The following is a 40,372-nucleotide window of genomic DNA, read 5'->3' as shown; positions in this document are numbered from 1 at the left end:
TCCTTGTAGCGGAGCTACCAGGGCTTTTGGCCAACGCAGCGAGGGTGCGTGCCGGGCGGCGCGACAGGGCAAAGCTTGCCGGGAGGGGCACTAGCTTGGTCTACGGCTGGAGTACCTGGGCTCCGCCCCAGGAGAGCCCTGACCCACTTCGACGACCGGGCGAGCAAAGACACCGGCGCCGCCATGCGCATGGCCGACCGCTGGGAAGCCGCGGACAGCGGTCGTGCGCACGGTAATGGACAGGCACTGCAGGGGAGTTGGCTTTCATCTGAAGCTCTCGAGCAGGGCGGCCGCGCCGCGATCCCCGCCCAGGCCGAGGCGGGCACCCAGTGTTCCCCTCCGACCGGCGCCGCAAGGGCGGCGCGCTCCAGCTCGGCGCCGAGCCGGGCAGCCCGGGCCGTTCGGCACCTGGACCGAGGACGACGAGCAGGAGCAGGGCGATGGTCTTCTCGAAGCGGTCCGGCGCGGGCCGGTGCAGTATCAGCAGGTCAAAAGACACCGCGCCTCCGGGAGAGACGGTGGCTCCGACGGCGGTGGTCAACGCTTTTCGCGTCGACTGCGGATGCTCAGGGCCATTACGGAGAGCAGGAACCAGAAGGCGCCGAAGGCCGAGTATCCGGCGACCGAGGCCAGGCTGCTCGTCGCCGAGGCGGACATGGCAGCAAAGGACGCACCGGCGAGGACGGACAGTCCGCCGCTGATGACCATGGGCCACTGGGCGCCGACGGTGCGTCGGCGCCGGATCGCCACAACGAGCTGGATCGCTCCGGAAAGGAGGGCCCAGATGCCGAACACGAGCAGGGCCGTCCCGATGGTGGAGAAGACGGCGATGATCATCCCGGCGGCGGTGGCGAGGCCGAGAACCACGTTGGTGGCACCGACGCGGTCCATGGGGCCGGTGCCGGCGATGCGACGCTCGAGGAGCGTGGCGATGGCGTCCCACAGGGGGTAGATCACGAGCAGTACGGCCGCGATCACTGTGGGCCGGTCCGTCGACACGAGCGAGGCGGAGGTCGTGACGACGAGTGCCACCCAGATCAGGGAGAAGGCGACCCGGATCAGGTGGAGCGATCGGAGCCCGGAGGGCGTCGTCGTGGTCGTGGTCGTGCGCGAAGTCACGGTGGTCTGAGTCATCGGGTGTCCCGTTCGGTGATCATGATGGTGTGAGACGGTCGCCTCGATGAGGAGTCTCAGCGGCCTCGGGACGGGCCGTGTACTTCAGACGAAGTAGTTCTGCCGTCCAATTCGAATCGAACGGGTTCTGCCGTCCCCGCAGCCTGGACCGGGCTTGCCGTCTACATCATTCGAAGTACACGGCCGCTGCGCATGTGGCCGAGAATCAGACCATGGTCAAGGCGCAGAACAATCAGGACGGGCCCGCAGCGCCCCTGTGGGTCCGCCGCCCCGAGGCACTGCACCTGGTCGCCTATGCGGTGGCCGCGCTGGTGTTCACCGGCCAGATCGTGGCAGTGATCCTGCGAGGGTCGGATGGGCCGACGGCCCTGTCCGTACTCCTCGCCGGTGGCGGTGTCGCCCTCTCCTGGTGGAGGCCGTGGGCAGGACTGGTCGTGGCGAGCGCGGCGTCCTTCGCCGTCACAGCGGTGGGCCACGACCCCCTGTCGGTGTGGATGATGGCGGTGCTCGTACTGTTCTCGGTCACCCTCAGGGGGAAACAGCCGCTTGCCGGAATCGGCATCGTGGCGGCGTTCTTCCTGGGGGCGTTCATGACACTGGGAGGATTCCGGGGCGGCGCGATCGTGGGATCCGCCGCACTCTTCTCGGCCATTGCAGGAGGTGCGACAGGGGCCGCGCTGCGCATCCACCGAGAGCACTGGCTCACCCTGGAGGAACGGGCCGAGAGCGCCATCGCCACCCGCGAGATCGAAGCCACCCGACGAGTGACCGAGGAACGACTCCGCATCGCCCGGGACCTCCACGACGTCATCGGCCACCAGGTCGCGATGCTCAGCATGCATCTCGGTGCCGCGGAGATCGGGCTGCCCGAAGACGCCGAGTCCTCCCGGCAGGCCCTCGTCTCGGCCAGGTCCAGCGCCCGCACCGTCGTCGTCGAAACGCAACGGATCCTCGCGCTCCTCCGCCTAGGAGACGACGTCTCCGACGACGAGGCGCTCCGGCCGACCCCGGCGCTCAGCGGCCTGGAAGGCCTTGTCGCCTCCTTCGAGAGCATCGGCCTCGACGTCCATCCCTCCATCGACATCCCCGCCGGTTTCGTGGAGCCCAGCGTCGGCGTGACGGTCTACCGCGTCCTTCAGGAAGCCCTCACCAATGCCTACCGGCATGGAGAAGGGGCGGCAACGGTGGATGTGCGCGAGCGCGACGGCAGGATCTGCGTCACCGTGGAGAACCGAATCGGACACTCACTGCGCGACTCCGGCTCGGGCAGCGGACTCGGACTCGTGGGGATGCGCGAACGCGTCGAGTCCTCCAACGGACAGCTGACGATCGACAGTGACGACAGCCGATTCCGGGTCCATGCGGAGTTCAGCCCCCTGGGAGCCGCCGTATGACGACGCGGATTCTGATCGTCGACGACCAGGACGAGATAAGGGCCGGCATCAAAGCGATGCTCCGGCTCGACCCCAGTCTCGTTGTTGCGGGTGATCTCTCCGATGGACTCCAGGTCGTCCCCTTCCTCCGGGACCACCCCGTCGACCTGGTCCTGATGGACATCCGGATGCCAGGCATCGACGGTGTCGAAGCCACCCGCCGGATCCGCAAAGAGCACCCACCCGAAAAGATGCGGGTGATCGTGCTGACCACTTTTGACCAGGACGACATCGTTCTCGCCGCCCTTCGCGCGGGCGCCAACGGTTTCCTGAGCAAGACCGTGAGCCCCGCTGAACTCGTCGCCGGAATCACCGAGGTCGTTGGCGGTGGCGGTGCGCTGTCGGCCGCCGCGACGGCCGCGCTCATCGGTCACATGACCGACAGTCGGCCCCCGGTGATCGACCAGGAACTGCTGAGACGCTTCGACGCTCTGACACCCAGGGAGCGGGACGTGGTCGTTCTCGTCGCGAGCGGTCTCGGCAACGACGAGATCGCGGCCCAGATGTCCGTGTCGCCGTTCACCGTGAAGACGCATGCGGTGCGGGCCATGACGAAGGTCGGCGCACGTGATCGAGCGCAACTCGTCTCGTTCACCTTCCGGGCCGGCCTCTACCCCTGAGCCTGCCGAGCAGAACCCCGAAACAGGTGGCCGCCGTGGCGATGCCGAGCAGTCCGGCGGGCGGGACGGCGTGGGCACGTACCCGGAAGACCTCGCGGTCGCGCTGCGCGAGCGGCGTGCCTGGACCTGTACCTGCGGAGCAGGGCTTGCGCCACGGCACTCGACGATCTTTCCGTGAACCTCAGCGAGGCCACAGAACGGTGTGCCGGCTGACCAAGATCAATCTCACCGGGATTTCCTGTACCTCAACTACTCACACCCGGTGATCGCCTCCAGAAGTGATCACCCTCACGGCGTCAGCGAGATCGAAACGCCAACCGATGCGACAGCGAGGGAGGTCAGTCGCCGGTGCAGGCACTTCTGAGGCGTACCGCCGAGCCGTTGCGCGCCTTGGCCACCTCCAGCTGGGCCGGGATCCGGCGGCGCAGGTCGGCGACGTGGCTGACGATGCCGACGCTGCGGTCGCGCTCGCGGAGCGAGTCGAGGACGTCGAGGACCTCGTCGAGGGTCTGGTCGTCGAGGCTTCCGAAGCCCTCGTCGATGAACAGGGTGTCCAGGCGCACGCCACCCGCCTCCTCCGTCACGACGTCGGCGAGGCCGAGGGCGAGGGCCAGCGAGGCGAAGAACGTCTCTCCGCCGGAGAGCGTCGCGGTGTCGCGCTCGCGGCCGGTCCAGGCGTCGACGACGTGCAGACCGAGCCCGGAGCGCTTGCCACCGGCGCGGGCGTCGGAGTGGACGAGGGTGTAGCGGCCGGACGACATGCGAGCCAGACGGACGGTCGCCGCGGCCGCGACCTGTTCGAGCCGGGCCGCGAGGACGTACGACTCCAGGCGCATCCGGCGGGTGTTGTCCGAGGACGTGCCCGCGGTGAGTCCTGCCAGCCGGGCGACCCGGTCGTACTCCTCACGGAGCGGACCGAGGCGGCGCACCTCGGCCTCGGCGTCGCGGGTCAGGCGCGCGAGCTCGGCGCAGCGATCGCGTGCGACGGCGAGCGCGGACGCGGCGCCGCGCAGCGCGCGATCGGCGGTTTCGTACGTCTGCTGAGCGGCGTACGGGTCCGCGGGCGGGCGCGCGGCGGCGGCCAGGAGCTCCGGCTCGGCAAGCCGGTCGGCGACCGCGGCGGCCTCGCGCTCCCAGGCGTCGAGCCGGTGCTGGAGCTCGCGCTGCGCGTCGTCGTCCAGCAGTGCGGCGGCGGCTTCGGCGGGCATGTCGTACCCGGCCCGGAACGCGGCGTCGGCGAGCCGGTCGTCGGCCTCCTTCAGGCGCCGGGCGGTGTCCTCGACCGCGCGGACGGCATCGGCGGCGCCGGCGAGCAGCCCGATCCGCCGCTCCAGGAGCGCGGCCCGCTCGGCCACGCTGCCCGCGCCACCGGTCGCGCGGACGACCTCGGTGTCCAGCACCGCCAGCTCGCGGTCGAGCATCTCACGCCGCTCCCGCAGCGCGGCCCCGCGCGTCTCCGCCTCCTGTCGCGCGGCAAGCCGCTCCTCGCGCTCCCGTTCCGCCCGGTCCAGCGCCTCGCGCGCGGCGTGCATCCCGGCGGCCAGCGCATACGCCTCCCGGTACTCCCGCTCCAGCCCCTCGACGACAGCGGCCAGATCCCGGACCTCCGGGTCGGCGTCGCCGTCGCCGCCTGCGGACGACACCGGCCAGCCGTCGGACACGGACCCGCGCGAAGACCCGTGACCGGCCGCCGCCACGGCACGACGGCCGCTGCCCGGCACCGGAACCTCGGACAGGAGGGCCTCGGCCCGGCCCCCGCCGTCGGACACGGACCCGCCCGACCCAGCGCCGCCGGACCGGCCGTCGCCCGTCGCCGGGTCCGGGCCGGGTGCCGTGCCGCCGGTACGGCTGGAGGCGTCCGGCGTCGTGCCGTCATGGGCGCTCGGCGCGCCCGGTGCGGGCGCCAGTTCGCGGGCCGCCGTCCGCGCCGCCGTGAACGACTCGCGGACGACGGCCCGTTCGCGTTCCGCGTCGGCGCGAGCGGTGTCCGCCTGGGTGTACGCCTCGTAGGCCGCGTCCTCGCGGGCGCGGTCGACGTGGGTGTCGTCGGCCACTGCCGGGGCGGGGTGGTCGGCCGAGCCGCAGACGGCGCAGGGGGCGCCCGGCACCAGGCCGGAGGCGAGTTCGGCGGCGATGCCGCGAAGACGGCGTTCCTTGAGGTCGAGCCAGGATTCGCGGGCGGCACCCGCGCGATCGCGGGCCGTGCGGAGGCTGTCCTCGAGCCCGGCGGCACGCGCGGCGAGGCGGTCTCGCTCACGGGCGGCGGCCACGCGGCGCCGGGCCGGGTCCAGTCGGCCCGAAAGGTGTTCGGCGCGGGTGGCGGCGTCCGTGGCGGCGTCGATCCGGTCCTGGAGGCCGCTGCGAACGGTCTCCCAGTCCGCGAGCCAGACGTCCGCGTCCTGGAGCAGCTCCTCGTCGGCTCGGGCCTGGCGCTCCAGGTCCGCGCGCTCGCGGGCGAGTTCCGCACTGCGCCGCTCGGCGCGGCGGGCCGCTTCGAGGCCGCCGAGCTCCTGGCTCAGCTCGCGCTCCAGCGCGGAGAGCCGTTCCCCGCCTGCGTCCACCAGTGTCGTGGGCAGCGACGCCCGCGCCCGCTCCCAGGCGTCGCTCGCGGCCCTGTGGTCCCCCTCCGCGTCCTGACGCATCCGCAGTGCGGGGCCGACGCGTTCGGCCTTGCGGGCGCGGTCCAGCAGGTTCTGGACCTCGTCCCGCTCGGGGCGGCGGGCTTCCAGCTCGTCCGCGCGCCGGCGCGCCTCCGTGTGGCGCTGCTGCAGCGCAGCCAGCTCGCGCTCGTCGTCCAGGGCACGCCGGGCCGCGGCCTGCCTGCTCTCCGTCGCGGACAGGGCACACCCGGCGATGTCGAGGGCTTCACGCGCGCCCGCGCGGGCCACGGCCGCCCATTCCAGGACCGAGCCGGCGAGGCCCGGGTCCCCAGGCCGGGCATCCGGCGCCGGCAGACCGTCGGCCGCGCCGCCCGCCGCCTGGGCCATGCGGTGGGCGACGGCGAGCAGCCGTTCGTCGCCGTCACGGACCTGCTGCTCCGCACCGCGCCGCAGCTCGGCGAGCCGCTCCTCGACCGCGGCGAAGCGCCGCGTGTCGAAGAGCCGGCCGAGGAGCTTTCCGCGCGCCTCCGCGTCGGCCCGCAGGAACCGTGCGAAGTCGCCCTGCGGCAACAGCACGACCTGGCAGAACTGGTCCCGGCTCATGCCGACGAGCTGAGTGATCTCCTCGCCGATCTCCTGGTGGGAACGGCTGAGCGCCTTCCACTCGCCGCGCTCGGCGTCGAACTCCCGCAGCCAGCTCTGCGCCTTGTCGGTGGTGAAGCCGGTGCCCTTCTTCTTGGGACGCGGCTGCGCGGGCCGCCGGGTGATCTCCAGCCGCCGCCCGCCCACCGTCAGTTCGAGGCACACCTCGGTGTACGTCCCCGGCGCGGCATGGTCGCTGCGCAGCGACGCACCAGGGCTCTGCCGAGCTCCGGGCACCGCCCCGTAGAGCGCGTAGCAGACGGCGTCGAGGACTGAGGTCTTGCCCGCGCCGGTCGGTCCGTGGAGCAGGAACAGCCCTGCGGCGGTGAGTGCGTCGAAGTCGACGTCCTGCCGCCCGCCGAAGGGCCCGAAGGCGGTGAGGCCCAGTCGGTGCAGTCTCACCCGGCCACCTCCCTTGTGAAGCGCGGTCCGCCTCCGGGCTCCGCGTCAGCCGGTGTCGACGGTCGTCCGCCCTCGGCCGCCCGCGCGGCGGTGGCCGCATGTCGATCGCAGCCTTCGCGGCCTGCGCGCGCGCTCCCTGTCACCGAGTTCGACCAGCGGCCTCCGGCCGCGGGCGTCGCGTCCGCGTTCGGCTCACTCGCCACCGTCTCGCCCCCCTCTGGCTCACTCACCACCGCGGACCGCCGCGTCCACCCGGACGTCGTCGAAGGCGCCTCGCAGCACGGCACGCTCCTGCTCGTCGGGGCCCGCACCGCCCCGCACGTGGGCCACGAAGTCCTCCGCGATCTGGTGGTCGTCGCGGTCGCGCAGCCGCTCCGCGTAGGAGGCGAGGGGGTCCTCGTCGGTCCGCTCGGGGGCGAAGACCAGGCTCAGGGTGTGAGGGAAGCGTTCGGTGAGCCGGGCCATCGGCTCGTTCGGGCGGACGGGGTCGGTGAGCGTCGCCTCGACCCAGGCCTGCTCGTGGCGCTCCAGCGCGGGGTCCTCCAGGAGCTCTTCGAGCCGTCCATGGATGCGGGCGAGCGGCCGGAGCACCGGGCAGTCCAGCCGCTCGGCCTCGATCTCCCCGCCGGGCCCCAGGTCGACGAGCCACATGGTCTTGCGGTGGCCGGCCTCGGAGAAGGAGTACGCGAGCGGCGAACCCGAGTACCGCACGCGCTCGTTGATCGTCTGGCAGCCGTGCAGATGCCCGAGAGCGGCGTAGTCGACGCCGTCGAAGACGCCCGCGGGCACGGCGGCGACCCCGCCGACGGTGATGTCCCGCTCACTGTCGCTGGGCTCCCCGCCGACCACGAACGCGTGCGCGAGAACAACGGACCGGGTGCCCGGCGCACGCCCTGCGAGATCCGCCCGTACCCGCCGCATGGCGGCGCCGAGCACGGCTTCGTGCCCGGCCGTCGCTGTCCGGAACTCGTCCCGCACCAGGGCGGGCTCCAGATACGGCAGTCCGTAGAGGGCGACCTCGCCGTGCTCGTCGGTGAGCACCACCGCTGTGCCACAGCCCGCCGGGTCCGTACGCAGATGGATTCCGGCCCGCTCGATCAGCCCGGCGCCGACGCCGAGCCGACGGGCCGAGTCATGGTTGCCGGAGATCATGACCGTCGGCACCCCGACGCCGGCGAGGCGGTGCAGTGCGTCGTCGAAGAGCTCCACGGCGGCCAGCGGCGGCACGGCCCGGTCGTACACGTCCCCTGCCACCAGCACCGCGTCCACGTCGCGCTCGCGCACCGTCGCCACCAGGTGATCGAGGAAAGCGGCCTGGGCGTCGAGCAGGCTCACCCGGTGGAACGACCGTCCCAAGTGCCAGTCCGACGTGTGCAGAAATCTCACAAGACGGCTCCGACCTGCATGTTTCCCTTTCTCCGCCCCCAGAGCCAGCACCCGCCCAGCACGGAGCCTCGCCACAAGCACCGACCACGCTATCTCCCGTCGGCACCTGATCCCTCACAGACCTCGGTTTTTCACCCACGACGGACGCGAGGCCCGGCGCCGGCCCGCAGAAGCCCTCGGCGACGTTCTGCCGTGTCGCCCGCTTGGCGGCCAGGGTGACCGGGCAGCGCTTCCTGGCCCCGCACCGGCGGAGACAACCGGCGGCCGTGGCACGGCGCGTGCGGTCCGTCGGACGAACGCGCACCCGCTCCAGCCCCCGAACCGACTGCTCCACAGGTGCGCCTCAGGCGTCGCCGTACGCCTCGCCGCCGAGCTCCAGTTCCGCCGTCCCGGCAGTCGTGTCGGCGAGCCAGGCACGGAAGGCCTCGACATCCGCGTCCGGAAGCCCGAGCTCGATGGTCACGACCTCGCCGTACCGCACGTCTCGCACCGACCGTCCGGTCGCACGCAGATCGTTCTCCAGCTTGCCCGCCCGCTGATGGTCGACGGTCACGGTGACCAGCCGAAAGCGCTGCCGGGTGAGGGTGCCGAGCGCGTCGAGGGCCTCGCCGACCGCTCCCCCGTACGCACGGATCAGCCCGCCCGCACCGAGCTTGACGCCACCGTAGTAACGCGTGACGACGGCGACGGCATAACGCACTTCCCGGCGCATCAGCATCTGCAGCATCGGCACCCCCGCGGTGCCGCCCGGCTCGCCGTCGTCACTGGCCTTCTGGACCGCGGCGTCCGCGCCGATGACATACGCGAAGCAGTTGTGCGTGGCGGTCGGGTGCTCCTTGCGGATGCGTGCGACGAAGTCCTGCGCCTCCTGCTCGGTCGCGGCGGGGGCGAGCGCGCAGATGAAGCGCGATCGGTTGATCTCGGTCTCGTGCACGCCCTCGCGGGCCACTGTCCGGTACTGCTCCTGCATTCCGCCACCCTATGCCGCGTTTACGGGAATGGTCGCCGCGGGCCGCCCGTTGAGCGAGGCATGTACGCAGCGTCAGCGTTCTGCGCTCCTGTCGAGGTCGTACGCGACGCCTGTATCAGTGCCCAGGAGGCGCTGGCCGAGCTGGAGAGGTCCCGATGATCCCGTAGCTGGTGACAGTGCGCTATCGCCGTTCCAACGGCCGCCGGCTGCGGCTGTACGTCCCTGTCCTGCCGGTGCTGCTGGTGCTCTCCCCCGCTGCTGCTCGCCGTGTTGGGCGGACTGGTCGCATGCCTGGCCACTGGGGTGAGCCCGGTGGGTGCGCTGCGCGGCGTCGGCCGACTGCTGTGGGCGCTGCCCGGCACCCGGTTCGAGATCGAGGAGGGCCGAACGGCCTTCCTGGTCAGCATCAGATAAGTCAAGGAGCAAGGAGCACCGATGAACGAGCAGCGCCGCCAGGTCCTGGAAATGCTGGCCGAGGGCAAGATCACCGCGGAGGAGGCCGAGCGGCTGATCGACGCCCTCGAACGACAACAGCCCGAGGCGCCGCCGGGCGCCGCGTCCCGCCGGAAGGCCCGGCCCAAGTACCTGCGCGTGGTGGTGGAGGCGGCGGACGACTCCGGCGGCGACGGGTCAAGCCGGGTCAACATCCGGGTCCCTCTGCAACTGCTGCGCGCCGGGGTCCGGCTCACCAGCCTGATCCCTCCGCGGGCGCTCACCAAGGTCAACGCTGAGCTGAACAAGTCAGGGGTATCGATCGACCTCGGCGAGCTCAAGCCGCAGCACCTCGAGGAGCTCATCGACCAGCTCGACGACGTCACCGTCGACGTCAACGACCCCGACTCCAAGGTGCAGATTCTCTGCGAGTGACAACACCGCGGCGCCCGGCACCCACCGGGACCACGGGGTCGGCCAACAAGGAGCGCGGCGAGGACAACGTAAAGCGGGATGAGCTGCACCATCGCCCTCGGGTCAGGACCGTGACGCGGCCTTGACCCCACGTGCGTACGGGGAGGGTGGAACGCTCGGGCGCTGCCGGCAGGTACGACGCCGGCTACAACTGAGGCGTCTTTGACACGTCGTTGGTCTGCTTCGCTGTCCGGGGAAGTCCGGGCGGCCAGGTGGGCCCTCAGGACGTCGCCGTGGCCGGGAGGTCGGGGCGAACCGGTGAGCCGCCTGCCGCCGAGGGCAGGCTGAGCACCATGGTGAAGCCGCCACCGGGGGTGTCCTCGGCGTTGAGCGTGCCGCCGATCGCCTCCGCGAAGCCGCGGGCGACGGCAAGGCCGAGGCCGACGCCCGCGCCGCGCGGGGCGTCGCCGTAGCGCTGGAAGGGGGCGAAGATACGGTCTTTGGCCTCGTCGGGGACGCCCGGGCCGCGGTCGACCACGCGGACCTCCACGCGGTCGGCGATGGCGCTGGCGGACACGAGGACCGGTTCGCCGTCGGGGCTGTACTTGACGGCGTTCTCCACGACGTTGGCGACCGCGCGCTCCAGGAGGCCGGCGTCGACGACGACCATGGGCAGGTTCTCGGGGATGTCGAGTACGACCCTGTCCTCAGGGACGCCGCCGAGGGCCATGGGGACGACTTCGTCGAGGTCGATCTCGCGGATGATCGGGGTGACAGTGCCGGTCTGTAGGCGGGACATGTCGAGGAGGTTGCCGACCAGGTGGTCGAGGCGGTCCGCTCCCTCCTCGATGCCTGCGAGCAACTCGGCCTGGTCGTCCGGTGACCAGTCGATGTCGTCGGAGCGCAGGGAGCTGACCGACGCCTTGATGGAGGCGAGCGGGGTGCGCAGATCGTGGCTGACGGCCGCGAGCAGGGCGGTGCGGATGCGGTTGCCCTCGGCCAGGTCGCGGGCCTGGTCGGCCTCGTGCTGAAGGCGCTGGCGGTCGAGTACGACGGCAGCCTGGGCGGCGAAGGCGCCGAGCACCCGGCGGTCCTCGGCGGGCAGGGGACGTCCTGAGAGGGCCAGCGCCATGTGGTCGCCGACGGGCATGTCCACGTCTGCGTCCTCCGGACGGGCCACCGGTGAGCTCCCGACGCTGCCGGCGCAGGTCCAGGGCTCGACGTCGCTCTCGCGCTCCAGGAGTGCCACCGATTCCATGGAGAAGGTCTCGCGGACCCGTTCCAGCAGGGCGTCGAGGGTGGTCTCGCCGCGCAGCACGCTGCCGGCGAGGAAGGACAGGATCTCGGACTCGGCGCGCAGCCGGGCAGCCTGGTGGGTGCGTCGGGCCGCTATGTCGACGACCGACGCGACCGAGATCGCCACCCCGACGAAGATCACGATGGCGACGATGTTCTTCGGGTCCGAGATCGTGAGCTGGTGAAGTGGCGGGGTGAAGTAGTAGTTGAGCAGCAGTGAGCCGAAGGCCGCCGACGCCAGTGCCGGGAGCGGTCCGCCGAGCAGGGCGGCGGCCACCGTCAGCGTCAGGAAGAGCAGCATGTCGTTGGCGAGGCCGAGGTCGGCGTCGATGTTCGTCAGCAGCAGGCTGAGCAGCACTGGCGCGACGACGCCGGTCAGCCAGCCGGCGATGATCCGGGACCTGCCGAGCCGGGCGCCGCGGGCCACGGGAAGCCCCCGGCCACGGCCCATCTCCTCATGGGTGACGATGTGGACGTCGAGGTCGGGGCCGGAGTCGCGGGCGACGGTGGCGCTGACGCCGGGCCCGAAGATGTACTGCCACGCGCGGCGGCGGCTGACGCCGAGGACGATCTGGGTGGCGTTGACGCCGCGCGCGAACTCCAGCAGCGCGGTGGGGACGTCGTCGCCTATGACGTGGTGGAAGGTGCCGCCGACGTCCTCGACCAGGGTGCGCTGGACGGCCAGCTCCTTGGGCGAGGCGGACGTCAGCCCGTCACTGCGGGCGATGTAGACGGCGAGGACCTCTCCGCCGGCTCCCTTTTCCGCGAGCCGGGCCGCGCGGCGGATGAGCGTACGTCCCTCGGGACCGCCGGTCAGGCCGACGACGATGCGTTCGCGGGAGCCCCAGATCTTCGAGACCCGGTGCTGGGTCCGGTACTCCTGCAGGTATTCGTCGACGCGGTCGGCGGTCCACAGGAGGGCCAGCTCGCGCAGTGCGGTGAGGTTTCCGGGGCGGAAGTAGTTGGAGAGAGCCGCGTCGACCTTGTCGGACTTGTAGATGTTTCCGTGAGCCATGCGGCGGCGCAGCGCCTGGGGCGACATGTCGACCAGTTCGATCTGATCGGCGCGGCGGACGACCTCGTCGGGGACGGTCTCGCGCTGCCGTACACCTGTGATCGACTCGACGACGTCGCCGAGGGACTCCAGGTGCTGGATGTTGACCGTGGAGATGACGTGGATGCCCGCGTCGAGGAGCTCCTCGACGTCCTGCCAGCGCTTGGCGTTGCGGGAGCCGGGGACATTGGTGTGCGCGAGCTCGTCCACCAGGGCGACGGCCGGACGGCGTTCCAGCACCGCGTCGACGTCCATCTCGGTGAAGACGGCGTCGCGGTATTCGATCGACCGGCGCGGGGTCTGCTCGAGGCCGTGGAGCATCACCTCGGTCCTCGGCCGGTTGTGGTGCTCCACGAAGGCGACCACGCAGTCGGTACCGCGCTCGATGCGGCGGTGTGCCTCGGAGAGCATGGCGTAGGTCTTGCCGACGCCGGGGGCCGCGCCGAGGTAGATACGAAGCTTGCCGCGTCCCATGGTTCCGATCTTCGTGGCGGAGGCGTGGTGGTCGTCGGTAAGTATCAGGGGTCGGTCGTCACACCTCGAAGCGGTATCCCATGCCGGGCACGGTGATGAGGTGCCGGGGATATGACGGGTCCGCTTCGAGTTTGCGCCGCAGCTGGGCCATGTAGACACGGAGGTAGTTCGTCTGTGTGCCGTAGGCAGGACCCCAGACCTCCTGGAGGAGCTGCTTCTGGCTGATCAGTCGGCTGGGGTTGCGGATCAGGACCTCCAGCAGGTGCCATTCGGTCGGGGTGAGCCGTACGTCTCGCCCGTCTCGCCGTGCCTTCTTGGCGAGCAGATCGACGGTGAATTCCCCGGCCGTGACGATCGCCGAGCCCTCGGCGGAGGAAGAGGAAGTCGTGGTCTGCGTCCGCCGGGCCGCCGCCCGCAAGCGGGCGAGCAACTCGTCCATGCTGAACGGCTTGGTGATGTAGTCGTCGGCGCCGGCGTCGAGCGCCGCGACCTTCTCATCGGAGGTCCGGCGCGCGGAGACCACCAAGACTGGCACACCGCTCCGGGCGCGGAGCGCCTTGATCACGTCGATGCCGTCCATATCGGGCAGGCCGAGGTCGAGCAGTACGACGTTCGGTGGCGTTGTGGCGGCGATCCGCAGGGCGGCGGCGCCGTCGGCCGCGGCGTCCACCTCGTACTTACGGGCCTTCAGATTGATCGTGAGGGCCCGGACGAGCTGGGGATCGTCCTCCACGACGAGCACCCGGGTCATCGGTGCGCCGCCTTTCTGTTGTGCTGAAGGACCGAGCGGCTGTGGGCCGCGGGCAGCAGCTGCCCGCGACCCACGGCCGGTCACCTCTGGATGAGTTCCTTGAGTGCGATGTTGAGCTCGAGGACGTTGACCCGGGGCTCGCCCATGAAGCCGAGGATCCGGCCGTCGGTGTGGTCGGCGACGAGCTTGTCGACCTGGGCGACGGTGAGGTGGTTCTGCTCGGCTACGCGGTGGACCTGGAGCTTCGCGTACTCCGGGGAGATGTCCGGGTCCAGGCCGGAACCGGAGGAGGTGACGGCGTCGGCCGGCACGTCCGAGGGCTTGACCTTGTAGGTGGCCGTCGAGTTGTCCTTGACGACGGCGGCCTTGGCCTCGACGACCCACTTGCAGAGAGTGCCGTCCTCCGCGTCCTTCGCGTCCTCCGGGCAGCGGCCGTTGACCGCGCCGTTGTCACCGGAGCGGTTGGTCGCCCCGGACAGGATCAGCGAGTACTGGGTGTTGACGCTGTTGCTGCCCAGGCCGTTGGACGGGCGCGGCTGGAACCACTTCAGGTCCGGCAGTACCGCCTCCTCCGGGTCGTCGGGGTTCTTCTTGGGCAGGTTGTAGGTCTGGCCGATCAGCGAAGAGCCGACGACCTTGCCGTCGCTCTTGATCTCGGAGCCGTTGGCCTTGCCGGGGAACAGGCCCTGGGCGATGCCGGTGACCAGCAGCGGGTAGATGACGCCGGTCACCAGGGTGAGGACGAGGAGAGCCCGCAGCCCGGCCCCGATCAACCTCGCGGTGTTTCCTACGGAGTTGTTCATGGTGTCGTCACCCGATGCCAGGGATGAGGGAGATGAGCAGGTCGATGATCTTGATGCCGATGAACGGGGCGATCAGGCCGCCGAGGCCGTAGATCCCGAGGTTGCGGCGGAGCATCTTGTCGGCGCTGGTCGGCCGGTACTGCACGCCCTTCAGGGCGAGCGGCACCAGCGCGATGATGATCAGCGCATTGAAGATGACGGCCGACAGGATCGCCGACTCCGGCGAGGACAGGTTCATGATGTTGAGCTTGTCCAGGCCCGGGTAGACCACCGCGAACATCGCCGGGATGATGGCGAAGTACTTCGCCACGTCGTTGGCGATCGAGAAGGTCGTCAACGCTCCCCGGGTGATGAGGAGTTGCTTGCCGATCTCGACGATCTCGATGAGCTTGGTCGGGTTGGAGTCGAGGTCCACCATGTTCCCGGCCTCCTTGGCGGCCGAGGTACCGGTGTTCATCGCCACACCGACGTCCGCCTGAGCGAGGGCCGGGGCGTCGTTCGTCCCGTCACCCGTCATCGCGACGAGCTTGCCACCGGCCTGCTCCCGCTTGATCAGCGCCATCTTGTCCTCGGGGGTGGCCTCCGCGAGGAAGTCGTCCACGCCCGCCTCTTCGGCGATCGCCTTGGCGGTCAGCGGGTTGTCACCCGTGATCATCACGGTCTTGATGCCCATGCGGCGCAGCTCGTCGAACCGCTCGCGCATGCCCTCCTTGACGACGTCCTTGAGGTGAATGACACCGAGCACGCGAGCGCCCTTGTCGTCCTCGACAGCGACGAGGAGCGGCGTGCCGCCGGCTTCGGAGATCTTGTTCGCGGTCGTGTCGGCGTCGTCGGCCACCTGGCCGCCGCGCTCCTTGACCCAGGCGAGCACCGAGCCGGTCGCACCCTTGCGGACCTTGCGGGCCTCGCCGTTCTCGGAGAGGTCCACTCCGCTCATGCGGGTCTGGGCGGTGAACGGCACCCAGGTGGCGTGCTCCAGCTCGCCCTGGTGGCGCTCGCGCAGCCCGTACTTCTCCTTCGCCAGGACGACGATGGAACGACCCTCGGGCGTCTCGTCGGCGAGCGAGGAGAGCTGCGCGGCGTCCGCGAGCTCGGCCGCGGTCACGCCCTTGACCGGGACGAACTCGGCAGCCTGACGGTTGCCGAGGGTGATCGTGCCGGTCTTGTCGAGCAGCAGTGTGGAGACGTCACCGGCGGCCTCGACCGCGCGGCCGGACATCGCCAGCACATTGCGCTGCACGAGGCGGTCCATGCCCGCGATACCGATCGCGGAGAGCAGCGCGCCGATCGTCGTCGGGATCAGGCAGACCAGCAGCGCGGTCAGCACGATCATCGTCTGCTCGGCTTGCGCGTAGATCGCGAACGGCTGCAGGGTGACGACCGCGAGCAGGAAGACGATAGTGAGGGACGCGAGCAGGATGTTCAGCGCGATCTCGTTGGGCGTCTTCTGCCGGGCTGCGCCCTCGACCAAGTTGATCATCCGGTCGATGAACGTCTCGCCCGGCTTCGTCGTGATCTTGATGACGATCCGGTCGGACAGCACCTTCGTACCGCCCGTGACCGCGGACCGGTCACCGCCGGACTCGCGGATGACCGGAGCCGACTCACCGGTGATGGCCGACTCGTCCACCGAAGCGACACCCTCGACGACGTCACCGTCGCCGGGAATGATGTCGCCGGCCTCACAGACCACCAGGTCCCCGACGCGCAGCTCGGTGCCGGGCACCTGCTCCTCGGTCGTACCGGTCAGGCGGCGCGCAACCGTGTCGGTCTTGGCCTTGCGCAGGGTGTCGGCCTGCGCCTTGCCGCGGCCCTCGGCCACGGCCTCCGCCAGGTTGGCGAAGATCGTGGTCAGCCACAGCCACGCGGCGATCGCCCAGCCGAACCAGTCGCTCGGGTCCTTGAGCGCCAGCACGGTGGTGACAACCGAACCGACCAGGACCACGAACATCACCGGGGACTTGATCATCACCCGCGGGTCGAGCTTGCGGACGGCGTCCGGGAAGGACTTGATCAGCTGCTTGGGGTCGAAGAGCCCCCCGCCGACGCGGCCGGGCTCGGTCTTGTGACCGGTCGGCACGTCGGAGTGCGGCGCCCGGGTCGGGGTGGTGGTGGACATGTCGTCCTCGTGCTTCTTTACGTTCGTGGTCATGACGCCAGCCCTTCGGCGAGCGGGCCCAGCGCGAGGGCCGGGAAGTAGGTCAGACCGGTGATGATCAGGATGGTGCCGACCAGCAGGCCCGTGTAGAGGGGCTTGTCGGTGCGCAGCGTGCCCGCGGTGGCGGGGATGGGCTTCTGCTCGGCGAGCGAGCCCGCCAGCGCCAGCACGAACACCATCGGCAGGAAGCGGCCGAGCAGCATGGCCAGACCGATCGTGGTGTTGAACCACTGGGTGTCGGCGTTGAGACCCGCGAACGCGGAGCCGTTGTTGTTGGCACCCGAGGTGTAGGCGTAGAGGATCTCGGAGAAGCCGTGCGCGCCCGAGTTGGTCATCGAGTCGGCCGGGGTCGGCAGGGCCATCGCCGCGGCGGTGAAGCAGAGCACCAGCGCGGGCGTGATGAGGATGTAGCAGGCCGCGAGCTTGATCTCGCGGGTGCCGATCTTCTTGCCCAGGTACTCGGGCGTACGGCCCACCATCAGGCCCGCAATGAACACCGCGATGATCGCCATGATCAGCATGCCGTAGAGGCCGGAACCGACACCACCGGGAGCGATCTCACCCAGCTGCATGCCCAGCAGGGTGATGCCGCCGCCGAAACCGGTGAAGGACGAGTGGAAGGAGTTCACGGCACCGGTCGAGGTGAGCGTCGTCGCGACCGCCCAGATCGAGGACGTGCTGATGCCGAAGCGGGTCTCCTTGCCCTCCATGGCGCCGCCGGCGACGTCGAAGGCCGGGCCGCCGTGGTGGAACTCGGTCCACATCATCAACGCCGTGAAACCGATCCAGATCGTCGCCATCGTGGCGAGGATCGCGTAGCCCTGCTTCAGGCTGCCGACCATGCGGCCGAAGGTGCGGGTCAGAGCGAACGGGATCAGCAGGATCAGGAAGATCTCGAACAGGTTTGAGATGGCGTTGGGGTTCTCGAAGGGGTGGGCCGAGTTGGCGTTGAAGTAACCACCGCCGTTGGTACCCAGCTCCTTGATCGCCTCCTGCGACGCGACCGCGCCGCCGTTCCACTGCTGCGTGCCACCCATGAACTGGCCGACCTCATGGATCCCGGCGAAGTTCTGGATAGCCCCCAGCGCAACCAGCACGATCGCCGCGATCACGGAGATCGGCAGCAGGATACGGACGGTGCCGCGGACCAGGTCGGCCCAGAAGTTCCCCAGCTCACCGGTACGGGACCGGGCGAAACCGCGCACGAGTGCGACTGCGACCGCGATACCGACAGCTGCGGAGACGAAGTTCTGCACCGCCAGACCGCCGGTCTGCACGACGTGGCCCATGGCCTGCTCGCCGTAGTACGACTGCCAGTTCGTGTTCGACACGAACGACGCGGCCGTGTTGAACGCCTGGTCCGGGTCGATCGAGGAGAAGCCGAGCGAGCCGGGCAGACTGCCCTGCACCCGCTGCAGCAGATACAGGAATAGGACGCTCACCGCCGAGAAGGCCAGGACACCGCGCAGATAGGCGGGCCAGCGCATCTCGGCGTTCGGGTTGGCACCAATCGCCTTGTAGATCCACTTCTCGACACGCAGGTGCTTGTCGGAGGAGTAGACCCGGGCCATGTAGTCGCCGAGCGGACGGTATGCGAGAGCCAGCGCCGCGATCAGCGCCAGCAGCTGGAGCACACCAGCAAGAACGGGGCTCATATTCGTGCTCAGAACCTCTCCGGCTTGACGAGGGCAACGACGAGATAACCCAGCAGAGCGACGGCCACGACCAGGCCGACGATGTTCTCGGCGGTCACAGCTTTGCCACCCCCTTGGCGACGACAGCCACCAGCGCGAACACCGCGATCGTGGTGACGACGAAGGCCACATCGGCCATCGTGAGCTCCTGAAGAGGTTCGGAATTGATTCGGGCCCCTAGAGGAAATCGTCTGTTTCGAGCCAGCGCGATCGTCCTTGATGGGGTCCTTACGGCAGCCGACTCGACTTTGACGACTTTCTTACGGCCGCCTCTTCGGCCTGGGAAGATCCGGGTCCGCCGGCACCGCGGGGCGGCACGCCGCCCTCGTGGCCCCGGCGCTTTCGGGTCACCGGGGGCCGGTGCGCCGACCAGTGGTCCGGTGAGGCTGGACGCCGGTCATCAGGACGTCCAGACCCAGGCGTGTGGTCACCAGAACCACTCGGTCGCCCGCGCGCAGCACCCGACGGTCCGCTCGGCCTTGCGGTCGCCCGCGCGCAGCACCCGACGGTCCGCTCGGCCTTGCGGTCGCCCTCGGCTGCAGCCGAGAGGACACGCAGTTCTCGGCTGGCCGTGTGCCGGGAGTCGTTGTAGAAGCCGAGGGCCTTGTCATAGGGGACAGGCATCCGGCCTTTGCCCGCATTGCCGCTGGACAGGAGGATGTTGGCGGCCTGGGCGTCCAGGTCGTTCAGGGCCAGGTTGAGCCCGGCCGCACTGGTGGTTCGGGGCGCGTGGCGGTCCGCGACGGTGTCCCAGGTTCCCGAGACGGCGAGGCCCGCCGGCACCAGGAGCAGCAGGAAGGCGGCAGCGAGCAGCAGGATGCCGGCGCGTACGAGGCGCAGCCGGCCGGGCGTGGTCCCCCAGCGATCCCGGAGCCGGCCGAGCAGCACCGACATACGTGTCCGGTCCGGCGGCGGACCCCCTCGTGAACGCCGACCGGACCGGACCTCTTGACGTCCGGCCGAGGTGTGTTGCGGCGCGGCGCCGGTCCGGGCCCCCGCCTCCGAACTGGGCGCATTACCGGCCGTGATGGTCACAGCCCCTCCACTTCACACCACGGACAGACGTCCGCTCCCCCGAGGTGATCAGTTTCGGCCGATTCTGATCGCAGACGGCATCCCTTGACGTATCTCTGACGCTCAATCAGCTCGCCTTGATGGATGCTTGACGCTCGGCGGTACACGCTGCCAAAGAGCTGTCAGAGCGCCGTCAATATCAGCCCAACTCGCGTCATTTCATGGGGTTGCGAGGCCTAGGGTCACTTTCGGCCGCTCAAGGCTGCGGATGTCAGTGGCATGACCATCAAGCCGGGTATCCCCGGTCGCGCCTTCGGCTGCGTGAACACGGCGGCACCTCCCCAGCTGCGCCGTGTCCGCACAGAACGTCCTGTCGTCGCCGGGGCCCCGGCGACGACAGGACTCCAGCGGCCGCCCACCTCTCCTTGTCGGCTCGCCCCGTCCCGCCGCACAGGCGGCCGGTGCCGCCTTCGACCGCGTCGTCCCCTGGGAGCGCATGGTCCGGACGGCAGCATCACCGGACAGCCGGCCCTCCCGTCCGGGGCGGGCCGGCTGCACGTGCAGTTCACCTGTCTGCGGGGCGGTGAGGAGTTCCCGTACGAACTGACTCTGCCTCTGTGAGGCGGAAGCGGAGGCGGCAGATCACCGCGTCCGTGTCCCGGCGCACGGCGTGGGCGACGACCGCGCCGCGCTGGTTCTGCAGGATCCGCTGCCACATGTGAACGGGTTCGGCCTCGGGGATGAGGACGGTGATCCGGGTACCGGGGTCCATCGCGGCGGTCCTCTGTACGTGCGCGGCGATCGGCCGGCCGAGTGTACGACGGTCGGAAGGCAGCCGGACCAGCGGGACGCCCGGGTTCCACAGGTCCCAGTCCCGCTCCAGGGCGTCGGTCTGTGCGCGGTCCTCCGGGTCGGAGTGGCACACCGTGACCGCCCGGACCTCGTCGCCGAGGGAGACCGCGGCAGTGAGGGCATCGCGGGTCAGCCGGGTCAGCGAGGAGACCGGGACGATGACCAACGACCGTTCCTGGGAGGGCGGTTCGGGGATGCGTCCGATCCCGAGGCGCTCGCCGATCTTCCCGTACTCACGGTGGACGGCCTCGAAACCGGCCACCAGGAGCGGCAGGGCGACGACGATCAGCCAGGCGCCGTCGTGGAACTTGGTGGCGGTGACGACGACCGCGCTCACACCCGTGAGCACCGCGCCCAGACCGTTGAGCAGTGCTTTGCCCGCCCACCGGGGGCCGCGTACCTGCCGCCAGTGCAGGACCATGCCGGTCTGGGCGATGGTGAAGCCGACGAAGACGCCGATCGCGAAGAGCGGCACGAGGGTGTTGGTGTCGCCGCCGGAGAAGACCAGCAACGCTGCAGAGACGAGGGCCAGGGCGAGCACACCGTGGCGATGGACCTGGCGGTCGGCCTTCAGTCCGAAGACGTGCGGCAGGTAGTTGTCGCGGGCCAGCAGCTTCAGCAGCACGGGCAGTCCGCCGAACGAGGTGTTGGCGGAGAGCGCCAGCAGGACCATGGTCGCGAACTGGACGACGTAGAAAGCCCAGTTGTGGCCGACGGACGCGTCGGCGAGCTGCGCCAGCACGGTGACGCCCTCGACCGGCTGGAGCCCGAAGCGCGAGATCAGCACGGACAGGCCGATCAGCATCACACCGAGCAGCACACCGAGCGCGACCTCCGCGTGCTGGGCGCGGCGAGCGGCCGGGGCGCGGAAGGACGGGACGGCGTTGGCGATGGCCTCGACGCCCGTCAGCGCCGAGCAGCCGGATGCGAAGGCCTTCAGCAGGAGCAGGACACCGACGGTGGTGGCGTTGTCCGCGAGGACGGAAGCGTGCCCGGCGGCTGCCTCGGTGGAGACCGGGGCATCGCGGAACAGGCCGATCACGATCAGGACGAGGATCGCCCCGACGAAGACGACGGTGGGCGCGATGAACGCCTTGGCGGAATCGACGATGCCGCGCAGATTCACGCCCGTGATCAAGGCGAGAACGACCAGGCAGAGCCACAGCCTGTCCTCGTACAGCTCGGGAAAGGCTGACGTCAGCGCCGCTACGCCGGCGGTGACGGCGACGGCGACGTTGAGGACGTAGTCCAGGACCAGGGAGGCCGCGGCCACCAGACTGGTGCGACGGCCCAGGTGCCGCTTGGCGACCGCGTAGCTGCCGCCGCCGTCGGGGAAGGCGGCGATCACCTGCCGGTACGAGGCGACCAGCACCGCCAGCAGCGCGGCGATGGCCAGCGTGACCGGAAGAGTGAAACCGAGGCCGTAGCCGCCGACGGCGGCAAGGACAAGGACGATCGCCTCCGGCCCGTACGCCACCGACGCCATCGCGTCGAGAGAAAGGGCGGCCAGGCCCGTGACGGCTGTGAGCTTGTGCCGCGCGCCGGTATCCGGGGGTTCCTCGGCGCCGGGTGCGGCTTCGGCCTCGGTCGTCAGAACGGACATGAGGGTGATCTCCTTTGGTCCAGGTCCGCTCAGGGTGCGCCGAGATCCGGCCTGTTGTGCCCGGTCCTGGCGCGTTCTTGTCGTGGGATTGGGGCCCCTTCACGCACCTTTAACGCTTGCCGCATCGGACGGCGTCAAGAAACAGCAGGCGCCGCATATGCGATGCGTCAACGTCCATGCCCAGCGGCGAGGAAGTATCTAGCCTCGCCATCATGGGACGACGTATCACCCGATCCACGTCGGAGAGCACCAAAGGCGCAGAACCTTCCGGATCAGCCGCGCGGGACGCCAACTGGGCCGGCGACGCACGGAGCGCGGTCGGCTGCGGCGCGCTCTTCCTCGGCCTGCTCCTGCTCATCGACACGGGCGCAGGCACGCTGACTCCCGTGCGCACCCTGCTGTGGGTCGCCCTCACCATGCTGCTGTTCGTGGTGCTGCTGCCACCCCGGGTGACCGCGGGCAAGGGCTGGCTGGCCTCCCGCGGCCTGCTGGGTGAGCGCAGGGTGCGCACCGACCGCCTGGTGTCGGCACGCTGGAAGGACGGCGTCGCACAACGGCTGGTGCTGCGCGACGCGGAGGGCGGCCGGGTCGTTCTCGACCCGCAGGTCCTCATCACCAATCCTCCGCTGTGGCGCCTCTTCGACGAGGACGCCCGCGACTGCCTCGCCCGAGGCTCCCTCCTGTGCGGGGCTACCGCGCTGCGACAGCTGTCGGTACGGATCGACCGCGCGACGGCCCAGAGCGTCTTCGAGATCTCCGGCCTCGAGTAAGTGACGTACCCGCGTCCATGAGCGACGTCCGGCACACCACAAGACGCACTCTTGACGACTCCCTGATGCTCAACCGGGATCCGCACGGCTCCGGACGCTGTCATCTTCGGTATCCCCCTCACCTCTCGGGGAAAAGCCGTTGCCGTGGAAGCCGCAGTAGCAGGATTCGTCGTCGTGTGCTGCCCGGGTACCGGCAGAACATGGCCGACCCCCGCGGCCGGCCGCCTGGTTGCGCTGCCGGCCCGTCTGGCGGCGGTCCCGGCCGCCGAGGTGGCTGCACGCTGGCCGGTCCCGGCCAACCTGCTGGCCGGGAGCCTGCTGGGCGGTACGCATGCGCAGCGCCACCCTCTACAAGGTGCTGGCCGTCCTGATGGTGCTCATGGCGGCCGCCCTGGTGGTCACGCACACCACCACCCTGGACACCCTCGCACCGCCACTGTGGGCGCAGGTGCCGGTCGGAGTCGTGGACGGGTTCGGCATCGGAGTGGTCGCGGCGATCATGGGCATGGCGGGGGGCGAGCTGCCGATCCCGACGATCGTGCTGCTGTTCGAAGTGGACATCAAGACCGCGGGAAGCCTCTCCCTGCTGGTGTCACTGTGAGCTCGTGCACCGGCGAGTGATCGCCATCAGCGCATACCGCCGCAGCTGATCGGGTGAACGCGAGCCGGTCGGAGCCATGAAAGCTCCTCACGCCATCCGCGGCAACAAGTCGGGAGTCGCGTAGCGCCTCCCGCACGAGGCACGGAACGATACCCCCAATCCGGGCAATTCGGGGTTTTCGCCCGCAGGAATATGGGCGATCATCGGTGAGTGACGCTTTGGCACTCCCGCCCGTACGCAAGCGGGCGAGAGGCGAATACGAATCGGGCACGCCCTCCCGCCGGCAGGTGGACCGCGAGAGGCGCCAGACGCCGCGCAGCCCCACCCCACTTGCAGCGTCCGGCCGGTGCCGCGGCATTCACGAGGATCGAGAGTTACGTGAACATCCCCCTTTCGCTGCGACGGGCCACGGCTCCGGCGGCTCTGACGGCAGGTGTCATGCTCGCTGCGAGTGCGTGCGGCGGCGCCGACGCGGGCTCCGAGGGTGGCGGCGGTGACAAGCTCGCCGGCACGATCAAGGTGGACGGCTCCAGCACAGTGGCTCCCCTGTCCACGGCCGCGGCTCAGCTCTTCCAGCAGCAGAATCCGGGCGTGAAGGTCACGGTGGGCACGTCCGGCACCGGCGGCGGTTTCGAGAAGTTCTGCGCCGGCGAGACGGACATCTCCGATGCCTCGCGGCCGATCAAGGACGAGGAGAAGGCGGCCTGCGAGAAGAAGGGCATCACGTACGAGGAGTTCCGGGTCGCCAACGACGGTCTGTCCGTCGTGGTGAGCAAGGACAACGACTTCGCCGAGTGCCTGACCGTCGACCAGCTGAAGAAGATCTGGGAGCCCGGCTCCAAGGTCAACAACTGGAAGCAGATCGACCCCAAGTTCCCGGACGTCCAGCTGGAGCTGTTCGGCGCGGGCACCGACTCGGGCACGTTCGACTACTTCACCCAGGCCATCAACGGTGAAGAGGGAAAGTCCCGCACCGACTACTCGCCCAGTGAGGACGACAACGTCACCGTCCAGGGCGTCTCCGGCTCCAAGGGCGGCATGGGTTACTTCGGTCTGTCGTACTACGAGGAGAACAAGGACAAGGTGAAGGTCCTGAAGATCGACGGCGGCAACGGCTGCGTCGAGCCCACTCAGGCCACCGTCCAGGACGGCACCTACAAGCCGCTTTCCCGCCCGCTGTTCATCTACCCGAATGCCGTCGCGCTCGACAGGAAGGAAGTCGAGGCGTTCGTCGAGTACTACGTCGCCAACAACGCCGACATCGCCAAGAAGTCCCAGTTCGTGCCGCTGAACGCACAGCAGGAGGCCGAGTTGAAGAAAGACCTCGAGACGCTGCGGGAGCAGCACAAGTCATGACCTCCCCGGACATCGGGCGGCGGGCCGCTTCGGGAAGCCCCGGCTTCCTGAAGCAGTCCCAGCCGCGCTATGGCGAAAGGGCCATCAGGGTTCTTCTGGTGGCCGCCTCCCTGGTTTCGGTACTGACCACGATCGGCATCGTCATTGCCCTGATCCCGCCCGCGGCTGAGTTCTTCGGCAAGGTGAACTTCGGCGACTTCATCACCGGCACCAACTGGGCCCCGCTGTTCAGACCGCCGCACTTCGGCGTCCTCCCCCTGGTGACCGCCACACTGATGGTCACCCTCATCGCCCTCCTCGTGGCCGTCCCGCTCGGGCTCGGCGCCGCGATCTACCTGAGCGAGTACGCGAGCCGCCGGGTACGCGGCGTCTTCAAGCCGATACTCGAAGTCCTCGCCGGCATCCCGACGGTGGTCTACGGCTTCTTCGCGCTCAAGGCGATCACGCCACTGCTGCAGGACTTCTGGCCGACCGGTGACCCCCCACAGGTCTTCAACGCGCTTTCGGCGGGATTCGTCATGGGCATCATGATCATCCCCACGATCGCCTCACTCGCTGAGGACTCCATGAACGCCGTGCCCCACTCCCTGCGCGACGGTGCGTTCGCGCTCGGATCCTCACGCATGCAGGTCTCCACCAGGGTGGTCTTCCCGGCCGCGCTGTCCGGCATCGTCGCAGCGGTCGTGCTCGGCATCTCCCGGGCGATCGGCGAGACCTTGATCGTCGCCATCGCCGCCGGCGGACGCCCGAACCTCTCCTTCAATCCACTCGAAGGCATGCAGACCATGACCGCATTCATCGCAGCGGCCGGCATCGGCGACCTGCCCACCGGCTCCACCGGCTACCAGACGATCTTCGCCGTGGGCCTGCTGCTGTTCGCCATCACGCTCGTGATGAACCTGATCAGCATCCGCCTGGTGCGCAAGTACCGCGAGGTGTACGAATGAGCTCCCACACCGCCACCACGACGGACGTGCCGGACGTCCCGCGCCTCCAGGGACGCGGTCTGCCGCTGCGGGAGAGGTTCTTCCAGCTCAGCCTGTGGGCCTCGCTGGCCATTGGTGTCGTCTTCCTCGTCGGCCTGCTCACCTACGTCGTCGTCGAGGGCTGGCCCCGGCTGAATTCGAAGCTGTGGACCAACTTCCCCGACATCATCGACCCCTCGAACGCCGGCGCCCAGTCGGCGATCACGGGCACGATCTGGGTCATCAGCTTCACCGCGATCTACTGCCTGCCCACCGGCGTTCTCACCGCGATCTACCTGGAGGAGTACGCCGATCCGCACCAGTGGTGGAACCGCGCCATCGAGATCAACATCCAGAACCTCGCGGCGGTCCCCTCGATCGTCTACGGCATCCTCGGCCTGGGCGTGATCTCCCGCGGCCTCGGTTTCGGCCAGACCGTGCTGACCGCGTCCCTGACGCTTTCGCTGCTCGTCCTGCCCATCGTGATCATCTCCTCCAGGGAGGCGATCCGTGCCGTGCCGCAGTCCATCCGGCAGGCATCCCTCGCCCTCGGCGCCACCCAGTGGCAGACCATCTGGCGTCAGGTCCTGCCCGCCGCCGTGCCCGGCATGGCGACCGGGTCGATCCTCGCGCTGTCCCGAGCCATCGGTGAGGCCGCACCGCTCCTCCTGCTCGGCGGACTGACGTTCATCACGTTCAACCCGACCGGAGTGCAGAGCCAGTTCACCGTCCTGCCGATCCAGATCTTCAACTGGATCAGCCAGTCCCGCGCCGGGTTCACCGCGCTGGCATCCGCAGCGATCGTCATCCTGCTGGTGATCCTGCTGGTCATGAACTCGCTCGCGATCTGGCTGCGCAACCACTTCGCCCGCCGGTGGTGAGCGCCGTTTCCCCGACACCCGACCGCACCGAACCGACTGCCCACTCCGAGCAGGAGAGTCCCATGACCCCTCCCTCCGATCTCTCCGGCGGCACCCGGCCCCCCGATGTCGCCCACCGCGCGACGCCGCCGCCGCTTGCGAGTCCGGTCTTCGAAGTCGGCAGCCTGTCTGTTTTCTACGGCGACCACGAGGCTGTACGCGACGTCAACATGGACATCGGGCACCGTCGGATCACCGCGCTGATCGGCCCCTCGGGCTGCGGGAAGTCCACCGTCCTGCGCTGCTTCAACCGGATGAACGATCTCGTTCCGGGTGCCCGAGTGGTCGGCAAGGTCCGCTACCACAACGAGGACCTCTACGGACGCGAGGTCGATCCCATCGAGGTCCGCCGACGCATCGGCATGGTCTTCCAGAAGCCCAACCCGTTTCCGAAGTCCATCTACGACAACATCGCCTACGGCCCCCGTGTCGGCGGCTTCAAGGGCAACCTCGACGACCTCGTCGAAGAGACCCTGACCCACGCCGCTCTGTGGGACGAGGTCAAGGACAAGCTCAAGACCTCCGCCCTGGCCCTCTCCGGAGGCCAGCAGCAGCGCCTGTGCATCGCGCGCACCATCGCGGTCAAGCCCGAAGTGATCCTCATGGACGAGCCCTGCTCCTCGCTCGACCCGATCGCCACCGCCAAGATCGAGGACCTCATGGAGCACCTGGCCCAGGAGTTCACGATCATCGTCGTCACCCACAACATGCAGCAGGCCGCCCGGGTCTCCGAGCGCACCGCCTTCTTCTCGGCCGATGTCGACGCCAAGGGGGTACGGCATGGGCGTCTCGTCGAGTACGACGAGACAGGCAACCTCTTCAGCAACCCCTCCGACCAGCGGACCGAGGACTACATCTCCGGCCGGTTCGGCTGAGACCGCGTCCGATGTCCGCCCCTTTACGCATCACGTGAAGGAGTACAACGGGTGACCGGTGACCCAAGAGGCACATCAGCGGCCGGTGACTGCGCAGCAGCGCAGCGGCGGAGGCCCAGAAGGACGGCGCGGCTGGCGCCCGCGGAAGTGTCCGGTCAGGAGACAGGTCACGCAGCGGCCGGCCGGGCCTCGGTCAGCTCGTCCATCAGGGCACCGACCGGGCCTCCAAAGCATCGCGTACCTGTCGCGCGCTCTCCAGGTCCAGGCCCGACAGGTCGGGCAGATCCCAGTTCAGGTAGCGGCGGCCGGGCAGTACCGGGCAGGCATCGCCGCAGCCAAGGGTGATGACCACGTCGGCGGCGGCAACGACCTCGCTGGTGATGGGCTTGGGAAACTCATCGCCCACGCTGAGCTCCTGCTCACTCAGCAGTGTGCGAACGACTGGAGAGATGTCCGCCCCGGGTTCGGATCCCGCGCTGTGGACCGACACCGCGACGCCCCCGCGCCGCCGCAGAAGAGCTGCCGCCAGTTGGGATCGTCCGGCGTTCTCCGTGCACACGAAGAGGACTTCCGGCACGGGCTTCGATGTCAGGCCCGATGCTTTGGCGAGGGCGCCCAGGCGCTGGTCGGCGAAGCGTTCGATCAGTACCGGCAGGTGCTTGCCGATGCGGGCCCGGCACGCCAGCAGCAGCGCGCAGTCGTCCACGTAGCTCTCCACGGTCTGCCGGGAGAACGTACGGCCGTATCGAGCCCACAGACGCCGAGTGATGCGGTCAATCACCGCGTGGGCATCATGCAGGGCAGGCATGGCTGGACCGAGCGGACCCAGATCATCCATGGCTCGCTCCTTCCAGGGTCAGGAAGCACCCACCTCTACCTCGAACTATAGGTAGTTATCTATGCAATGCCCAGGCGGACAGGGAAAGTGAACCCTTGATGAACAACGGATCGAATGCGCCTTCGATCCCCGGGCGGTCCTGGCGCCGCGCTTATGGTGAATAGATGGCTGTCACTACGTACGGCGGGGTCGAGACCGCGGTGGAGAAGGCGGAGACCTGTGGTCCGGGTCTGTCCTGCCTGCTCATCGACCGCACGGAGGCCGAGCGGCTCGCCGTCATGCTGAAGGCCATCGCAGACCCGACCCGGCTCCAACTGCTGAGACTCATAGAGCGCGCCCCCGGCGGCGAGGCATGCGTCTGCGACCTGACCGAGTGCCTCGGCCTGCGCCAGCCGACCGTCAGCCATCACCTGAAACTCATGACGGAGGCCGGCCTGCTGGACCGCGAGCGCCGCGGCACATGGGTCTGGTACTCCGTGAACGTGGAGGGACTGCGCCGGGTGCGGGACATCCTCGACCCCTCGACGGTCTGACGTTCTTTCACCAGGCGTTCATCCGCCGGCGACCGGCGCTTGCCACGCCTGCTCGCCGGCTCATGGCGTGGATGCGCTGTTTACGCGGTCCTCTCCGGGGCGAGCTCCTCGATCAGGCCCTCGACGAGCTTCTTGATCTCGTCGCGGATCGGACGCACCGCCTCGACACCCTGGCCCGCCGGGTCCTCCAGCTGCCAGTCCAGGTACCGCTTGCCGGGGAAGACCGGGCAGGTGTCGCCGCAGCCCATGGTGATGCAGACGTCGGACTTCTTGACCGCGTCCACGGTCAGGATCTTGGGGGTCTCGGCGGAGATGTCGATGCCGACCTCGCGCATGACCTCGACCGCAGCCGGGTTGACCTGGTCGGCAGGAGCGGAGCCCGCAGAGCGGACCTCGATGCGGTCACCCGCCAGGTGGCTCAGCCACCCGGCGGCCATCTGGGAGCGGCCGGCGTTGTGGACGCAGACGAACAGGACGGAGGGCTTCTCGGCCATGGAGGTCTCTCTCTTGTCTCGCGAACGGTGTCGCGCCACGTCACGCGGGGAACATCAGGCACCGATGACATCAGCACCTGGTGGCGTCAGCGGCCACTGATGTGAAAGTATCACTCCATGATGACGTCAGTCGACACTGATCTGATTCGGGTTCTGGCCGACCCGCTCAGGCTTCAGATCGTGACCCTCCTCGCCAGGGAGACGCTCTGCACGACGCATCTGGTCGAGGAGACCGGTGCGCGGCAGACGAACCTCTCCAACCACCTGAAGGTGCTGCGCGAAGCGGGCGTGGTCGAGACCGAGCCATGCGGGCGGTTCACGTACTACCGGCTGAAGCCCGATGTCATCGACTCGCTCGCCGGCCAGTTCGCCGATCTCGCGAAGACTGCGCGCGCCACCGCCGCAGCGAACCTCAAGCGGTCCTGCCCCTGATCACCGCGCACCGCGCGACTGCACGCATCGAGGAGTCCTGTTGAGCGCCACCGAGGCCGCTTCTCCCCAGACGACTGTCGAGACCACGGCGGATTCGCCCATAGCCGGCACGGAAGTGCAGCCGACGCCGGGCGCCACTGCGCCCCGAACCCCACTCGTGGCCCGGGCCGCTGCCGAACTGATCGGTACCGCTGCCCTCGTCGCGGTCGTGGTCGGCTCCGGCATCCAGGCCACCGAGCTGACCCGGGACGTCGGCCTCCAGCTCCTGGCCAACTCGATCGCCACGGTCTTCGGCCTCGGGGTGCTGATCACCCTGCTCGGTCCCGTTTCCGGAGCGCACTTCAACCCCGCCGTCACCCTCGCCGAGTGGTGGACCTCCCGCCGCGGCGGTGCCGGAGTCACCGCCCGCGAGACGGCGGTGTACGTCCCGGCTCAGATCGTCGGTGCGATCGCCGGTGCCGTGCTGGCCGACGCCATGTTCGGCGAGCCCCTGGTGAAGTGGTCCACGCACGAGCGCGCCGCGGGGAACCTGCTGCTGGGTGAGGTGGTTGCCACCGCCGGTCTCATCCTGCTGATCTTCGGCCTGGCCCGCACCGACCGGCTCCGGTTCGCTCCCGTGGCCGTCGCCTCCTACATCGGCGCCGCGTACTGGTTCACCTCGTCCACGTCCTTCGCCAACCCGGCCGTCACCATCGGCCGCGCGTTCACCGACACCTTCGCGGGCATCGCCCCTGCCTCGGTCCCCGGGTTCATCGGCGCCCAACTGGCCGGCGCCGTCGTGGGCCTGGCCCTGGTGGCGCTCATCTTCATGCCCGGCCGAGCCAACGAGGCGCAGCCGGCCGCATGACCCAGCAGACGCAGGTGGTGGTGATCGGCGGCGGCCAGGCCGGGCTCGCCGCCGGTTATCACCTGCGCCGCCTCGGCGTGGACTTCGTCATCCTGGACGCGGACGTCACGCCGGGCGGCGCCTGGCAGCACATGTGGGATTCCCTTCGTCTGTTCTCGCCGGCCGCCTATTCGTCGCTGCCGGGACGGCTCATGCCGCCCCAGGAGGCTCGGACCTACCCGGACGGGCAGCACGTCGTCGCGTACCTCGCCGACTACGAGAAGCAGTACGAGCTGCCCGTACGAAACGGCGTACGCGTGGAGGCAGTCCACCGCGACGGCAGGCTTCTGCACATCGAGGCCGACACCGAAGAATGGCGCGCCCGCGCTGTCATCAGCGCGACCGGCACCTGGTCACGCCCCTTCCTGCCCGCTGTTCCCGGTCGCTCTGCCTTCGAAGGAACCCAGCTCCACACGGTCGAGTACCGCAGTCCGCAGGATTTCGCCGGGCAGCGCGTGATCGTGGTCGGCGGCGGCAACTCGGGCGCTCAGATCGCCGCGGATCTCGCCCCGCACACCGCACTGACCTGGGCCACCCAGCGCCCGCCGCGCTTCCTGCCCGATGACGTCGACGGCCGGGTGCTCTTCGACGTGGCCACCGCACGCCGCCGCGCCCTGGACGCCGGCCGTGCCGACACCGGCGGGGTCGCCTCCCTCGGCGACATCGTGGCCGTGGAGACGGTGCGTGCGACGCGTGAGGCAGGACTTCTCGGGGCGTCACCGATGTTCACCCGGCTCACCCTGCGCGGCGTCGAATGGGCGGACGGAGCCTGCGAGGACGTGGACGCCGTCGTCTGGTGCACCGGCTTCCGCCCTGCCCTGTCGCACCTCGCCCCGCTCGGTCTGCGCGGGGTACGCGGCCGCATCCCCACCAGCGGCACACGGGCCATACCTGAACCCCGCCTGCATCTGCTCGGCTACGGCGACTGGACGGGTCCCGCGTCGGCGACCTTGATCGGCGTCGGCCGCCCCGCACGCGACGCCGCCCGGGAGATCTCCGAACTTCTGCGGGACTGACGGAGCCCGGCCCGTCACGGCGCCCGGCGCCAAGGTTGAAGACGCCGTCAGGACAGCGTGCCCACGACCTGTCGCACCCGAGCAGCGACGTTCTCGGGCAGCGGCGCGTAGTGAATGCCGGGGAGGATCTTCTGCCCTTCCTCGCTGGCCGTGTAGGTGAGGAAGGACTTCAGCGCGGGAAGTGTCGCGCGCTGGTTCCCCCTGTCACAGACGATCTCGTAGGTGACCAGGACGATCGGATAGGCGCCTTCGGCGTTCGTGGCGTAGTCGAGCTTCAGAGACAGGTCCTTGCCCTTGCCGACCACTTCGGCGCCGGCGATACCAGCCGAAGCGGTGTCCGGGCTGGCCTCGACCGGTCTGGATGCTCCGGTGTCGATCTTGACGGTAGGGATCTTCAGGTTCTCGGCGAAGGAGAGCTCGAAGTAGCCGATCGCCCCCTCGGTGGCACGCACATTGCCCGCTACCCCGCTGGAGCCGGACTCGGAATGGCCGCCCTTGCCCTGCCACGCCTTCTCCTTCGGATATGGCCAGTCCTCAGGGGCAGCGCTGGAAAGATAGGCGTTGAGGTTCTGAGTGGTACCGGAGTCATCGGACCGGTGGACCGCCTGAATCGTCCGGTCGGGCAGCTCGACCCCCGGGTTCAGCCTGCGGATCGCCGGATCGTCCCAGTTGGTGATCTCGGAATCGAAGATCCTCGCGAGCGTCTGGGCGTCGAGCACGAGATTGTCGACACCCATGAGGTTGTAGCCGAGGGCTACGGGGCCGCCGACCATCGGCAGGTCGATCGCCCGGCCCCCAGGGCAGGCAGCCTTCGACCGCTCGACGTCCGCAGGCTTCAGCGCGCCGTCGGTACCGCCGAAAACCGTGGCCTGCCGCATGAACTGGGCCACTCCGGCGCCGGAACCGAGGGGGTTGTAGGCGATCTGCACCGACGGGCACGCCCGCTGGTATTCCTTGATCCAGTGCTCCACCGCATTGCTCTGTGCCGTCGACCCGGAACCAGCCACCTTCCCCTCTTCGGCACAGTCGATCCGGGCCGGAGGCGGGGCCGGCAGCGCACGGTCATCGCTTCCGCCGGAATCGCCGACCTGATTGACGCCGATGAACACGGCGCCTGTCACGGCACACGCGGCCGCGGCGACAGCGGCTGCGACCGGCAGGAAACGTCTGCGGCTCTTACCTCGATGCTGCACCTTGCACTCCCCAGTCCTCGGTGGCGCGCGACCTGGTGCCGGGCACCGGCCCGAGAGGCACGCCGACGCCTCGCCAGGTGCATAGATGGTCACCGATATTTGAGCGGGGAGGGCGAAGCCGGAGCGAACAGTGAGTGTCGCATCGCTGGCCTCGCAGTGGCGCGACGCTGTTCGGGTTCACGGGGGGACCCTTTGGCCGAGGCTCTGATGCGTCGGCGGTTGGCGCCCGTCCCGGCAGAAGATCGAGGAGATCGACGCGAAGATCGTGGATCTGACCGTCATCCGCGGGTCGCTCACCGCGGCTCTCGACGCAGGTTGCGACGACCTGACCGTGTGCGCCGCCAGCCCTGCCTGTCCGTTGCCGTTCGCCGACCTCGCCGAGGAAGACCGCCATGACCAACCGTGCTGCTGAACACCACCGGACCGGAGAGGCGCCCGGCATTCTGGGCAGCCTGGCCGGGATCGCCTGCCTGGCGTGCTGCCTGCTGCCCGCCCTGATCGCGGCAGGTGTTCTCGGCGGCGGGGCCGCCGCTGTGGTCGGCTGGCTGCCCGCTCTCGCTGTCGCCCTGGCCGTCGCCGCCGCAGGAGCGTGGCGGCTCGGCAGGCGCCGCGCGCGGGCCGGCTGTTCCTGCACCTCAGGAGGCGGTCGCACCGGCTGCGGATGCGGCAGCAAGCGAACCCGGTGACGGCCGGGCGCCGGTGACCTGCATGGAGCCGCGCCCATGACCGTCGCGCGTTCCGTTGCCGCCCGGGGGTGGCACCATCAATGCCGAGATCAGGCGGTCGCGCTTGCGGTGGTGAGGAGCTTTCCCATCGCGGCGAGTACGGAGGGCTCGACGCGGTAGTACACCCAGGTTCCGCGCCGCTCGGAGGTCAGCAGGCCGGCCTCTCTGAGCTTCTTCAGGTGGTGGGAGACCGTGGGTTGGGAGACGCCGACGTCGGAAATGTCGCATACGCAGGCCTCGCCGCCCTCGTGGGAGGCGACAGCGGAGAACAGGCGCAGCCGCACCGGGTCGCCGAGCGCCTTGAACATCTTCGCAGCCTTCTCTGCTTCCTCGGCGTTCATGGGGCGCTCGGTCAGCGGCGGGCAGCACGGCGCCACGGACTCGGCGGGTTCCAGGAACGGCAGCACCTTCGTGTTCGACATGCGTCTATGTTGACATATGTCGAACCAATGCGGCCAGGGCCGTTTCTCGTCTCACCGGCGTGCCGACTCGACGGCCAGGCGTCGAGCGGCTCGCGCTGCGTCGCGGCCGACGCCCCGCAGCGAGTCGGAGGACAGTGCGCGCTGCCACCCCAGCCCCACGAACGCCAGGCCAAGGTGGGTAGTGGAGCCACCGCCGCGGCGCTGGGGGCGTCCCCCGCCGCCCAAGGCGCCCAGACCGGCGAGGCAGGGGAGGTCGGGGCGGTAACCGGTGGCGAGCACGACCGCGCGTCGGCTGGGTGGGTGGCATACCCAGCTTCGACGAACGTCTATGTTGACGTTCATCGAATCAGGTGCCATGCTGATCAGGCAAGCATCGACAAACATCGAAACAACTTGGGAGTCGACATGAACAAGCCCGCCGCCCACGCCGCCGGGACAAGCGACAACCCTGCCGAGGCCACGGCGCCCTGTTGCGGACCGGCCCCGTCGCAAGCCTCTACGGCAGCACCACCGGCGTCCCCCTGCTGTGGCACCAGCGAGGCCGCGGAGGAGGCCGGGTCCTGCTGCGACCCAACGGCCAAGCGAGAGGCCGTCACCACCGGTACCGGCTGCTGCTGACACCGCCCCCGCAACAAACTGCATCCGAACCAAGACCGGAGAGACGTGATGAGTGAGACCAGCGCAACCGAGCTGCCCGTCGTCGTGATCGGGGCCGGACCCGCCGGCCTGGCAGCCGCCGCCCACCTGCTCGACCGCGGCATCGAGCCCCTGGTTCTGGAGACCGGTGCTGCCGCGGGCGCCGCGGTGCGCGAGTGGTCGCACGTGCAGCTGTTCTCCACCTGGGGCGAGCTCACCGATCCGGCGGCGGAGAAGCTGCTGGCCTCGACCGGCTGGGTGAAGCCGGACGCCGCCACCTATCCGTCCGGCGCCGACTGGGCAGAGCAGTATCTCCAGCCCTTGGCCGATGTCCTCGGCGACAGAGTGCGCTTCGGGGCCACCGTCACCGGTGTCTCCCGCACCGGCCGCGACCGGATCGTCGACGCCGACCGCGATACGCAGCCCTTCGTCGTCCACTTCACCACCTCCGAAGAGGGCGAAGAGCGCCTCTTCGCCCGAGCCGTGATCGACGCCTCCGGCACCTGGACCACACCCAGCCCGGCCGGCGCGAGCGGCCTGCCCGCCCTCGGCGAGCGAACTGCGGCCGACCGCATCACCTACCGCGTGCCCGATCTGAAGGATCCCGCTGTCCGCGCCCGGTACGCGGGCAAGCGCACCGCGGTCATCGGCTCCGGCGCCTCCGCCTTCACCGCCCTCGCCTACCTGGCCGACCTCGCCCAGGCCGACGACGGCACCGGGACACACGCAGCCTGGATCCTTCGTCGGGGTATCAGCGGCTCCACCTTCGGCGGCGGCGAGGCCGACCAGCTTCCCGCCCGCGGCGCCCTCGGCCTTGCGGCAAAGGCCGCCGTCGACAACGGACACGCCGACGCTGTGACCGGCTTCCGCACCGAAGCCATTGACCGCGACGGGGACGGCCGCCTGGTGCTGGTCGGCGAGGACGGCCGCCGCCTCGACCCGGTCGACGAGGTCATCGTGCTCACCGGCTTCCGACCCGACCTGACCTTCCTGTCCGAGCTCCGCCTCGGTCTCGACGAACGCCTCCAGGCACCGATCGAGCTCGCACCGCTCATCGACCCCAACCAGCACTCCTGCGGCACCGTCTACCCCCACGGCCACCGCGAACTGGCCCATCCCGAGCAGGGCGTCTACCTCGTCGGCATGAAATCCTACGGCCGCGCCCCCACGTTCCTGGCCATGACCGGTTACGAGCAGGTCCGCTCCGTCGCCGCCGCCATCGCCGGCGACCTCGAAGCCGCCGACCGCGTCGAACTGACCCTCCCCGAGACCGGGGTCTGCGGCGGAGCCGGCCTCTTCGACGAGCCCGAAGCCGAGCGGACCGACGGCGGTGGCTGCTGCTCCGCACCCGCCACCCTGCAGATCGGCGTCGGTGCACCGGCCGCCGCTTCGGACGGCTGCTGACTCTCGTGACCGAACTCCAAGCCCGCGTGGCCGCGACCGCATCGGGGGACGGTCGCGGCCTCGCGCCGCCCTGCCCGCCCTCTGCGCCGCCCAGATCACCAGCTGGGGCATCGTCTCCTACGCGTTCCCGGTCCTGAACCCGCAGATCACCGCCGCCACGGGTTGGTCCGCCGGGGCGACAACGGCTGCATTCTCCCTGGCACTGGTCGTCTCAGCGCTCGCCGGCGTAGGCGTCGGCCGCGTCCTTGACCACGGTGGCCCGCGGCTCGTCATGACCGCCGGATCGGTGCTCGGGACCCTGAGCCTCCTGGTCGTCGCGGCGGCGCCGAACCTGGCTGCCATCTACGCCGGTTGGGCGCCGAACCTGGCTGCCTTCTACGCCGGTTGGGCGCCGGCCGGGATCGCCATGGCCTGCACCTTCTACGAGCCCGCCTTCGCCGCCATCACCCGCTGGTGACCACGTCCGCGCCCTGACCATCGTCACCCTGGCCGGCGGCCTGGCCTCCACCGTCTTCGCACCCTTCACTGCGCTGCTCGCCGACCACCTCTCCTGGCGCGCCACCTACGCCGTGCTGGCCGGGATCCTCGCGTAGTCACCGTGCCCGCCCACGCCTTCGCGCTGAAGGCTCCCTGGCCGCATCCGCATACCGTCGCCCGCGCACGCAGACGACAGGGACACCGGGCAGATCACACGCAGCCGACCCTTCTGGATGCGACGGCATCGACGTTCATCCCCGGACCACGCTCCAGCAGCTCACCCAGCACCTGAGAAGAGCATGACCAGCCCGCACCTGGACTTCTAGGCCTCTGGCCGGGAGCGGTGGTCTCTTCCCACCACGCCCGTCGGGAATGGCCGACAGTCGTTGGTCGTTCCCTTCTGCGGCGAGCATCCGACCCATGGGAGGCACAGCATGCACAGCGAGGCAGACACAGTCCGCAAGATCCTCAACGAACTCGGCGACACGTGGGCGATCGTCGGTCTCTCCTCGAACGAGCGGCGCGCCGCCTACGGAGTCGCCAAGGTCTTGCAGCGCTATGGCAAGCGGATCGTCCCCGTGCACCCGAAGGCCGAGAAGGTCCACGGGGAGCAGGGCTATCCGTCCCTCAATGCCATTCCCTTCGACGTTGACGTCGTGGACGTTTTCGTGAACAGCGACCTCGCCGGCGCGGTCGCCGATGAAGCCGTGGACAAGGGTGCCGAGGCGGTCTGGTTCCAGCTCGGCGTCATCGATGAAGCCGCGTACCAGCGGACCCGCGCTGCGGGCCTTGAGATGGTCATGGATCGGTGCCCGGCGATTGAACTCAATTCCCTACGTTAGCCGGGCCTTAGGGGTTCACGTGGTCGACGTGCCTGTTCCCCGCGTGCGCCTCTCCCGTTGCGCAACCGTCTGGACTCGCGTAGGTGACGAGAATCCCACGCGCGATGGTGAACCTTATTTTCGCCGGAGTGTGAGTGTGCAGCGGCGCGCGGCTCCGCGGGCCCCCATAACCGTCAGAGGCGCGGGTTCGACGCAGCGAGATCGCACGATGAGGACAGCAGCGCGAAGGTTCCAACGGCGCCCGGCCTGCCGTGGTGCTACACCCGGGCTGTGATGCGTACCCGGAGGGTGCGCCCTGTTCCCTGTGGTCCGCAGGCCGGCACCCGGGCCAACCCGTCTGTGGGATCCCCTGGACCCGTAGATTGGTCGACCGAAGAAGTCCTGCGTAATGCAAATAGGGCCGCCCGCGCCTCTGGCGAAACCCACACCGATGAACCTGTACGAGCAGTGAGCGGAGGAATGGCGTAACCGAATCATCTCGTGCCCACGTCCAGTGTAAAGTAATGTTGAAATTCAGTGCTTTCCGGCGGTCGGGCCTGATGGTAGTAACCCACGCCAGCCTCCTGGGCCGTGCAATTGAGGATGAGATTGCGGTGACCCCAGTTCGAGGCCGCGTCCCTTTGCATCCAGTACTCCACCGCCTTAGCAGGACTGGGAGCAGGCTCGGGCTGCCCCCGGTGGAAGAAGACGTTCTCGTTTCGATAAGAAAGATAACCCGCGAGGTACATGGGCTCGCCCTCCTCCGTTACTAGTTTGCCGTTAGGCCCTCGATGCATGTTCGGGGGGACCACGAGTTGCTCGCGGGGAACGGTAGAAATGTATTCGCTGTGAGCATACGCGATATCCCTCAGCTGTTGGGAAAATTGGAAGGGGTTAGGGCACCCGTCCAGCTTGGCTACTCCATTTGGATCTGGTTCAAGAAGGGGATACAAATGCGGGTTCGCCCGTGCATGGTTGACCAGAGCGAAGAGCTCCAGCTCCGGCGGAGTCGGCGTGGGGCTGCCGGCCGAAGTGATCCGTCCGATCTTGCCGCCGAAATACTCGGTGAACCACAGGTTCCCATCCGGCCCGGCCGCAATGCCGTAGGGCCAGCTGTTCGGGGTGGGCAGGGGGAATTCGGTGACGGCTCCCGCCGGGGTGATATACCCGATCCGGTTACCCATGGACTCGGTGAACCACAGGTTCCCGTCCGGCCCGGCCTCAATGCCATAGGGCCAGCTGTCCGGGGTGGGCAGGGGATATTCGGTGATGGCCCCGGCCGGGGTGATCCGCCCGATCCGATTACCGCTGTTTTCGGTGAACCACAGGTTCCCATCCGGCGTGGCCGTGATGCTGGTCGGCCCGCTTTCCGGGGTGGGCAGGAGGTATTCGGTGACCGCTCCCGCCGGGGTGATACGCCCGATCCGGTTACCAATAGGCTCGGTGAACCACAGGTTCCCGTCCGGCCCGGCCGCAATATCGTACGGGAAGCTGTCCGGGTTGGGCAGGAGATATTCGGTGATGGCCCCGGCCGGGGTGATCCGCCCGATCCGATTACCGTAGAGGAACTCGGTGAACCACAGGTTCCCATCCGGCCCGGCCGCAATAGCGTACGGGAAGCGCTCGTTGCTGGGGAGTTGGAATTCGGTGATGGCCCCGGCCGGGGTGATCTTCCCGATCCGGTTACCGGTGGCCTCGGTGAACCACAGGTTCCCGTCCGGCCCGGCTGTGATCCCGAACGGGTGACTACCCGCGGTGGGCAGGGGGAATTCGGTGACGGCCCCACCCTGGGTGATCCGCCCGATCCGGTTACCCATGTACTCGGTGAACCACAGGTTGCCCTCGGGCACGGCCGCGATCCCAAGCGGGTGGCTGTTCAGGACGGGCAGGGGATATGCGGTGATGGCCCCGGCCGGGGTGATCCGCCCGATCCTGCCGCCGTGCTCGGTGAACCAGAGGTTTCCGTCGGGTCCGGCCGCAATGCCGTAGGGCCCGCTGTCCGGGGTGGGCAGGGGGTATTCGGTGATGGCCCCGGCCGGGGTGATCTTCCCGATCCGATTACCCATGTACTCGGTGAACCAGAGGTTTCTGTCGGGTCCGGCCGCAATGCCGTAGGGCCAGCTGTTCGGGGTGGGCAGGGGGTATTCGGTGATGGCCCCGGCCGGGGTGATCTTCCCGATCTGGTTACCGGTGGCCTCGGTGAACCACAGGTTCCCGTCGGGCCCGGCCACGATGTCCCATGGGAAGCTGCCCGGGGTGGGGACGGGATATTCGGTGATGGCCCCGGCCGGGGTGATCCGCCCGATCTTGCCGCTGTCGTACTCGGTGAACCACAGGTTGCCATCCGGCCCGGCCGCGATCCCGGTTGGCCCACAGTCCGGGGTGGGCAGCGGGTATTCGGTGATGGCCCCGGCCGGGGTGATCCGCCCGATCCTGCCGCTGTCGTACTCGGTGAACCACAGGTTCCCGTCGGGCCCGGCCACGATGTCCCATGGGAAGCTGCCCGGGGTGGGGACGGGATATTCGGTGATGGCCCCGGCCGGGGTGATCCGCCCGATCTTGCCGCTGTCGTACTCGGTGAACCACAGGTTGCCATCCGGCCCGGCCGCGATCCCGGTTGGCCCACAGTCCGGGGTGGGCAGCGGGTATTCGGTGATGGCCCCGGCCGGGGTGATCCGCCCGATCTTGCCGCTGTCGTACTCGGTGAACCACAGGTCGCCACCGGGCCCGGCCGCAATGGCCCAGGGGTAGGTGAAGGTGCCCGGGGTGGGCAGGGGGTATTCGGTGACGACCCCGGGGACGGCTCGGACCGGCACGTCGGCCAGGAGTGGGCTCAGCAGGCGACCTCGACGAAGGTCGCGCGGGGTGAGGGGTGTAGGCACGGCGGAACCTCATCGGCGTCTTATGTGGCTCGATGCTCGGGCTATCCGACCTGTTCGTCCACTTGGGTGGGACCGATCATGAGCAAGGTCTGGGCACTCCTCACCCTTCGCGTTACTCGCAGGTAAAGACTTCTGGGATACGCCAAGTGGACGACTGTGGGGAAAGTGCCCTCGAACCATCCGGACTCCCGTTAGGAGGCCCTAAGAGCCGTATCTCAACCGATCTTGGAACGTGCGGGTCGAACGGGGTCCTGGTCGGGTGTCTTCCGGCTGTACGCGTATGAAAGCAGGGAGTCTCTCTAAGAGGAACTAACAGAAAGAGCTCGTGAGGCCATGTCTCGGCCGCTGCATGTTCGTTGGGCAGTCCATGGGGAAGGGGAACGGCCCACCGTGG

At 69.2% G+C, this 40,372-nt stretch carries 34 protein-coding genes and 1 pseudogene; 18 read left to right on the top strand and 17 right to left on the bottom strand.

Annotation, left to right across the window (positions count from 1 at the left end):
• Positions 1–537 precede the first annotated feature (537 nt).
• Positions 538–1,134 (bottom strand): DUF308 domain-containing protein, encoded by a 597-nt coding sequence (locus ACZ6ZQ_RS36675; protein ID WP_469772865.1) that lies wholly within the window; start codon positions 1,132–1,134, stop codon positions 538–540.
• Between the two features lie 194 nt (positions 1,135–1,328).
• On the opposite strand from ACZ6ZQ_RS36675, the gene ACZ6ZQ_RS36670 reads away from it, so the two are divergent.
• On the top strand, positions 1,329–2,528 hold the full coding sequence (locus tag ACZ6ZQ_RS36670; RefSeq protein WP_469772864.1) for a sensor histidine kinase: 1,200 nt from the start codon (positions 1,329–1,331) through the stop codon (positions 2,526–2,528).
• Complete coding sequence (locus ACZ6ZQ_RS36665; protein ID WP_469772863.1) at positions 2,525–3,187, top strand: response regulator transcription factor; 663 nt, start codon at positions 2,525–2,527, stop codon at positions 3,185–3,187. The genes ACZ6ZQ_RS36670 and ACZ6ZQ_RS36665 overlap by 4 nt, the downstream gene beginning before the upstream one ends.
• A 338-nt stretch (positions 3,188–3,525) precedes the next feature.
• Here the strand turns inward: ACZ6ZQ_RS36665 and ACZ6ZQ_RS36660 are convergent, their stop codons facing one another.
• From ACZ6ZQ_RS36660 to ACZ6ZQ_RS36650, 3 genes are all read right to left on the bottom strand, one after another.
• Entirely contained in the window at positions 3,526–6,831 is a 3,306-nt protein-coding gene (locus ACZ6ZQ_RS36660; RefSeq protein WP_469772862.1) for an AAA family ATPase, read from the bottom strand.
• Between the two features lie 222 nt (positions 6,832–7,053).
• Positions 7,054–8,217 (bottom strand): exonuclease SbcCD subunit D, encoded by a 1,164-nt coding sequence (locus ACZ6ZQ_RS36655; RefSeq protein WP_469772861.1) that lies wholly within the window; start codon positions 8,215–8,217, stop codon positions 7,054–7,056.
• Positions 8,218–8,560: 343 nt separating this feature from the next.
• Positions 8,561–9,187 (bottom strand): YigZ family protein, encoded by a 627-nt coding sequence (locus ACZ6ZQ_RS36650; protein WP_469772860.1) that lies wholly within the window; start codon positions 9,185–9,187, stop codon positions 8,561–8,563.
• Positions 9,188–9,622: 435 nt separating this feature from the next.
• Between ACZ6ZQ_RS36650 and ACZ6ZQ_RS36645 the strand changes: the two genes are divergently transcribed.
• Positions 9,623–10,054, top strand: a complete 432-nt coding sequence (locus ACZ6ZQ_RS36645; protein ID WP_469772859.1) for an SHOCT-like domain-containing protein — start codon at positions 9,623–9,625, stop codon at positions 10,052–10,054.
• A 259-nt stretch (positions 10,055–10,313) separates the two neighbouring features.
• Here ACZ6ZQ_RS36645 and ACZ6ZQ_RS36640 read toward each other — a convergent pair whose 3' ends face one another.
• From ACZ6ZQ_RS36640 to ACZ6ZQ_RS36605, 8 genes are all read right to left on the bottom strand, one after another.
• Positions 10,314–12,857 (bottom strand): DUF4118 domain-containing protein, encoded by a 2,544-nt coding sequence (locus tag ACZ6ZQ_RS36640; RefSeq protein WP_469772858.1) that lies wholly within the window; start codon positions 12,855–12,857, stop codon positions 10,314–10,316.
• 58 nt (positions 12,858–12,915) lie between these two features.
• Entirely contained in the window at positions 12,916–13,608 is a 693-nt protein-coding gene (locus ACZ6ZQ_RS36635; protein ID WP_469772857.1) for a response regulator, read from the bottom strand.
• 80 nt (positions 13,609–13,688) lie between these two features.
• Entirely contained in the window at positions 13,689–14,411 is a 723-nt protein-coding gene (locus ACZ6ZQ_RS36630) for a potassium-transporting ATPase subunit C (RefSeq protein WP_469772856.1), read from the bottom strand.
• Positions 14,412–14,418: 7 nt separating this feature from the next.
• The gene (gene kdpB, locus ACZ6ZQ_RS36625; RefSeq protein WP_469772855.1) at positions 14,419–16,563 is read right to left on the bottom strand and encodes a potassium-transporting ATPase subunit KdpB; all 2,145 of its coding nucleotides are present in this window, start codon (positions 16,561–16,563) and stop codon (positions 14,419–14,421) included.
• The gene (kdpA, locus tag ACZ6ZQ_RS36620; RefSeq protein ID WP_469772854.1) at positions 16,560–18,224 is read right to left on the bottom strand and encodes a potassium-transporting ATPase subunit KdpA; all 1,665 of its coding nucleotides are present in this window, start codon (positions 18,222–18,224) and stop codon (positions 16,560–16,562) included. The genes kdpB and kdpA overlap by 4 nt, the downstream gene beginning before the upstream one ends.
• 8 nt (positions 18,225–18,232) lie before the next feature.
• Complete coding sequence (gene kdpF, locus ACZ6ZQ_RS36615; RefSeq protein WP_469772853.1) at positions 18,233–18,322, bottom strand: K(+)-transporting ATPase subunit F; 90 nt, start codon at positions 18,320–18,322, stop codon at positions 18,233–18,235.
• Positions 18,323–18,491: 169 nt separating this feature from the next.
• Positions 18,492–19,157, bottom strand: coding sequence for a hypothetical protein (locus ACZ6ZQ_RS36610; protein WP_469772852.1), 666 nt, complete (start codon positions 19,155–19,157; stop codon positions 18,492–18,494).
• Between the two features lie 685 nt (positions 19,158–19,842).
• A complete protein-coding gene (locus tag ACZ6ZQ_RS36605; protein ID WP_469772851.1) occupies positions 19,843–21,732 on the bottom strand; it encodes an APC family permease in 1,890 nt (629 codons plus the stop codon).
• Between the two features lie 212 nt (positions 21,733–21,944).
• On the opposite strand from ACZ6ZQ_RS36605, the gene ACZ6ZQ_RS36600 reads away from it, so the two are divergent.
• The 6 genes from ACZ6ZQ_RS36600 to pstB all read left to right on the top strand — a co-directional run bounded on the left by ACZ6ZQ_RS36600 (position 21,945) and on the right by pstB (position 27,219).
• On the top strand, positions 21,945–22,502 hold the full coding sequence (locus ACZ6ZQ_RS36600; RefSeq protein WP_469772850.1) for a hypothetical protein: 558 nt from the start codon (positions 21,945–21,947) through the stop codon (positions 22,500–22,502).
• 331 nt (positions 22,503–22,833) lie between these two features.
• A complete protein-coding gene (locus ACZ6ZQ_RS36595) occupies positions 22,834–23,103 on the top strand; it encodes a hypothetical protein (RefSeq protein ID WP_469772849.1) in 270 nt (89 codons plus the stop codon).
• 378 nt (positions 23,104–23,481) lie between these two features.
• Positions 23,482–24,459: a PstS family phosphate ABC transporter substrate-binding protein gene (locus ACZ6ZQ_RS36590; RefSeq protein ID WP_469772848.1), complete on the top strand. Its 978-nt coding sequence runs from the start codon at positions 23,482–23,484 to the stop codon at positions 24,457–24,459.
• Positions 24,456–25,406, top strand: coding sequence for a phosphate ABC transporter permease subunit PstC (gene pstC, locus ACZ6ZQ_RS36585; protein WP_469772847.1), 951 nt, complete (start codon positions 24,456–24,458; stop codon positions 25,404–25,406). The genes ACZ6ZQ_RS36590 and pstC overlap by 4 nt, the downstream gene beginning before the upstream one ends.
• Entirely contained in the window at positions 25,403–26,305 is a 903-nt protein-coding gene (pstA, locus tag ACZ6ZQ_RS36580; RefSeq protein WP_469772846.1) for a phosphate ABC transporter permease PstA, read from the top strand. Before pstC ends, pstA begins: the two co-directional genes overlap by 4 nt.
• 62 nt (positions 26,306–26,367) lie before the next feature.
• Positions 26,368–27,219: a phosphate ABC transporter ATP-binding protein PstB gene (pstB, locus tag ACZ6ZQ_RS36575; protein ID WP_469772845.1), complete on the top strand. Its 852-nt coding sequence runs from the start codon at positions 26,368–26,370 to the stop codon at positions 27,217–27,219.
• Between the two features lie 205 nt (positions 27,220–27,424).
• On the opposite strand, the gene ACZ6ZQ_RS36570 is transcribed toward pstB, so the two are convergent.
• Positions 27,425–28,057: an arsenate-mycothiol transferase ArsC gene (locus ACZ6ZQ_RS36570; protein ID WP_469772844.1), complete on the bottom strand. Its 633-nt coding sequence runs from the start codon at positions 28,055–28,057 to the stop codon at positions 27,425–27,427.
• Between the two features lie 164 nt (positions 28,058–28,221).
• Between ACZ6ZQ_RS36570 and ACZ6ZQ_RS36565 the strand changes: the two genes are divergently transcribed.
• On the top strand, positions 28,222–28,590 hold the full coding sequence (locus ACZ6ZQ_RS36565) for an ArsR/SmtB family transcription factor (protein ID WP_469772843.1): 369 nt from the start codon (positions 28,222–28,224) through the stop codon (positions 28,588–28,590).
• An 80-nt stretch (positions 28,591–28,670) separates the two neighbouring features.
• On the opposite strand, the gene ACZ6ZQ_RS36560 is transcribed toward ACZ6ZQ_RS36565, so the two are convergent.
• Positions 28,671–29,084 (bottom strand): arsenate reductase ArsC, encoded by a 414-nt coding sequence (locus tag ACZ6ZQ_RS36560; RefSeq protein ID WP_469772842.1) that lies wholly within the window; start codon positions 29,082–29,084, stop codon positions 28,671–28,673.
• 117 nt (positions 29,085–29,201) lie between these two features.
• Between ACZ6ZQ_RS36560 and ACZ6ZQ_RS36555 the strand changes: the two genes are divergently transcribed.
• From ACZ6ZQ_RS36555 to ACZ6ZQ_RS36545, 3 genes are read left to right on the top strand one after another with little or no spacing between them, the layout of a single operon-like run.
• A complete protein-coding gene (locus ACZ6ZQ_RS36555; RefSeq protein WP_469772841.1) occupies positions 29,202–29,516 on the top strand; it encodes an ArsR/SmtB family transcription factor in 315 nt (104 codons plus the stop codon).
• 40 nt (positions 29,517–29,556) lie between these two features.
• Positions 29,557–30,363: an aquaporin gene (locus ACZ6ZQ_RS36550; RefSeq protein WP_469772840.1), complete on the top strand. Its 807-nt coding sequence runs from the start codon at positions 29,557–29,559 to the stop codon at positions 30,361–30,363.
• A complete protein-coding gene (locus tag ACZ6ZQ_RS36545) occupies positions 30,360–31,418 on the top strand; it encodes an ArsO family NAD(P)H-dependent flavin-containing monooxygenase (protein WP_469772839.1) in 1,059 nt (352 codons plus the stop codon). The genes ACZ6ZQ_RS36550 and ACZ6ZQ_RS36545 overlap by 4 nt, the downstream gene beginning before the upstream one ends.
• 47 nt (positions 31,419–31,465) lie before the next feature.
• Here ACZ6ZQ_RS36545 and pstS read toward each other — a convergent pair whose 3' ends face one another.
• Complete coding sequence (pstS, locus tag ACZ6ZQ_RS36540; protein ID WP_469772838.1) at positions 31,466–32,611, bottom strand: phosphate ABC transporter substrate-binding protein PstS; 1,146 nt, start codon at positions 32,609–32,611, stop codon at positions 31,466–31,468.
• 265 nt (positions 32,612–32,876) lie between these two features.
• Between pstS and ACZ6ZQ_RS36535 the strand changes: the two genes are divergently transcribed.
• On the top strand, positions 32,877–33,023 hold the full coding sequence (locus tag ACZ6ZQ_RS36535; protein ID WP_469772837.1) for a hypothetical protein: 147 nt from the start codon (positions 32,877–32,879) through the stop codon (positions 33,021–33,023).
• Complete coding sequence (locus ACZ6ZQ_RS36530) at positions 33,004–33,297, top strand: hypothetical protein (RefSeq protein ID WP_469772836.1); 294 nt, start codon at positions 33,004–33,006, stop codon at positions 33,295–33,297. The genes ACZ6ZQ_RS36535 and ACZ6ZQ_RS36530 overlap by 20 nt, the downstream gene beginning before the upstream one ends.
• 89 nt (positions 33,298–33,386) lie before the next feature.
• Here ACZ6ZQ_RS36530 and ACZ6ZQ_RS36525 read toward each other — a convergent pair whose 3' ends face one another.
• Positions 33,387–33,758: an ArsR/SmtB family transcription factor gene (locus tag ACZ6ZQ_RS36525; RefSeq protein WP_469772835.1), complete on the bottom strand. Its 372-nt coding sequence runs from the start codon at positions 33,756–33,758 to the stop codon at positions 33,387–33,389.
• A gap of 666 nt (positions 33,759–34,424) precedes the next feature.
• On the opposite strand from ACZ6ZQ_RS36525, the gene ACZ6ZQ_RS36520 reads away from it, so the two are divergent.
• The 3 genes and pseudogenes from ACZ6ZQ_RS36520 (at position 34,425) to ACZ6ZQ_RS36510 (ending at position 37,117) form a co-directional block, all read left to right on the top strand.
• A complete protein-coding gene (locus ACZ6ZQ_RS36520; protein WP_469772834.1) occupies positions 34,425–35,798 on the top strand; it encodes an NAD(P)-binding domain-containing protein in 1,374 nt (457 codons plus the stop codon).
• 40 nt (positions 35,799–35,838) lie between these two features.
• Positions 35,839–36,511 (top strand): annotated as a pseudogene (locus ACZ6ZQ_RS36515) (MFS transporter); the annotation flags it as partial.
• A gap of 198 nt (positions 36,512–36,709) precedes the next feature.
• Positions 36,710–37,117, top strand: coding sequence for a CoA-binding protein (locus tag ACZ6ZQ_RS36510; protein ID WP_469772833.1), 408 nt, complete (start codon positions 36,710–36,712; stop codon positions 37,115–37,117).
• Positions 37,118–37,590: 473 nt separating this feature from the next.
• Here the strand turns inward: ACZ6ZQ_RS36510 and ACZ6ZQ_RS36505 are convergent, their stop codons facing one another.
• On the bottom strand, positions 37,591–39,978 hold the full coding sequence (locus tag ACZ6ZQ_RS36505; protein ID WP_469772832.1) for a virginiamycin B lyase family protein: 2,388 nt from the start codon (positions 39,976–39,978) through the stop codon (positions 37,591–37,593).
• Positions 39,979–40,372: the final 394 nt, after the last annotated feature.

It is taken from the genome of Streptomyces sp. NPDC053673, assembly GCF_055585225.1.
Note: the sequence above shows the minus strand (reverse complement) of the source record. Positions and strands in the feature narration are given on the sequence as shown.

Coding starts and splice junctions, on each gene's coding strand:
- ACZ6ZQ_RS36675 (WP_469772865.1), bottom strand. CDS start 1,134: ATGACTCAGACCACCGTGACTTCGCGCACGACCACGACCACGACGACG.
- pstA (WP_469772846.1), top strand. CDS start 25,403: ATGAGCTCCCACACCGCCACCACGACGGACGTGCCGGACGTCCCGCGC.
- kdpA (WP_469772854.1), bottom strand. CDS start 18,224: ATGAGCCCCGTTCTTGCTGGTGTGCTCCAGCTGCTGGCGCTGATCGCG.
- ACZ6ZQ_RS36510 (WP_469772833.1), top strand. CDS start 36,710: ATGCACAGCGAGGCAGACACAGTCCGCAAGATCCTCAACGAACTCGGC.
- ACZ6ZQ_RS36555 (WP_469772841.1), top strand. CDS start 29,202: ATGATGACGTCAGTCGACACTGATCTGATTCGGGTTCTGGCCGACCCG.
- ACZ6ZQ_RS36635 (WP_469772857.1), bottom strand. CDS start 13,608: ATGACCCGGGTGCTCGTCGTGGAGGACGATCCCCAGCTCGTCCGGGCC.
- ACZ6ZQ_RS36595 (WP_469772849.1), top strand. CDS start 22,834: ATGCGCAGCGCCACCCTCTACAAGGTGCTGGCCGTCCTGATGGTGCTC.
- ACZ6ZQ_RS36520 (WP_469772834.1), top strand. CDS start 34,425: ATGAGTGAGACCAGCGCAACCGAGCTGCCCGTCGTCGTGATCGGGGCC.
- ACZ6ZQ_RS36530 (WP_469772836.1), top strand. CDS start 33,004: ATGACCAACCGTGCTGCTGAACACCACCGGACCGGAGAGGCGCCCGGC.
- ACZ6ZQ_RS36665 (WP_469772863.1), top strand. CDS start 2,525: ATGACGACGCGGATTCTGATCGTCGACGACCAGGACGAGATAAGGGCC.
- ACZ6ZQ_RS36605 (WP_469772851.1), bottom strand. CDS start 21,732: ATGTCCGTTCTGACGACCGAGGCCGAAGCCGCACCCGGCGCCGAGGAA.
- pstC (WP_469772847.1), top strand. CDS start 24,456: ATGACCTCCCCGGACATCGGGCGGCGGGCCGCTTCGGGAAGCCCCGGC.
- ACZ6ZQ_RS36645 (WP_469772859.1), top strand. CDS start 9,623: ATGAACGAGCAGCGCCGCCAGGTCCTGGAAATGCTGGCCGAGGGCAAG.
- ACZ6ZQ_RS36610 (WP_469772852.1), bottom strand. CDS start 19,157: ATGTCGGTGCTGCTCGGCCGGCTCCGGGATCGCTGGGGGACCACGCCC.
- ACZ6ZQ_RS36545 (WP_469772839.1), top strand. CDS start 30,360: ATGACCCAGCAGACGCAGGTGGTGGTGATCGGCGGCGGCCAGGCCGGG.
- ACZ6ZQ_RS36525 (WP_469772835.1), bottom strand. CDS start 33,758: ATGTCGAACACGAAGGTGCTGCCGTTCCTGGAACCCGCCGAGTCCGTG.
- ACZ6ZQ_RS36600 (WP_469772850.1), top strand. CDS start 21,945: ATGGGACGACGTATCACCCGATCCACGTCGGAGAGCACCAAAGGCGCA.
- ACZ6ZQ_RS36650 (WP_469772860.1), bottom strand. CDS start 9,187: ATGCAGGAGCAGTACCGGACAGTGGCCCGCGAGGGCGTGCACGAGACC.
- pstB (WP_469772845.1), top strand. CDS start 26,368: ATGACCCCTCCCTCCGATCTCTCCGGCGGCACCCGGCCCCCCGATGTC.
- kdpB (WP_469772855.1), bottom strand. CDS start 16,563: ATGACCACGAACGTAAAGAAGCACGAGGACGACATGTCCACCACCACC.
- ACZ6ZQ_RS36640 (WP_469772858.1), bottom strand. CDS start 12,857: ATGGGACGCGGCAAGCTTCGTATCTACCTCGGCGCGGCCCCCGGCGTC.
- ACZ6ZQ_RS36560 (WP_469772842.1), bottom strand. CDS start 29,084: ATGGCCGAGAAGCCCTCCGTCCTGTTCGTCTGCGTCCACAACGCCGGC.
- ACZ6ZQ_RS36565 (WP_469772843.1), top strand. CDS start 28,222: ATGGCTGTCACTACGTACGGCGGGGTCGAGACCGCGGTGGAGAAGGCG.
- ACZ6ZQ_RS36630 (WP_469772856.1), bottom strand. CDS start 14,411: ATGAACAACTCCGTAGGAAACACCGCGAGGTTGATCGGGGCCGGGCTG.
- ACZ6ZQ_RS36570 (WP_469772844.1), bottom strand. CDS start 28,057: ATGGATGATCTGGGTCCGCTCGGTCCAGCCATGCCTGCCCTGCATGAT.